Genomic DNA, 57,671 nt, shown 5'->3' on the forward strand with positions numbered 1-57,671 from the left:
ATGGTTTTAGCGATATTAAATTGCCCGCCGATGTGATCTCCTGCGTCAAACAAGGTCACTTGATGGCCCCGTTTCGCGGCCGTTAACGCTGCCGCCATTCCCGCAGGGCCTGCGCCAACGATGGCCACTCTTTTTGGGGCTTCTGCAGGCGTTATAATCAATTCAGTCTCATGGCAAGCTAAGGGGTTCACCAAACAACTGGCGACCTTACCTTCAAACACATGATCCAAGCAGGCTTGGTTACAGCCAATGCAGGTATTGATATGCTCACTCTTGCCTTGTCTGGCTTTATTGACAAATTCAGGATCGGCTAAAAATGGTCGCGCCATGGAAACCATATCAGCGCAGCCATCTGCCAATACTTGTTCTGCTACCTCTGGGGTATTGATACGGTTGGTGGCAATCACGGGGATGGAGAAGTGCTCTTTAAAGGCTTTTGTTACCCAGCTAAACCCTGCCCGTGGCACACAGGTCGCGATGGTTGGAATCCGTGCTTCATGCCAACCAATCCCAGTATTAATAATCGTCGCCCCTGCCTGTTCGATCGCTTTACCAAGCTCGACAATTTCATCGAAGCTAGAACCTTGTTCAACCAAGTCCAACATGGACAACCGAAAAATCAAGATAAAGTCTTCACCCACGGCTGCGCGAATTCGACGTACAATTTCAACCGGAAAACGCATCCGATTTTGATAATCTCCCCCCCACTCATCGTCGCGCTGATTGGTGCGAGTCACGACAAATTCGTTAAGCAAGTAGCCTTCTGAGCCCATAATTTCAACACCATCGTAGCCCGCGTTTCGGGCAAACAGTGCCGTATCCATGAAGTCTTGGATTTGCTTTTCAATGGTTTCTTCGGTCAGAACATTCGGCATAAACTGGTTAATCGGTGCGGTAATCGCCGATGGCGCCACGAGTTTGGGATGAAAGGCATAACGCCCTGTATGCAGGATTTGCAGGCAGATTTTACCGCCCTCGTCGTGAACCGCTTGAGTGATTTTTCGATGCACCACAGGGTTTAACGGCTGATATGGAAATGGATACGGTGAGCCTTCTGCATTGGGACTAAATCCACCGGTGACAATTAAACCAACACCGCCTTTTGCCCTTGAGCGATAAAACGCCGCTAGCCGCTCGCCAGTTTGATCTTTCTCTTCTAGCCCCGTATGCATAGAGCCCATTAGGACTCGGTTTTTGAGTGTCGTAAAGCCAAGGTCAAGTGGCTCAAAAAGATGTGAATAGACGCCATTATTATTCTTTTGTTGTGACATGGACAAAGCTCCGCACTGTTCCAATATCACTTAATAATGGCAAAGCTATCCCGTGCTTCCTATGACAAATCGATTCATAACCCCTTGCAAAAAAGCCTACTCGTTTTCGACGCCCGAATAGCGAAAGGCTTCTGCAGTGAGTTTATCAATTTGTTCGTTGGACATGCTTTTATCGACGACTTCAATACGGCCTAGATAGATTTGAGGAACTTGATCTGACTTGCCTAACAAGTCGAATTTTATCGCTTCGGCCGTGGCCACGCCTACGTCATCCCCCATTCTCATAGGTGTTGCGCTGAGGTCTCCGGATTTAATCAATTCAATTTCCGCCGCAGTCCCTCCCCAACCTGTTACAAACAATTGCTGTTGCAGCCCTTGCTCTTGCAAATACTCCAACGCCCCCAACGTCATAGCGGTATTAGCATTATGTAACATGGTGACTTCAGGAAAACTTTGAATAACCAGCTCTACGCCATCACGGCCGCCAGTTGCTTGGTATTGCCCAAAATGCTCATAGAGATTTAACCAATTACCTCGTTCAGTGACACAAGCTTTGAAGTCTCCTGATCGTTGATCGTCCGTTATCCCTGGAATCCCCCGATTCATAGCATAGAAAACATCGTTACCCAATTGCTTAATCACAAAATCACACAACGCAGCGGCCCCTTTCGCGCTTGAGAAATCAAACCAAGCATCAGGTTGATGTGTCCAATTTTTCATTGGCGTGTGAAATGCCCAAATATAGGTCTTAAAAGCCTCTGAACTGGCAAGACGTTGGATGTTATCTGCTTGAACAGACAATTCAGAAGGACCAAAAATAACATAGTCATAAGCCTCTTCTTTTGCCAGCACCTGATCGGTGTAATAAGTCTGTAGAGCATGATCAATCTGACGAGAGCTAAATTCGTCAATGGTGTAGGCGATTCTCAAATCATTTAATCGTGATGTTAGAGCGTGATAATTTCGTGACCAAAAATCAGATAAATCGGCGCTAGGATAAATCAGCGCAATCTTGATCGCATCATTCGTATTCTCTAAACCGTGCGCATTTGAGCTTACAACGGTCTGAAAGTGCTCCAGTGACTTCGGTTGATTAAGCTCTTCCGGTAACCAATATGTTAACGACGCTGCATTTGATTCAGTCTGTGATGACGACTCAATTGCAAAAGCCTCATAGGAAATAAGTAGCAAGCACATAAGACTTTTTACAAATTTAGACATTGTTGTACCTCATTGAAACAGCATTTTCCTCCATAAAAGAATACAATATAAGCTATTCCCAAAAAGACTTTCTTTCTTAATTAATTCAATTATTTGGTAATGGTTTGTAACTTTGAAAGTTCGTAGTGCCTTCACTGTTTTATTTATAAACAGCTTTATGTTCACTCTGTGCATTTTGATTTCGAGGGAGAGCTACGCGCTTGACCTCTCTTTAGAATCTTACAATGCCTCCATTAACTCAGCTATAGAAACGCGAAATCAATGGCAGGGGCCTCTTTCAGGTCCAACAATTGCAGATCAAAAGCGTATTGTGTTCGTTGCTTCTGACTTGCGAAATGACGGTGTAAACAGCGTTGCTAAAGGTATGACCGAAGCCTTAAAACCGTTAAATTGGAATATGCGATTATTAGATGGTCATGGCTCTACGCTACGACAATCTGCGGCTATTAACCAAGCAATTGCCCTAAGACCTGATGGCATTGTGTTAGGCGGTATCGATGCAAAATCTAACTTAGATTCTTTAAAAATCGCAAAAAGTCTTGGGATTACCGTGGTGGGATGGCACTCTGCTAACCGAGCAGGAGCCATTCCAGAATTAAATCTGTTTACCAATATTACGACGGATGCAGAGGAAGTCGGACGTAAAGCCGCGGAGTTAGCCATCGTTACTTCCTCAGCCAAAGCAAAGGTGGTTATCTTCACCGACTCGAACTACAGTATTGCTATGTTGAAGGCTCGTAGTATGGCAACCACCATCGAAGCTTGTGCCAACTGTAGTATTTTATCCCTTGAAGATATTCCTCTACACAATATCTCTAGCGAAATGCCAAAGGCGATTGCCCGTCTTTTAAAAGCATATCCTGACCAGATTACTCATTTTTTAGTCATCAATGATTTATACATCGATTTTGCTGTCCCCACACTGAACAGATATGGCATCAAAACACAGAATATTTCAGCAGGAGATGGCAGTCGTGAGGCATACCAACGCATTAAATCAGGCAATCATCAGCTGGCCACCGTTCCTGAGCCTTTGTTTATGCAGGGCTGGCAAATCGTCGACGAATTAAACCGCGCTTTTAATGGTTTAAAAGAAAGCGGTTTTTTAGCACCCGTTCATATTGTTGTGAAAGACAATATTCATGAGGTCGATATTGAGTCCGGCGTTTATGATCCCAAAAACCATTACCGCACTATCTACCAAGGCATTTGGCAATGATGTTGCGTAAGATCAACTTATCCGTCCGCTTTGCGTTAACCATCACACTTCTTTTAGGTGTGTTTGGTCTCGGTATTATCTTTTTGATTCGCTCTTTGAGTAGCATTGAGATCTTACTAGAAGAGTCTTCTGCACAACATGTACAAGAGTTAACCGTCAATTCCGTCATCAGCCGTGAAATATTTGAACTTTCTTCACGGGTTCGCTTGCTTGAGCAGAACTTTTTATATGATGAGGAAATTCTTTCCGAAGAAGGTTTCAATATCGATGAACAACTGCAAAAAATTCGCTCGTTGTCTCAGGACACAAGTTTTATTACTAAGATGGACGATTTCATCTTAGATTTTCACCGTTTCCTCGGTAACTCCGTTACTTTGAACCGTATACTTAAAGAACAATCCGATATTGATAAGCGACTTGAAAAGCAGATTAATGCATTAGATTTCGCTATTGCTAAAAGTACGGTTAACGAGCTGATAGAAAATGATCGAACTTTCTTAACTAATGATATCTATATCATGCATTTGATTAGAGAGTCGTTCTTGAGTGCCGGAAAAATAGCGGGCACCGTTCGCAGTAGCATCACACCTGACACTGAGCAGGTGGTGATCATCAAGGTAGGTAAAGAGCTCTCTATTTTGGAGATGCATTTAGCCAACATGCGCAACCTTTCTTCCGAGGTGACCACTGCGATTTCCTCTATTGAAGCGACTTTGCGTTATTACAAAGTCATTTTACGAAAGATGACGGCTAACTTGAAACAACGCTGGGTGGTCATGGATGCATTGCTAAAGTCACAAAGCAACCTCATTGACTATGTGGAAGAAACCGAAAGTAACGTGCAAAACAGTGCTGTACGAATTTCTTTAGACCTTCGTCAGGATCTGATGGATATGCGTGGTTGGATTTTCGCCATGGGCTTCATTTCACTTTTCGTCGGCGTCATCATGATTTCTCATATGGTGCGTCACCACATCACTTCGCCTTTGAAGAAGTTAAAACAAAGTTTCCGTGAGATTGAACTGAATAATTTTGATCGGCCTATCTCATTGAACCGCCATGATGAGTGGGATGTCATCGAAAATGCGTTTAACCGTATGGCAAGTCGTTTGAAAAAAACCTACAACGATCTTGAGGAGGAACGCTCTAAGCTGAATAAACAAGCTCATCAAGATCCACTTACGGGTTTAGCGAACCGTTTGCTGATTTATAAGCAACTCAACACTGCAATTAAAACCGCTCACTCTTCTCACCAAACCTTTGCTCTGCTGTTTTTGGACGTCGATAACTTTAAAACGGTTAACGACTCATTAGGGCATGACGTAGGTGATAGTTTGCTCGTTGAAGTTTCACAACGCTTACGTACCGTAGTCGACTCCCGTGATGTGGTGTCACGCTTAGGCGGCGATGAATTTATGATTTTGGCGCACTCCTGCGCCACTACACAACACGCCAGTGAACTTGCTGAAGCCATTAACAAAGCTCTGCGTCAGCCATATTATGTAGGTAACGAAACGGTATTTGTCAGCAGCAGTGTGGGCGTTTGCCTGTTCCCTGAGCACGGTCGCGGTGTAGATACAATCGTGCGAAACGCTGACACGGCTATGTATCATGCGAAACGAGGTGGGCGTGACGGCTTCCGTATTTATCTTGACAGTATGACAAACGAAGCCCATGAGTTGATGTCTAAAAGCTCAGGTCTGAAGCAAGCCTTGATTAACCAGGAGCTATTTGTCGACTACCAACCTCAATTTGATATCCAAACAGGCCTGATCGTTGGCGCTGAAGCCTTGGTTCGTTGGCAACACCCAACGAAAGGGCGTCTAATGCCGAGCGAGTTCTTAGAAATCGCTGAGCAAACGGGTATCATTGTCGATATCGATGATTACGTCTTTGATCTTGTGTTTCACGATTTAAAATTGCTCATGCAGCAGGACCTTGTTAGTCAAGACTTCAAATTATCGGTCAACCTTTCGGGTCGAAAGCTATTCTCTAAAGCGTTGCTTGAGAACTTGAAGACCTACCATGAGCGCGCACCAGAAGTAACAAATCGCATGATTTTGGAATTGACCGAGCGCGATATGATCACCAAACTCGATCGTTGTATTGAATCCATTGAAAATATAAAGCGCTTGGGCTTCAGAGTCGCTATCGATGACTTTGGCATCGGCTACTCGTCTTTGGGCGCGTTAAAACAGTTGCCTGTTGATATTCTGAAAATTGACCAAAGCTTTATTTCGGGCTTAGATGAAGGGTCTGTTGACAACGTGATAACAGACTCGATTTTAAACATTGCGCGCAGTTTAGACCTTTGCGCTGTGGCGGAAGGCGTGGAAACCGAAGCTCAATTACAAGCGTTAAGAAGTATCGGTTGCCATGTGGCGCAGGGATATTATTTATCCCACCCCATCACTAAAGACGCTTTTATCACGATGCTCTCTAACACAGCAGCAGGATCTATCTGGTTATGATGACGACTTAAGCTTTTACTAATTCGTATTCTTCACATTAAAAACATTGACCAAATGGTTTACACTGGGCGACCTTTGCCTAGTGTTGGCGCGTTTTAATTGAAGGACTATATATGGCAAGTGCCGTCACCGCTCAAAATCCCCCTCAAAAAACTGCATGGATGGAAGTGTTTGTACTTTGGTTCGCAGGCATCAGCGCCGCGATGCAGTTTGCCAAGTTTTCCGTCTCCTACAACGAATTGTTAGCCTACTACCAAGCAGGCCCTACTTGGACTGGCGCGTCTATCTCGGTCGTCGGTACTATTGGCCTTATTTTTGGTGTTACCGCTGGGCTTATGGCGGGCAAAATTGGCTATCGTAAAGTATTAATTGGCGCCCTGACTCTGGGAGCCTGCTTGTCGTTTATCCAAGCAACTTTGCCAAGTTTTGAAGTAGTGATGGCCACTCGTGTGCTCGAAGGCTTTTCGCAATTAGGCGTGGTGGTAGCTGCTCCAACTATGATTGCGAAACTCAGTGCACCACAACATCGCTCAATTACAATGGGACTCTGGGGCACATTCTTTGGGGTTGCGTTTGCGTTAACAGGGCTGTTTGGTAAACCTTTAATCACTCACTTTGAGTTAAGCGGTTTGTACTTGGCTCATGGTTTATTTATGACCAGTATGTTGATTGCCTTATTGCTGCTACTAGAAAAGGGCGAGGGACGCTACAGCGCGACACCGCTCCCGAACAACGATGGCTACTTTACAAAACTTGGTAAAATCTACCGCACACCACAAACCCTACTACCCGGTTTGGTGTTTGTGTTTTATACCTGTACCTTGGTTTCTTTGCTGACCTATATCCCGAACTTTATTGAGTCCAATTCACTGCGCACTACCATGCAAGTCGTATTACCCCTATTGAGTACTGCTGGGACTTTCATTGCTGGTACTCTGTCACAATATATAATGCGTCCACAACGCGTCGCTCAACTTGCTTATGCTGGCCTAGCCGTTGGTGCAATTTTACTGTCACAGCTCTATGATTCAGTCATCGTGTTTACACTTCTGATTAGCCAGATGGTGTTGTTTGCTGGTTTGATACCTGGCGCTGCACTGGCGATGATTCCGAGGCTTGCTCGTAACAGTGAAGAACAGGCCAATGGCTATGGATTGATTGCGCAGCTGGGTAATCTAGGGGCAACGGTTGGACCGCCAAGCTTCGCAACATTAATCACTGCTTTTGGCTTATATGGCATGGTGGGCTTAGTGCTATTCGTGTGTTTGATGGGTAGCCTGTTTGCATTCTTAGCGAGTCGCCTAGACAGCTAACTCGTCATTAAGTTGTCACGGACTGCAGTCTAGTATGGGGCATGAAATCTACTATCTTGCAGTTCTTCCAGTTCAGCGTGGTCGGTCAAATCAGTTTTGCGGTGGACATTGCCGTCCTTTGGCTGTTGGCAGATGAGCTTCCCTTAATGTGGGCCCGCATCTTGGCTTTTGCCTTGGCAGTCTTGACCAATTGGCTGTGCCATCGCCTATATACCTTTAAAGAACATGCCACGTTGGACGCCAAACTTAAAGAAGCCACGCAGTTTGCTGTGGCCTCTTTAGTCGGCTTATTACCGAATGTTGGCTTGTATTGGCTGACAATCTGCAGCGATGTTTATGCGCACTACTCAGACTGGAGTTTTGCCCCAGTCGCGGCGATGCTACCAGGCATATTCGTCGGCCATTGTTTAAACTTCGTTCTCTCCAAATATTGGGTGTTTAAACGCAAAACCGACGATGTTGTGGATTACCCATAACGGTTCGCGATCTAGTCTTGATGCATACCCTGATCGACAAAAATCAATTTATCTGTATCAAATCCGGCAGCTTCGGCTTTGGCAATCAACTCTGCTTGTTTGTCTTTCGAGATGGTTGGCGTTCTCGAAAGTAGCCAGAAATAGGAGTGGTCGGGGCCAGCGATTAAGGAGTATTCATAATCCTGATCTAGATTAAAGATGACATAAGCGCCATAGAAAGGACCAAAGAATGACACTTTTAAATGCCCAGTATTTGGGTCTTCCACAAAGTATGCTTTGCCTTCTGCTTCCTGCCAAGCTTGTTCCTCTTCGGAATAACCACGGTTGACTACTTTTACACCGCCGTCATCACGCATACTGTACTCAGCTGTGACATTGCTAAGACCCCTTTCAAAACTATGATCTAGCCGAGCAATTTCGTACCACTTGCCCAAGTAATCTTGCAATTCAAATTGGCTTACCGGCAGGATGCCTTTAGGGGCGGATACGGAACAACCCACCAGCATCAAGAGCGTTACAATACTGGTACTGATCCAACACATACGTTTCATAATAAAGCCTCCCTGTTTAATGAGATTATTATTACGTAGCAGGAACGCTATTGGCTTATTAAAACCTTAGGTTTCTACTAGTTTCTCAATCAATTGCGCAAGATTTACACATTCACTCTGACGCTGGCGAATTGCAGGCAACAAGTAAGCTTCTCGCGACACCGCAAACAAGGTAAAAAAATAAGACTCAGCAAGACCATGAAGCGCTAACCAGCGTTTCAAACAGCCCACCAATTCAGCTTCTAGGGAATCAAATAAATGCTGCTCATCCTGACTCAGCTTATGCTGCTCGCCCCAATGAATACGGTAAGCGGCCAACCGGTCATCCGCTGTGGACCATGTTTGCCAAATAGCAAGCCAGCCATCGCTAAAGCGACAAGAACTTTGTTTGAGCGAGGTCTCAAGTTGCGCTAATTGCAACGCGCTTCGTTCGATAATCTGACGTAATACTTCTTGCCATAACAGCAACTTCGATGGGTAATTACTGTACACCGTTGGCTTTGAGACGACGGCCTCTAACACCACTTGGTCAATGCTGGTGCCTTGGTATCCGGCCACTTTGAATAGGTTCAACGCGGCATCCGCGATCAAACCTTTTTTGGAGGGACGTCCTCTAGCCATTTGCTGTCTCTTAACTGATTAGAATGTATATGAAAATCCCAACCATTATGCCATTTTTGACATAAAAAAGGGGCGAATCATTTCGCCCCCTACTATTACGCCATGCTGCAGCGTTGGTTATAGCGCTTTTGTTAACTCTTTCGCTTGCAGTTGAACACTTTCCAAACCGTTTCCGGACAAATACCAAAGACCTGGGCTCAGGTACGCTACTTTAGTGTCTGCCCCCAAGCTCTCTAGTTTCATCTGGAGCGACTTTACATCCAGTGCTTGCTCATCTTGTCCGATCGCTTTACTGCGATCTACCACATACAGAACTTTCGGATGGGCCGCGGCGATGTCTTCAACCGTCACCGGCATAAAGGTACGAGCACCACGTTGAATCGGTTTTACTGTGTCCGGTAATGCCACTTGGGTCATGCCTAGCAACTCAGTGGCAATCGGGTCTTGACGCACACTGAAGCCCCCTGCATTGTGTGTCACCGTTAATACGGCTTGGCCTGCCACTTTTTGCTTCATCACAGCAAGATCACTCGCCAGAGCTTGCAAGGCTTCTTGGCCTTGCGCTTGCTTTTCAACGAGAGTCGCTAACGCCATTACATGCTTTTCAAAAGCAGGCCAGTAAGCACCTTCTGCTAAAGCGACTGTGTCGGTTTGTGCGATGCTCGATAAGGCAAGGCCAGCGTCTCCTTGACGGCCTGTAATCAAAATACGGCTAGGCTCTAATGCGGCAACCGCTTCCGCATTTGGTACTTTTAAGCTGCCCACATCTTTGTATTGAGCGTGAGTAAATTCAGATAAATAGGCGGGAAGTGATTGCTTTGGCAACCCCACAACTTGGCTTTCTGCCTGCAAAGCACGTAAAGTATCGACACTGCCTAAGTCATAGCTAACTAAACGTTCACTCGCTTGAGCCTGAGCCGCGATCAATACGCCAGCAATCAGTAACTGTTTGAATTTCATAACACTTCCTTTTTGATCAATATTTGATAATAATTCTTATTATTTATTAAATATCGATTGATTTGTCACAACATCCTGTTTCAAAACATGAAACTGAACATGCAATCAACTTAATAAAGCGTTACATTAATTTTCACACAGCACCCAATATTCGCTGTTACACTTAAAACCATTGTTATTGATTTCAGCTAGGGACGAAAAAATGAGCAGCGATAAATTTCGACTGGTAACTCGTAGTGATTTTGACGGTTTGGTTTGTGCCGTTCTTCTAAAAGATTTGGATTTAATTGACGATATTTTATTTGTGCACCCTAAAGATATGCAGGATGGCAAAATCGATATCACTGCTAAGGACATCACCACTAACCTGCCTTATGTTGCTGGCTGTCATCTAGCGTTTGACCATCACCTAAGTGAAACGGTTCGAAACGACAGCAACATCGAAAATCACATTATTGATCCTAATGCCCCGTCTGCCGCACGTGTCGTATACGACTACTATGGGGGCAAAGATCGCTTCCCGGCCATTTCAGAAGAAATGATGGATGCGGTAGACAAAGGAGACTCGGCTCAATTTAGTGAAGACGAAGTACTGAACCCGACAGGTTGGGTACTGCTGAACTTCATCATGGATGCACGTACAGGTCTTGGCCGTTTCCGTGAATTCCGCATTTCCAACTATCAGTTGATGATGCAGCTGATTGATTACTGCAAGAGCCATAGCATCGAAGAAATTTTGGCGCTGGAAGATGTTAAAGAACGTGTCGATCTTTACATGGAGCACGACGCCAAAGCCAAAGAGCAAATTCAGCGCTGCGCCTCGGTGCACGGTAATCTCGTGGTGCTTGACCTTTTAAACGAAGAGACCATCTACACCACTAATCGTTTTGTGATTTATGCGTTGTACCCTGACTGTAATATCTCCATCCATAGAATGTGGGGGTTGAAGCAACAGAACACAGTTTTTGCGATTGGTAAGTCCATCCTAAATCGCACTTCAAACACCAATATTGGCGAGCTATGCCTTCAATACGGTGGTGGCGGTCATATGAACGCGGGAACTTGTCAGATCGCCAATGATCAAGCAGAACAAGCATTAAAAAACATCATTGCCATCATCAATAAAGATGGCTGATCCACTCAATAATGCTAAGCAAAACCTAGCTGGCCAGCTTGCAGGCAGTGTCTTTCTGCAAACTGGCCAGAGTGCGTTTGCCTCACAGCAAATCGACTTGCTGCGCGCCGTAAAACACACGGGCTCTATTTCTAAAGCCGCAAAAGAGGTAGGCATCAGTTATAAAACTGCGTGGGATCGTATTGATGCTATGAATAACCTTTCCGCTGAGCCTTTGGTATTACGTGCTAGTGGCGGCGCTAAAGGGGGCGGCACTCAATTGACCGAGCTAGGTGAGCGCATCATCGATGGTTTTCAAGCTTTGATGGAAGAGCATGCTGCCTTTTTAGCTCGTTTAGGCAAACAACTTCACTCATTAGATGATATTGCTAACTTTGTCCGCTCGGAGCAGACCTTAACCAGCGCCCGAAATCAGTTTCGCGGACAAATTGTCGATATTCAACATGGTGCAGTGAATACCGAAGTCACCTTAGCGATTGGCGCTGAACAGCACATCGTAGCAATGATTAGCCGAGACAGCGCTCTGCAAATGGCCTTACAAATTGGCAAACAAACCATCGCGCTGGTCAGCGAAAGCGCGATTTTATTAAGCAAAGACATTCATATTGCCAGCAGCGCACGTAATCGCCTTATCGGTTCTGTCAGTCGTATCATGGAAGGGGCCGTTAACAGCGATATCACCATTGATTTGGGACACAGCAAGACCTTGAATGCAGTGATCACAAACAACAGCTTAGAGACCTTAGCAATACAGATTAATGATCCCATCGCGGCGATCTTTAAAGCCCCAAGTGTGATTTTGATGAAAGCTGACTGATGTCGGCTTTTTCATAAAGGAAACGCTGACTTGTCTAACGCACAATCGCCACTGACTTGATCTGTGCCCACAATGACTGACCGACTGCTAATTGCATAGTGTCTAATGAGCGCTTTGTTAAGCGCGCAATCAACACCTGCTCGGCACTTGCTAATCGGATCAGCACCATGGCGGCATCTTGATCTGGTGTGATATCTAAAATGGTGACAGGCAAACGGTTCACAATACTCGACTCATCCGCTTCAGAACGGGACAGACTCACATCACGCGCCAAAATACGCAGACGCATCTTAGTCCCCACTTCATCCCCTACATCTCGCACCCATAGGTTTGACGCACCACAAGCCACTTTCGCTAGATGCCACTGCGGCTCACGTTCGATCACTTGCCCTTGCCATACCGCCCCCGTATCAAAGCCTGATAAGGCTCTTAAGTCTGTACGCGAAAAGACCTCAGATAACGCACCTTGAGCCACTAATTTACCACTTTCCAAAACCATCACATGATCTGCAAGTTGAGCAATTTCATCCACAGCGTGACTAACATAGAGAATCGGAATATCTAAGCTTGTGCGAAGCTTAGCAAGATAAGGCAAAATCTCTTGCTTGCGCGCATTGTCTAAAGACGCCAGAGGCTCATCCATCAATAGAATGCGCGGTTGAATCAATAGCGCTCTGGCAATCGCAACCCGTTGGCGTTCGCCACCGGACAACTGCTTTGGATAACGAGACAAAATCGGTTCAATGCCCATTAAAGAGACAATCCGATCGAAGTCTTCCGAACTGGTGGGTTCTTCTGCTCGCTTGATGGCAAATTTTAGATTGCCAAAAGCGGTTAAGTGCTCAAACAAACTCGATTCTTGAAACACATAACCTAGGGGACGTTTATGTGTTGGCATAAACTGCTTAGCATCTTGCCAAACTTGACCTTCTATTTCGAGATAGCCGGACTGAGCGCGCTCTAGTCCAGCGACACATCGTAAAAAAGTGGTTTTACCTGAACCTGAGTGACCAAATATCGCCGTGACACCTTGAGCAGGCAACTCGGTCGCTACATCCAATTCAAACGGCGCAAGCCCCTTACTTTGACGCGTTAAGCGAAACTGCGCATGAATACTGGTGCCTGATAATATGCTCATGTCTTCACTCCCCAGACACTACCCGGTTGACGCTGAAAGCCATACACGCCAAGCAACACCACAAATGAAAATGCCACCATTAACCCGGCCAAAACATGAGCTTGTCCATATTCCATGGCCTCCACATAGTCATAAATCTGCACCGAGACCACGCGAGTTTCTTGGGGGATATTGCCACCGATCATCAGCACCACACCAAACTCCCCGACTGTATGAGCAAATCCCAAAATCGCAGCGCTAATAAAGCCCGGTTTGGATAACGGTAGGACGACGCAGAAAAAGCGCTCCCACGGTCCTGCGCGCAGTGTCGCTGCCACTTCTATTGGGCGCTCGCCTAAAGCCTGCATGGCATTTTGAATGGGTTGCACCACAAAAGGTAATGAATACACCACCGAAGCGATCACCAATCCCCAATAGCTAAACGGCAATAAGCCAATGCCCAGTTGCTGGGTTAGCTGACCAATCACCCCGTTTGGACCCATGGCAATCAGCATATAAAAGCCAAGCACCGTTGGTGGCAAAACTAAAGGCAGTGCCACAATCGCGCCAATAGGACCTTTAAACCATGACTGCGTACGCGCCAGCCACCAGGCAATGGGCGTACCAACTATCAGCAACAATATAGTGACCGTAGTGGCCAATCGAAGAGTGAGCCAAATAGCGTCCAGATCCGCTTCGGTGAACATATTAAATTACTCAGTTTTATAGCCATAAGAGTGGATGATTTCGTGTGCTTTAGTACTTTTTAAGTAAGCCATCAGATCACGCGCCGCAAGATTGTCTTGGCCTTTTTTAAGTAACACGGCATCTTGTCGAATCGGACTATACAGCTCACTTGGTACAATCCAGCTAGAACCCTGTGTCACATGACCTTCTGACATGATTTGCGACAGAGCCACAAAACCCAAATTGGCATTTCCGGTAGCAACGAATTGGTAGGTTTGCGCAATGTTCTCACCCTGAACCCATTTAGCCTGAGTCGCTTCCGTCAGACCTAGCGCTTCGAGTACTTCTGTCGCGGCCAGACCATAAGGAGCCAATTTAGGATTTGCTAATGACAACTTATTAAAATCACCTGAGGTTAATCGAGCGTCATCGTTTTCAATAAAGTCCGGTAATGATGACCACAGCGCCAGCGCCCCAATGGCGTAGGTAAAACGACTGCCATCCACCACAAAGCCATCTTGTTCTAGCTTTTCAGGCTTAGCTTGATCAGCTGAAAGAAACACTTCAAATGGTGCGCCATTTTGAATCTGCGCCAAAATTTTGCCTGATGATCCAAATGACAACACCACATCGTGGCCCGTGTCCGCTTCAAATTGCGCTACAACCGATTTCATCGCACCAGTAAAGTTCGCTGCAACCGCCGCATGAACTTGGTCAGCCGACGCATGAGTTGCTGCCACACAACCGAGCACTAACCAAGGCAACTGTTTCATTAAGTTCATCCGATTCTCCTTTGATTACGATCTAGGCCTACATGGCCATCCAAATTTCGCTATATAATCCATTACATAACGAAATTCATCAAGACTCCCTATTCATAAAAGAGCGCTTTACGCTGAAAAAATCACCGGAATGTCGTAGAAAGAAAACTTTATCGTCTATGACTGATGGGACATATGACTGGCTTGCAATTGAGGCAATAAAACTATTTTAAACCTAGCTATTCTGAGCGGCTGGTTGTTATGATTGGCGCCACATAGTCGGGGAGCATGATTGCTGAGATCGCTTAGGCGAGACCCGTTGAACCTGATTCAGTTAGCACTGACGTAGGGAACTATGGGAAAGCTTCCGCTCCAGCCAGCCGCCAATCTTAGCGAGTATGGTTGCTTGAGCCGCCTTCTCGTTCCTTTGCGTCGTAAAGGAACCTTTATGACCCAACCCACACCCATTACGTTAACCATCGCTGGCTCGGATAGCGGCGGCGGTGCCGGCATTCAAGCTGATATTAAAGCCATTTCCGCTACAGGTAGCTATGCTTGCAGTGTGATTACCGCCACGACCGCACAGAATACACTGGGGGTAATGGATGTCCACCCGATTCCAGTCGCGCACGTAGCAGCACAATTAGATGCAGTGTTCAGTGATTTAGAAGTCAGAGCGGTTAAGATTGGCATGCTAGCCGATGCCAACATCATCAAGGTCGTGGCAGATAAACTGCGCTATTACCGCCCCTCTTTTGTTGTATTAGATCCGGTCATGGTGGCCACCAGTGGAGATTTACTGCTACAGCAAGAAGCCATTCAAACCATGCGGTCTGAGCTGTTCCCATTAGTAGATTTAATCACTCCAAACTTACCGGAAGCAGCCACTTTACTTAATCGAGAAACACCTCTAACAGAAGCTGAAGCGTTAACCATGGTGGACGAGTTAAAACGCTTCCCTGCGGCTATCTTGTTGAAAGGTGGGCATTTAGTTACGGAGCAAGAAAGTAAGGATTGGCTAATCAGAGAAACGCAAGTTCAGGTTTTCTCTAGTCCAAGAATAGCGACCAAGAATACCCATGGTACAGGTTGTACCTTGTCTGCAGCCATTGCCTCGTTTTTGGCTCAGGGGCTCGCACTTGAAGATGCCATAGCCCGTGCAAAAGGCTACTTGAGCCAAGCCATTGCGTACGCTGATACTCTACAAATCGGCAAAGGTCACGGCCCCGTTCATCATTTCTACAAGCTCTTCTAATCAGAGATCTATATTGCCAATGGCTTCCCTTGTATACGAGACGGATTCTAGAACCGCAACTAGGTGACAATCTCATTGAGAACAGGTCCACCAGCCAAATAAAAGCCAGCCCTCTTCCTAGAGGGCTGGCTCTTCAAGACTGAAAAGTTGTTAGTCTATTGGCTGCTTATACAAAACCAAGCAAGCGAGGTATGAACAACGACAATTCAGGCACAAATGTTGTAATCAGCATCACTGGCATTGCCACGAAGCCCATCAAGGCCAACGCAGGCATTACAGTACGGTGGATCGACACCTGACCAATACGACACGCCATATATAAGATTGGCGCAACTGGAGGACTGTTAGCACCGATCACCACCGAACAAGCAACGATTGAAGCAAAGTGAACTGGATGCACACCACTTTCCACCATCAATGGCATAAACAATGGCGCAACCACAACCGTCACCGATACGTCATCCATGATCATACCCGCGATGATTAGAAATACGTTTACCGCAATCAAAATCAACAATGGGTTATCAATCAGAGCGCTAACCATCTGTGTTAGGTCTTGCGGGATACGTTCCATGGCCAAGATACGACCGATCATAAAGCTAAACAGCAAGATCAGAATCACTGTACCCGTGGTTTCAGCAGCAGAAATCACACTGCGTGAGAAACGCTTCACTGTTAAATCTTTATAGATAAAGAAACCGATGATCATTGCCGCGAAGGCCGCTACAGCTGCCGCCTCAGTTGGTGTAAAGATCCCCCCGTAGATACCACCCAAAATAATGATTGGCAAAGACAAAGCTGGGAACGCACGCAAGGTTGCACGAGCTTTACTTGGAGCCTTCTCCATCCCTTCAGTTGCCGCATTATTAATCTCATCAAAGAAACGCCCCACACTAAAGCGGTTAGCGATGATTAGTCCAATAATCAGCAAGATTGCTGGACCAATTGATGCCGCGAAACACGCCGCTACAGACTGGCGAGTCACAACAGCAAACAAGATCATGGTAATCGAAGGCGGAATTAAGATCCCCAACAAAGACGAGATACCGAGTAGCGCCGAAGAATAGCCTCGTGGGTAACCACGTTGCTCCAAAGGCCCAATCATGATGGTACCGATCGACGCTACTGCGGCTGTTGCGGTACCGGCAATCGCACCGAAGATACCCGATGCCACCACCATCGACGCGCCCATACCACCACGTCGCTTACCAATCATAACCTCGATAAAGTCCACCAGACGCTTGGCAATACCGCCGCTCTGCATCAAGTAGCCCGTCAATACAAACAACGGTAAAGCAATCAAAATCACCGAATCTAACGAACGATAACCTTGTAACATTAAGGTGTTTAAGTTCGCATCGTAAGCGTACACCAAATACGCTAATACCCCAGCAAACGACCACGCGACTGGCACGCCAATAATCATCAGCAGCATCAGCAGGCCAACTGCAATTAAACCATCCATACTACTGACCCTCTTTGCTTAAACGACGCGCACTGGCAACTGAACAAATAAAGTCGCGCAGTGAGTAACAAGTACAACCAATTGCTGCCAACATGATTGAAGCTTGTGGCAGCCAGATAGGAATCCCCATACCCGGAGAGGATTGCGGACGACGCATACCCCAAGCCAACATACGGTACGACAACACAACGAAGAATACGCAGATCGTAAAAGTGATGAGTGAAATAAAAGCCTTATGTATTAGCTTCATCCGCTCATCAGTGATTTGAAGTTCAACAAAGTCAACCACTAGGTGTTCATTGCGACGACTAGCAATTAAACCACCCAGCATATAAAGCCACATACCAAATAGCATAATCAGCTCAAGTAGGCCGACGATAGACCAACCGAACACATAACGAGCCAATACTAGAAACAGCATCAGGCCAACCACTAATAGGCTCGACACAAACGCCGCAGCCTCTAACAACCAGCCGACACGTTTATCTAAGTTAGAAAAAAACGTAAACATTATTGCTCCAGTTTAAGAAAAAACCAGCCCGAGATGGGCTGGTCTAAAAGGAGTTACTTCAGCAATGACAACTTATAAAGGTGAAGCATTTTTGCGGATCACATCCATGATCTCAGAACCGATCTCATCGTCCATTAGAGGCCATACTTTCTCACGCGCAGCCTTGGCAAATTCACGGATTTGCTCATCGCTTGGCTCAAAGTATTCCATGCCTGCTTTTTGTGCTTCCGCAATGTAGTGATCGTCTTGCTCTTTTGCCGCTTTAAACTGGTCATTCATGACTTCCGTTGCAGCTTCTTGAACAATTTTCTGCTCTTCTTCCGTCATGTTATCCCAAGCATCAAGGTTCATAGAAAGAACGCCTGTCATGAAGAAGTGCTTGGTTTGAACGAAGTAGTCAAGAGAGTCACGGAAGTACTCGTAATCCCAGTAAATAACGTTGCCCGCTTCACCGTCTACTACACCCGTTTGTAGAGCCGTGTATACTTCGCCCCAGTCGATCGCAGCCGTTTGGTAACCTAGCGCTTGCATCGTTTGCGGCGCTGGGAATACCGTCATCGTACGTACTTTCAGACCTTCAGCATCTTTGATAGTAAGCGCGTATTTACCACGTGAACCAACACCGTTAAAACCTTCTGGCCAAGGGCCAAAGAATTTCAAACCGATGTCTTGGTAAACACCACCCAACATATTGTTTACCCAACCACCTGGGCTGTAGGCTTTAAGCGCTTCATCCCAAGATAGCGTCATGTAAGGTGTGTAGATAACACCGATACGCTTGTCGTATGACGTCATTGGCCAGTTCAACATTACGTCAACGTCACCTGCAACGTGAAGGTCAAAAACTTCTTGCTGACCGCCTAACTCGTTTTGGTAGAAAACGCGCGTTTCGATTTCACCATTAGATTTTTGCTCAATGAGTTCACCCCATTTCTTAAGAGCGTCACCTGCTGGTGATCCCGCTGTTCCTGAGTCAGTTGCTAGACGTAATGTCAGTGCATCCGCACTGGCACTCATCAAACACGCTGTCGCCACAGCTGTTGAAAGCAATGTTCTGAACTTATTTTGGATGCCTTTCATGTAGTTCGTTCCTTTCTTTTTTGATACGAGCAACACGAGGTTGCCGCGAAAAGTGTCTTGAATAACATCTCGCTAGAGCAAGCGAGCGCGCCATTCAAAGCACCACCATTTATATCGGATCGGTCGCATACCCTGCTTACGACTTTTCTTACATAATGCTTACACAATTACACATTTCTAATATTAACATGTTCTAATAAGCGACAATTAGAGATAGTATTTATGTCGCAAATGATGCTTGACTTCCATTCAGGCCATTAGCGAGTGCATTTTCATTGGTAACATGAAAGTCATTGAAAAATATTAACATATATCATTTTTTCAAAGTAGACATAGATTTTTAGAGCTGCTAAACGGTAGGATTTTCAAAAAAATCTGAGTATACGTGTCGCTATTGATTTAACCAAAATAGCGCCATTTTGATGCTAATCAACTTATCCCTATAAAAAAGCAAGAACCAAGACAAAGCGTTCTATTTACGACATCAACCCTCGTCTGGCTTGCTGACTGTGACCTGATCGTTATTTTTCACCCCAACATCCGACGCCTTAGAAATAGCATCATTGATGCCGTGCTGGTCGAATTACTGGCCCAACTTGTAACCGCCTCCTGCATGCCGAATAATTAAAGTAATCACTTGTTACGAATTTTTATGGCACGCATTTAGCGACTTCATGGCAAGTTTGACTGAGCCAAAGGAATACGACACGAATCACACAACAATTGGTCGGTACGAGGCAACCCACGCACGCTATAGAACTCTACAATGCAGTATCACTAACTCAATAAATGGATCTGTCATGTCTGATTTCATTACTGTAATGCGCGAAACTTGCCCAACTCCTGTTGTTGATGCAACTAAATGGAAACGCATCGAGGGCGAACCACACACAGTTAACCTAAACGCTTACCTATCTGAAGATGGCAGCAAAATCATGGGTACGTGGATCTGTACTCCTGGTAAATTCGAAGTAGCGTACGACAAGTGGGAATTCTGTCACTTCCTAGAAGGTTACTGCATCATCACTCCTGAAGGCGAAGAGCCTAAACACCTTAAAGGCGGCGATGTGTTCGTAATCGAGCCAGGTATGAAAGGTACTTGGGAAGTTGTTGAAACAGTTCGTAAATACTTCGTATTCGCGTAAGAATCTGTTCGCGCCTGCCGCCTAGGCAGGCGCACCTTTACCGTCCGAACGCAATTTCCGCGCTTTAGTCACAGCCTTCCCAATCAGCAAGACGTATGGTTTTGCAAGACTTCTTAACATTTTGTTTACTTATTTAACTTAAATAAGTGTTTTTCTAGGATAAGCAAAATAAATCGGAACTTTTATTGCTTAGAGGCATATACTACCGACGTTCTCGTGTTTAAAACTAAACGTCGACTGTCTGCTTTCCCTACAAGCACCCAACCCTTCCCTTCATTTGTGGGCGTTTAGTTGTAAACATGCTTGCCAATTTATGGGAACTATATGAACGCTTGGTACTTCCTCTGTCTTTTATCCGTTGTCGCGATTTTAATCGCATTCAGTAATCAATATGTCTTAAAACTGCAAACCACCATTGCAATCACAACCGGCTCGGTTGTCATCTCATTATTATTAATGGGATTCACTCAGTTTTATGACAACAGTTTCACTGAAGCCATCAGCACCTCCGTCGCTAGCCTAAACTTTAATATGCTGTTGCTTAACGGCATGCTTGGTTTTTTGCTGTTCGCAGGGGCGCTTGAAATTGATTTAAAACTACTACGGCATCAGCGTTGGGAAATCGCCATCATGGCGTTTATCTCAACCATCATTTCCACTTTTATTGTAGGCGCCCTCTGCTACGGGACGCTGCATCTATTAGGCTGGAATCTGCCCTTTATTTACTGCCTACTGTTTGGCGCTTTGATCAGCCCAACTGACCCAATTGCGGTATTAGCTATCATTAAGAAAATGAACGCACCGGAGCGCATTTCAGTACAAGTGGAGGGAGAATCACTGTTTAACGATGGTATTGGCTTGGTGATCTTTACCACTATTTTCGCCCTTGCATTCTCTGGTGAAACACCCACTTTTTCAGGCGTGGCAGAGCTTTTCCTAGTAGACGCGGTCGGTGGTGTGGCATTTGGTCTTGTTATTGCTCTGATCGCTCACTGGCTTATCCGCACCAGTCACGATACCAGTATCGAGCTGCTCATTACCCTTTGCATTCCAACCGCAGGTTACGCGCTGGCCAATGTCATTGGCATTTCAGGCCCTTTGGCGATGGTAGTCAGCGGCATTTTTATTGGCAACGTAACGCACACGAAAGGTTTTTCAGAGGCCAGCCAGACTACTATGCATCACTTCTGGCACACGATTGATGCTTTCTTGAACTCATTACTGTTTATCTTGATTGGTCTATTAGTGGTGGTTCTACCAGTCACATGGGAGCAAGTCGGTTTAGGCATTTTAATGATCCCAATTGTATTGCTAGCACGCTTTATCAGTGTCGGCGCCATGTATAAGATCTTTCGCCGCTTCCGCAGCTACGATCCACACTCAGTGAAAATCTTAACTTGGGGAGGCTTGCGTGGAGGGTTGGCATTAGCAATGGCCGCATCGATTCCACAGGGAGAGATTATGATTAATAACTCGGACTATCACACCTTAATCGTGGTCGTGACCTACATTGTGGTCATTTTCTCAATCATTGTGCAGGGTTCAACCATTTCTCCGATCATCCAGCGCAGCATTGACGAAGGCAAAACCGTAGAGTCCTAGCCACTAGAAAATTGTTCACTCCACTGCCAAACAAGCGTTTGGCAGTGGTTATTCTATTCTGTCACATTATTCTTTGAGAAAACCTTGACGCGGTTTCGCCCTAATGATTTGGCTTGATATAGGGCTTCATCCGCACGACCAAACAATCGATCAATGCTGATAGCAGATTCAGAATGCTCATGGCATTGGGCAATGCCTGCGGAGATCGTCACCGACACAGCTTGCTCGTCGGTTATTGGTACTTTCTGAGCTTCTACCGCTATTCGAATCTGCTCCGCAATTTCGAATGCCTTTTGTTGATCCACATCTATCAGCATGATTGCAAATTCTTCTCCACCGATTCGCCCGACCAGATTTACGTCTTCAACAGTATCCAACATAATCCCAGCGACTTGGATAAGCACTTTATCTCCCGCCCTGTGACCAAAGCGATCATTAATTTGTTTGAAATGATCAATATCCAGCATTATCATGCAATACGGGGTCTTGTCTACTATCAAGGTTTCTAGTGTCTGCTCAGCGGACTCAAAAAAATGTCCTCGGTTTGAAAGCCCCGTCAAATGATCAAAGTTGGCGCGTTTTTCCAGCGCTTGCTGCCCTCGGCGATTTTCAATGGCCACACTGGCTAAGTTACTCGCAAAGTCTATTAGCTCAAGGTGCTGTTCGGTTGGGACTGATGGATAAGGGTAATAAATGGCAAACGTCCCCAATACCTCGCCTGAACTGGCGATAATTGGATCGGACCAGCAAGACTTTACGCCAGCCAAATCCGCCAAATGAGTAAAGTTCTGCCACAACTCACTATCATAAATATTCTCGACGACTACACGCTCTTTACGATAAACCGCAGTACCACATGAGCCAATGGACGGTCCTACAGCAACACCATCAATCGCTTTCAAATAGCTATTAGGCAAATTAGGGGCAACATAACTGCGCAACCGTTGACTTCCATCTACCATTAACACACTGCAAATTGAGCCCGGTAACTCAGATTGCACTTGCTCCACCAAAGCCAACATGATGTCTTTAAGCTTACTTCCTTTCGCCACCATTTCTAGCAAGCGAGCACTGACCTGCAACCGTTCTTGGATATTAAAGTAGTCAGTCACGTCAATATAACTCACTAAACGTCGACACCCCATGTAGGTGACTGTCAATTCTACATGTCGTAAGGAGCCATCTTTACAAGCCACCACCAATGAGGTTTTTTTTGTAAGATCGCCACGTTTCTGAGCTTCTAGGCTGTTTTCATAATAAGGCAGTAGAACCGTTTGACGATAAACCTCATCGGGGAAGGCCTTTTCAAACCATTGAACCAGTGTAGGAATGTCAGAGTGACAGTAGCCAAACATTTGTTCAAAAGAAGGGTTTATGTATTCAATTTCCCCCGTCTCTATATTTGACCAACCAACAGCCATAGAGGAAACCTGCAAAATTTGCTTCAGGGGTAATAGGTCCTGTTCAAACGAGAACTCTACACCTTTGCTCGGCAGTTTAGCTGCGACCTCAAATTGTAATCGACTGGTCAAGCTATCCAATAATGCTTGAATTTTCGGCGGGACTTGATTCTGATTAACCGCTGTCTTTTGGCTCACAACACACACGAAAAAAGGCTCGCATCCGGCAATATTTACCGAGCGTTGAAAACTCTGTTTCACATCCAAATGTTGTCCACTTAAACAGGGGCGAGCCACGACAAAGCCATCACCATCCATAAGATAAGCAATGCATGAACTTATCTGATAAAAATTATCCAATATCTCAGACAAGTCCTTTAAACCCATTATCTCTAATAGTGATAGCGCTTTATCGGACATATATTTTGACAACCTAAAAATACATCTTATTGATGTTAGTTTACTGCAGCATGTACTGCATGGCTATTGTATTCTAATTAGCTAATTAAGCTGCGAATGATCACTTTGCTTCCTAGGCACTGGTCCCGATAATCTTAACAACCTAACTTTACAACCACGATATTAAGAGCACATCAGGCAAAAATCTGACTAAGGCGAGTCCAAAATGGCAACAAGCACACCGAATCAATTCCTTGGCATTATCAAGCAGCTCAACGCTGGAGCCGTAAATTCAGAAGTCGTTTTGGATATTGGCGCAAACCAATCTGTCGTTGCGATCGTCACACAAGAAAGCGTCACCAATCTTAGCTTAGCGATTGGCCATGAATGCATAGCTCTGATTAAAGCTTCATCCGTTATTTTAAGCAGCGACACAAACGTCGTTACTAGCGCGCGCAACAAACTGGTAGGGGTCATTTCTCAAATCGAAATCGGTGCCGTTAACTCCAACATCACACTGGACATTGGTGGAGGTCAACAAGTGAGTGCGATGGTTACCAATACCAGCGCAAATGAATTGGGCCTTGCTGTGGGCAACCACGCCTGCGCGCTTTTTAAAGCGCCAAGCGTTATTTTAATGGTTACCTAATCAAACACTCTTATCATTAGGCTAGTGAGGCTTCTCGGACACCGCATTTACCCGCATGTTTAATGGTATACATGGCCCTGTCGGCTGCTTGAATAATTTCATCCAGAGTTTGGCCATGTAGCTGGTGAAAGGCCACGCCAATGCTGGCACTCACATTGATAGTACAACAGGGTGACACTTTTATCGGTATTTGGATTTGCGCCAGCAAGGCTTGGGCAACGTCAATGGCAATATCTTTATCAGCTATTTTATCCAACCAAATTAAGAACTCATCCCCACCTAAACGAACGGCTTTTCCTTTCCCTTCTACCGTATCACTTAATCGGCGCGCCACTTGTGTCAGAACTTTGTTCCCGGTTTCGTGACCACAGTTATCGTTCACCTCTTTAAAACCATCTAGGTCAATATATAAGACCGCTAGAGGGTGGCCGGATTGCTTTACAGACTGCATCAATGCGCGCTCTTGATCCATTAAGTAACGCAGCGATGGAATACCGGTCACGGCATCGTAGTGAGCCAATTGTCGCAGTTCTTCTTGAGCTATTTCCGCCACATCCAGAGCTTCATGTAGTGGCGTAACATCGTACTCAGACATCAACAACAGGAAATCTCCTGAGAGCGGGTGTCGCGTCATACGCACATCTAGAGTGTGAATACGCTCGCCTTTTGCGGTGTGAACATGATACGTCCACTGACCACCCTGACCAGCAACGGCTTGCGCCAACATGGCTTTGCCTTCCTCAGGATTAACAAAGCGCTCTAGGAAAAAGTTGTCTTGGCTTAATCGATTTCGATTGATGTGTTTGTAAGTTTCCGTGGCAGCAGGATTTTCCACCACTGGATCACCTGTAAGAGTAAAACTGGTCACAGCCACATTGGTGTAGCGCATGGCTTCCACCAGCAATAAATTTTCTGGCGTATCTCCAAGATTCACTTCTTCATTAATAAAAGCAATGATGCCACGATGCTTTTCTGACCCTAACAACACCGCCCGATGGCGCATGTATAGGGTTTTCGGTTTGCCGTTGGGATAGGTGGTCCAAGGGTCAATTGTAAGGCCATTTTGCACCGCTAGCTCAAAAGTTTGGGCAGTGCGATCTTTAGCGCCTTGGGTATCGCCAGATAAATCTTTGTTTATGAGCTCATCCACATGATTTAAGCCCCAGAATTTTACGGCAGCAGAATTTCCCCACCACCAGCCGTGCTTGTCTAAATCGAAAAACCACACCACATCAGGGATCAGCTCATACAAAGCAACGTCTGAATGATCTCGAATGTGAACAAGATGATCATATGAATGGGGTTCTAAGGGACTAGTTGGGACTGTCATGGGCCTCCCTAGGGACACGCGATTTACATAGAAACCTTGTTATAGCCCGATTAGCCCATGATTCCAACCCTTCAAAGTTTAGAAACTACGGTCTCGCTAAGACCTCAAGCTCTTTGGTGAAGCTATAAAAGTCGCCCCCCATCTTACCTACGCTGTCTAACTTGCGCTGATTAATGGCACCCTCTTGATATAAATCATCTGCCACATAGACAGACAGTACATCCAGCATAACCAGAGTTCCGTTGCCAGCATCTTTACCAATACGAACAATCTCACGCAGGCGGCATTCATAACGCACCGGCGCCGCACTCACTGAACGAGGCTCAACCATTTGACTGGCTTCTGAATCAATCCCTGCAAAATCAAACTCACTCTGATCTGGTGGCAAATCGGCGCATGTCAGATTCATTTTTTCCAACGCTGTAGAATCCACCACATGCACCACACATTCTTTGGTCGCGATTAAATTTTTCAGCGTGTCTTTGTCTTCCCCAGTGCGAGGATTTACTTGGGTGTAGCTGAGTACTGGCGGATTCACACTGACTACGCTGAAAAATGAGTATGGAGCAATATTATCGACACCCTCTTCAGATCGAGTGCTAATCCAAGCAATAGGACGCGGCGTCACTCCACCCACCAATAAACGATAAACATCCGACGTCGCTAAAGATTCGGTAGCAATGTGCATATCACCCTCCAATTAGGTAATCATTAAATTAGATTTAACTTATATATTTATCACGGACGATGCAAGACTTCATGCGACGATTATGTCAGGAGGCATAAAAACAAAAATCGGAGCCTAAGCTCCGATTTTTGAGTAGCACTATCATTTAAGCCGCTAGGCGTTTTTTCTGGCGGCGTATGATCCAAAACACTAGTAAGAAAGCCGGAATAAAGAACCACTCTTTTGCTGGTCGCTCATTCTCCACATCAAAACCAGTGATCTCCCAATCAAAATCCAATTGCATTTGCTCAGCAATACTGCCCCAAGCAATATTATCAATGTAGATTCGACCGTCTTCATCGCGAACCTCCAGACCCGAACCGTCTAGCAGGCGATCCGTTGCTGAACCGGATGCACTTAACGGCAAATCAACCGTCTTCTGAATCCAGCGACCGTCTAGGTTTTCACCTTCTACGGCCAAGCGAACACTAGCAAGATCAGGATGCTGATCAATGTATTGAGTTAACTCAGAACCTTGGTAATGTTCATGTGGCGCAATAATCTGATCCAGCCAAAAACCTGGGCGGAATAATGTAAACGCAACCAATAGCAATACTAAGCTTTCCCAACGTTTGCTGCGAGCAAAGAAGTAACCTTGCGTACCTGCTGCGAAGATCAACATTGCAGCCAAAGCAACAAAGAACACCACGATACCCTGATACCAAGTCACATCAATCAACAACAAGTCTGTGTTGAAGATAAATAGGAATGGTAACAAAGCCGTACGCATCGAGTAGAAGAATGCCGTGAAGCCGGTTTTAATCGGATCACCGCCAGAGACAGCCGCCGCAGCAAAAGAAGCCAAGCCCACCGGAGGTGTTACATCCGCCATGATACCGAAGTAAAACACGAACATGTGAATCGCAATCATCGGTACGATCAAGCCAGACTGAGCCCCTAATTCCACCACAACACTCGCCATCAGCGACGAAACTACGATGTAGTTAGCGGTGGTTGGCAATCCCATACCTAAGACAAGGGAGATCAAGGCCACCATTAGTAGCATAATGATCAGCACGCCACCGGATATCAGCTCTACGAATTCAGCCATCACCTGACCAACCCCCGTAAGCGTCACGGTACCTACGATGATACCTGCTGTGGCTGTCGCTACGCCGATACCAATCATATTACGCGCACCGGTGTTCAAGCCTTCAATTAGGTCCCAAGCACCTTCTTTAAATTGAGCGCCAATGCCGTTGTGCTGACGGAACCATGCTTTGAGCGGCTTCTGCGTAATCAGAATAAACGCCATCAGCATACTTGCCCAAAAAGCGGATAAGCCCGGCGACTTGCGCTCCACCATTAGGAACCAAACCAACACAATCAATGGCACCAGATAGTAAAGGCCTGAACGGTAAATATCGGCAAACACAGGTAGCTTGACGATTTCACCGTTGGTATCACCCATGTCTAGATCTTTAGATTGTGCCGAGATGTACAGCAAGGCAAAGTAGCCAAGTACGACTAACAGTAACAAACCAATATTTGACCAGTCACCTAATGCCCACTTAATACCTAATACTAAGTAATACAAAGCACCCGCCAGAATCATCATGCTCGACATAATGATGCCTGAACGCAGTAAGGCAATTTTCCATGGACGGACTGGCGTCGAGCGAGGTAAGCCACGCATATCCGCTTTCAGGGCTTCAAGATGAACAATGTATAGTAAAGCAATGTAGGAAATGGTGGCCGGTAAGAACGCGTGTTTTACGACTTCAATGTATGGAATACCTACGTACTCCACCATCAAGAAAGCCACAGCTCCCATCACCGGTGGCATGATCACGCCGTTTACCGATGAAGATACTTCTACCGCACCCGCTTTTTCAGGGCTAAAGCCGACTTTCTTCATCAACGGAATGGTAAATGTACCTGTGGTCACCACGTTGGCAATCGACGAGCCAGAAATCAAGCCAGTCATTGCCGAAGACAACACCGCAGCTTTAGCTGGACCGCCGCGCATATGGCCTAATAAAGCAAATGCGACCTGAATAAAGTAATTACCAGCCCCCGCTTGGTTGAGTAGAGCACCGAATAATACGAATAAGAATACAAAACCAGAAGAGACACCAAGGGCAATACCGAATACCCCCTCTGTTGTCAGCCACATATGCGTCATGGCTTTTTCAAACGATGCTCCTTTCCAACGAAGAATTTCAGGCAACCAAGATGAATCTCCGAAAAACACATACAGCAGGAACACAATCGCAACCATCATTAGCGGTGGCCCAAGCGAGCGACGTGCGGCCTCAAGCGTTAATAGCAACCCTGTCCCAGCCACCACCAAATCTAAGGTCGTCGGCAAGCCTGGACGCATGGCTAACTCATCGTTAAATAAAAACAAATAAGAAGCGCAAAAAGCACCGATAGCAGCCAGGGCATAGTCAATAATGGGAATGTGTTTAGTTGGGCTGCTGCGGAATGCAGGAAAAGCCATAAATGCCAAAGTCACCGCAAACGCTAAATGTAACGCACGGGACTGAGTATCGTTTAAAAAGCCAAAACCAAATTGCGATGGTAGAGGTGAGCCAATCCAAAGTTGAAACAAAGACCAGCAAAGCGGCACCAGAAACAGTAGCCCTAACGCGAAACGACCATGCGGCGCACGTTTGCCCGTGTCCGCTTCAGCAACCATTTCATTAAGCTTATCGGTATCCAACGCTGTGGAGTTTTCTGTCGACATAGTAGTTACCTAAGTGTTGACGAAAAGAAGAAAAAGCGCCCTCCTGCTCGGAAGGCGCTTTAAAGAGCAAGTAATCGAAGCAGCTAGGGATTACTTCAACAAACCTTGCTCGCGGTAGTATTTCTCAGCACCAGGGTGCAGAGGCGCTACCAAAGAAGAGTGCACCATTTCTACTGGTTGCAATGGCGCAAACGCTGGGTGAAGACGTTTGAAGGCATCAAAGTTTTCAAAAACAGCCTTAGCCATTTGATAAACCACTTCATCGGATACATTTGCAGACGTTACGATGGTCGCTTTAGGACCGAAGGTAACTACATCATTTGGGTTACCGTTGTACATGCCGCCAGGAATGATAGCTTGTGAGAATTCAGCATGTTTTTGCTGAATGCTTAGGGACGCATCATCCGTTAGAGGAATCATACGCACATCACACGTGGTCGTTGCTTCTTGCGCTGAACCGTTTGGTAGGCCGGCTACGAAAATGGTTACATCAAACTTGTCATCACACAATGCTTGCGACATTTCAGATGATTTCAACTCTGCGGCAAAGGCGAAGTCTTCTGTCGTCCAGCCTTTTTCTGCCATCAGAAGTTCCATCATAGAACGGTTACCTGAGCCCGGATTACCGATGTTGACACGTTTGCCTTTAAGATCATCAAATGACTTGATTCCTGAGTCAGCGCGAGCCATTAGGTGAATTGGCTCAGGATGAAGCGAGAAGACTGAGCGAAGTTCTGGGAATGGATTGCCTTCGAATTGGCCTTTACCTGCAATCGCCGCCGCTTGCACATCAGATTGCGCTACACCAAACTCAAGCTCGCCAGCACGGATACTGTTAACGTTGTAACCTGAGCCACCAGTTGACTCTACCGAACAACGGATACCGTGCTCTTTACGATCTTTATTAATCATTCGACAAATTGAACCACCCGCAGGGTAATAAACCCCCGTTACACCACCTGTACCAATGGAGACAAATTGTGTCTCTGCGGCAATCGATAAGGTTGCTGCTGCGGTGAATGCTGTCGCTAAAGCTGTTTTAAGCATGATGCTCTTCATAGAGAATTCCTCGTTGTGTTATTTTTTTGTTATGAAATAGTAAAAACGAGGTAACTTATGGCAAGGACAGTGCCAACTCTCAAAAACAACCATAAGTCATTGTTTTGTAATGATTTAAAAACATTTCAATAGAATTAAATCGAAACCAAGAACTATAACTTTGGTTATAGAACGCTATAAACGCAGGCTGAATAGTGAGCCAAAGGCTAGCGTTTTGGGTGCTTAGTGCATGCCCTATAACTTTTCTTATGGTTATAACTTTTGTTATAAGCACTATTAAAAGCAAGGAGTTAACACACTTCTCATTGCCCGTAAGACTGGTTAAGATGCCCCTTCCAATTCGATTTGTAGACTTTTTGTACAGATGAAAACCCTGCTGATGAGTTTATTGAGCCTGCTGTGTTTTGCTCAGTTGTCCTACGCCGAAACAAGACTTGGGCCCAGCATAGCGGCGCAGAAACGCACTGTGCATATCGCTGCAGACTATAACTACCCGCCTTATGAGTTTATTGATGAAGATGACAATCCCACCGGTTATACCGTCGAACTAAGCTATGCTATTGCTGAAGTGATGGGCTTTGAGATTAACCTGACCATGACCGATTGGCAAAGTGCTTACAATGGTTTACTGAATGGCACATTTGATGCCTTGCAGAACATCGCTTACTCCGACGAGCGAGCACAAAATATCATCTTTTCCCCCCCGCACTCGATTGTTAATCAATCCTTGTTTGCTCGTAAAAATGGCCCCCACGTAGATGACATTCAACAAGTATCCGGCTATGAAGTAATCGTGCAACAAGGCAGCATCATGCACGAATATTTGCAACGTAGTGTACCAAAAGCCATCATTATTCCAGCGCCAACCCACTCTGCGGCTTTACGCTTGCTTGCTTCGGGCAAACATGACTTTGCCCTGACCGCGAATTCACCGAGCCTATACTTAAGCAAAGAAATGGGCCTAAGTAATCTTGAGCCCATTGCTCGACCAGTAGCAGGTCAACGCCTGAGCTATGGCGCGTTACCAAAGAATGAAGAACTGATTGCTCTATTCAGTGAAGGCTTAGCTATTTTAAAAAATACGGGGCGTCAACAAGCCATCTACGATAAATGGTTTGGCACGCTTGAGCAGTCCAAGTGGCCTTGGAAGAAGATCGGACAGTACGCCTTTTATGCCATTCTTGCTCTGCTGTTTATTCTAGGTGGTATCATGATTTGGAATAACATGCTGCGCAAAGAAGTGGAGCGCCGTTCGAAGCAACTTAAAGCCCAGCAAGAGCAATTAATACAAGCGGATAAAATGGCCTCTCTTGGTGTATTGGTTTCCGGTGTTGCCCATGAAATTAATAACCCCACAGGTCTGTTGATGCTGAATTTACCGATCCTGCGTAGCGCTTGGGAAGATACACTTCCCTATTTAGATGAAATTGATCAAGCGCAGCAAGGAATTTCACTGGGTGGCTTATCTTATCAACGCCTCAAAGCAGAAATTCCTTATCTACTAGATGAAATGCAACACAGCACAGACCGTATTCGTAATATTGTGAATGACCTCAAAGACTTTGCTCGCGAGCAGCCTGATGAAATTTGGCAAGATGTAGATCTTAATCAGGTTACGCAGACCGCGGTGCGTTTGGTGGATAAGTCGATCCGCGCCGCAACGGATCATTTTACCTTACACCTTGATCAGCGTACTCCGCACATTACGGGCAACCCTCAACGTATTGAGCAAGTGATCATCAATCTGATTCTGAACGCCTGTGATGCGCTAGCGGACAAATCTGCGAGTCTAACGCTCACCACCACCCTAAACGCCGATCAAGAAGAAGCACTCATTGTGGTCGAAGACCAAGGCTGTGGTATCGAAAAAGAAGCACTACCACGTTTAACTGAGCCGTTCTTTACCACCAAACGCGAGACAGGTGGAACAGGCCTTGGATTGTCCGTGTCTGCAGGTATTATTAAAGCCCACAAAGGGCGTTTATCGTTTGAGTCCACGCCCGGTCAGGGCACGACGGCAATCGTTACCTTCCCAATTCTTTCATCAAGTATGCCGTAAGAAAGGAGCTTCATTTGAACCAGTTGGCCTATCCACAATTTAAAATCCTGCTAGTGGACGACGAGCCTTCGTTTTTACGCAGCATGTCATTGACCTTGGAGCGCCATGGTTTAAACAATTTACTCACCTGTCCAGAGCCCCATCAAGTCAAAAGCCTGATGGCCGAGCACAACATTGGCTTGGTTTTACTGGACCTAACCATGCCTGTGATCTCTGGACAGGAACTGCTGACTTGGTTAACCGAAGAATACCCTGATGTCAGCGTGATCATCTTTAGTGGTTTAAATCAAGTCGATGCGGCGGTCAATTGCGTCAAGCAAGGCGCCTTTGATTACATTGTCAAAACGGCTGACCCAGAACAGATTCTCGAAGCCATTAAGCGCGCCATTCACACGCAAGAATTAAGCCTTGAGAACCAAGCATTGCGAGCACAATTGCTCTCCAGCGAGCTGAAAAAAGCCGACCACTTTGCCAACTTCATCACTGCCGATCCGAATATGATGTCGACATTTCGCTACTTGGAATCTATCGCCTCAAGTAGCCAGCCAGTATTGATTACAGGAGAAAGCGGTGTCGGCAAGGAGCTGATTGCCGGAGCTATTCATGAACTCAGTGGCCGCCGTGGGCCTTTGGTGAGTGTCAACGTAGCCGGATTGGATGACAATATCTTTTCCGACACTTTATTTGGTCATGCCCGAGGTGCCTTTACAGGGGCAGATAAAGTCCGCCAAGGCTTGGTTGAAAGTGCTGCTGGCGGCACACTGTTTCTAGATGAGATAGGTGATTTAAGCCCTATGTCTCAGGTCAAATTACTGCGCCTCTTGCAAGAAGGCGAATACTATCCAATTGGTAGCGACCGACCAAAGCGCATTCAGGCACGCGTAGTGGTGGCTACCCATCAAAATTTAGTTGAGCAACAGCAACAAGGGAAATTCCGCAAGGACTTATACTTCCGGCTACGTACCCACATGGTGTCGATCCCACCGTTACGGGAGCGTCTTAATGATCTACCTCTCTTAATTGATCATTTTATGCGCCAAGCCTGCGATGAATTGCGTAAGCCACAGCTTAACATCCCTAATAACTTGGCAATACAATTGCAGCAGTACTCATTCCCGGGCAACGTGCGCGAGCTTCGTGCCCTCGTTTACGATGCCGTCAGCCAAAGTGATCAAAGCCAATTAAATATCTCTGTGTTTCAACAGCTTACGGGCAGTAGCCCTATCGATGTATTTGAGCGCAGTGTACGCTTTCCTGAAGACCAGCCTTTACCGACTTTGACACAGCTGAGCAAGTTATTGGTGGAAGAGGCTATGAATCGTGCCAATCATAATCAGTCGTTGGCGGCGCGTATGCTAGGCATTTCCCAGCCTGCTTTAAGTAAGCGCTTAAAGAATATGAAGGAAGGCGAAGAATAACCTAAACCAGAGCGACTGGATGTCACTCTGGTTGGTAGAAGGTGACGCGGAAAAACTTACACGTCTAGGGAAGTCATATCAATCACGATACGATGTGCCATGTCACCTTTAGCCATACGCTCGAATGCTTCGTTGATTTGATCCATCTTGATCATTTCACATTCTGGGTAAAGCTTATGCTTAGCACAGAAATCTAGCACTTCTTGAGTTTCTTTAATACCGCCGATCAAAGACCCAGCGATACGACGTCGACCGCCGATTAAAGGCCAAGTATTTGGCTCTTCAAGTGGTCCAACTTGCCCAACAATAACCAAGGTTCCATCCACATCCAACAATGGCGCATACACGTTGATATCATGCTTTGATGGGACCGTGTCGATGATTAAATCCAATGAGTTCGCAGCCGCTTGCATCGCCGACGCATCAGAAGACGCTAGAATACCTTTAGCACCTAAGGCTTTCGCGTCCGCTTCTTTCTTGTTTGAGCGGCTGATCACCGTTACTTCAGCGCCCATTGCAACGGCTAATTTCACAGCCATGTGTCCCAAGCCACCTAGACCAATCACCCCCACACGAGAGCCTTCCTTTACGCCCCAAGTACGTAGTGGCGAGTAGGTTGTAATGCCCGCACATAGAATAGGCGCGGTTTTAGAAAGCTCCATACCTTCTGGAACGCTTAGGACGAACTCTTCGCGTACAACAATGTGCTTGGAGTACCCTCCTTGCGTAATCTCACCCGTGATGCGATCTGGCGCGCCGTAAGTTGGGGTTGATTCATTGCGACAGAATTGCTCTTCGTGATTGTGGCATTGATCACACCCCTGACAGCTGTCTACCATACAGCCCACAGCGACTTGATCACCCACTTTGTATTTTGATACAGCAGAGCCTATCGACGTCACCACACCTACAATCTCATGACCAGGCACCAATGGATAAGTTTGCGCCCCCCAGTCACCGTTTACGGTGTGCAAATCCGAATGACAAACACCTGAGTATAAAATTTCGATTGCCACATCGTTGTCACGTAGATCACGGCGTTCAAAGTGGTAAGGAACCATATTGGCGCTGGAATCATGTGCGGCATAGCCTACGGTTTTCATAAATTTTTTACTCCCAGTTATCTTCTAGTCATCGTGCTTCACGCTAGCAGAAAGCCCAACAAGGCTCTCTCAACGATTCACTATGGTCGCATAAAAAAACGCCTCAATTGAGGCGTTTTCTGGGAAACATATTGACCAAATGTCTAAACAATAAATCGATCCAACAGCTGTTTTTGAGCATTCGTACTGGAACGTTGCTTCTCCATCGCGGCACTTGAGGACTCAGCCAAGCCAGAAACCTCTACCGATAGATCTTTGATCTTCACAGCGTTGCTACTAATATCTTCTGCCACATGGCTTTGCTCTTGCGCAGACGATGCAATTTGAATGTTCATATCGCTGATACGCTCAATGGCCACACTGATGTTGCGCAATGCCTCATCGGCAAATGATATCTAAAGGCAATAATATGTAAATTTTACCCTATAATAATGTCATTTTGTTCAACTGAGCGCGCAGCACTGGACTCTTACCAGCGCTTCCTTTATATATCCTTGATAACACACCACTTGACCGATGAAAATAATGATGAATTCACTCAAACGTACCCTATTGGCATTTTTGTATCAGCCCAATAGTCGGCCAATTCGAAAAGGTGCTTTGGTGCTTATCGCTACCCTATTGGTCTTGCTGGTTGCTGGCTTCCATGAGCATCTAACTAGCTTCCTTGTGATGTTTATTGATCGCTACTTTCAAGCTCAACAAGCATTGGTGGATGCACAATTTTTTGCTTGTTAAAAGTAAGATGAGACGGGAAGTGGGCGTTACAGACCTTTAACTTTGATCCAAGAGGTTTCTACGACCTCGGCCCACTCTTCTTTGATTGTTGGTCTAAAAATACTACTCTGATTACGACCATTTTTCTTCGATTCATACATGGCCTCATCTGCTCGAGAAATCAGACCAAGAGTATTACTGTCTTCCTGACAAACCTCTGTTATTCCTAAGCTTGCCGTCACAACAATTTCGTACAAATCGGTTTCGCAGGGAGTGTTACACAAGCTATTTCGTAGTGTTTCGGAAAGCTCGAATGCTTCCTTCTCGCCCCTATCAGGCACAAGGATGGCGAACTCTTCGCCTCCTATTCGGCCAATTGCCATGCCTTTATGGAGGCCTGCACGGAAGATATCGACCACATGACGAATGACCTCATCACCCACACTATGTCCCAAGGTATCATTAACACGCTTAAAGTAATCAATATCAAACATGATCAGAGCAAACATGGCGTGCTGCTCATGGTAAGTATCTATGGCCGCTTGCAGGAGTTTTGTAAAAGAACGGCGGTTGTAAACACCGGTTAACTCATCCACTTCGGATAAGTGTTTTAACTCCATTTCCAAATAGTGCTGCTTAGTGATGTTCTTTGCGTTCCACACGACAGTGCGCAGACCCTTTTCATATGTAGGCAGACTTTTAATCACACCTTCAAACCAGAGTTCTTTTGGCACAGTGAGACCATGAGGTAATTCAATCGTGCTGCCCTCATCGAACTTATACTTTACGTATTGCGTTTCCCCTGTATTGATCGCGTTGAGGATGTGCGTGAGAAATCCATCAGCCAGTTCCTCGGGCATAACATCATGTAACCGCTTACCAATAAACGGCTTACAATCAAACCCCGTGGCATTCTCTTCACCTCCGTATACATCTAGGTATTCACCGGTTTCAGAAAATACAAAAATATGATCTGGCAGGGTATCAAGTACTGCGTAATAGCGCGCTAGCACATTCTCATGTTTCACAAATCTCTACTCCATCAACACAATGGCCTCTCCATCTTGTCACAAGATAACTAAATGCCTGTTTGAATAAAAAGCATACGGTAAAGATAAAAGTTTGGATAATACAAAACGGTAATTTTCTGTTTTGAAATGTGGTTTGCCCGTTTCTAACTTTCAGCAAGAAGTAAAGCTATACAGGATGCGAAAACCGTTCCCGCATCCTATTTCCAAAGCACTAACGCCACTTACGATCAGGGGCTTTGTAATTACGCATATGCTCAAGCAACACATCCGCTTGATCGGTTTTAATCAGCATATCCACATACTGCGGACGAATAAAACCAGCATCACGCATCTGCTCAACCATGCTAAACAGTGGGTCGTAAAAGCCCATCACATTATAAAAAGCACAAGGCTTGTTGTGATGCCCCAGTTGCGCCCAGGTCCAGACTTCAAAGATCTCTTCAAGCGTACCAACGCCACCGGGCAATGCGACAAAAGCATCGGCTAATTCAGCCATTTTCGCTTTGCGTTCATGCATATCTTTGACGATATATAACTCAGTTAAGTTCGGATGAGCAATTTCTTTGTTTTTTAAGTATTCAGGAATGGCGCCATAGACCCTGCCACCATGAGCCAATACTGCATCAGCTATCGTCCCCATAAGACCGACATTACCGCCGCCGTAGACCACCTCAACACCTTGCTCAGCAAGGTACTTACCAAGCTCTTTGGTGGCCTCAACAAAGCGCGGATCATTCCCGTTACTAGAGCCGCAAAAAACTGCAATTCTCATTCTGACATCTTCCTTCATATTGCTTTAATTCGACTAAACCCCACTGTAAGCGTTTTAGATAACAGCTTCAAAACATTCTAATTGCGGGTGCCCCATGTAGATGTCACGACGACTGCCGGCGTTAGCATGCGCTTTACGGAAGGCTTCGGACTTAGTCCAAGCGTCAAAGGCTGCACGCGATTCCCACACGGCGTGAGATGAAAACAGGGTGTATTCTTCGTTAGTCGCCCCTTGTAGCAGGTTAAAGGATTGAAAACCCGGCACTTCATTGAGATAGGAGTCACGCCCCTTCCAGATTTCGATAAATTCTTGTTCGCAGCCCAATTTGATTTTGAAACGGTTCATGGCAATAAACATAATGACCTCTTAAACAACATGATTTTGTCAACTTTTATAGCTTTCCAAGGCATTCAAAGCTAGTATGGCGACCTTTTATTTTTGCAGAGCTGACATCATGTCCGAAACTGTTTTATACACTGACTTGTCAGCCTACTATGATCTCATGTGTGCTGATATCAATTATCAAGCACAAAGTGAATGCGTCATGCGCTTAGACCAGATCTTTGGTAACGCAGGACACCAGCATCTCGATATGGCGTGTGGTACAGGCCCACACATTCGCTATTTTCTAGACTCTGGATATCAAAGCCAAGGGTTGGATCTAAACCAGCCGATGCTCGACAAAGCACAAATTCGCTGTCCCGAGGCCACTTTTAGTTTACAGAACATGTGCTCCTTTAGCGTTGAGCAGCCAGTGGATTTGATCACCTGCTTCTTATATTCAATCCACTACAGCGGCGACATCGCCCCTCTAGAAGCCTGTTTTGAAGCGGTATCTGGCGCCCTTACTGAGGGCGGTGTTTTTTGCTTTAACTCTGTCGACAAGCGTTTTATTGATAATCAGTCATCTGTAGCACATTCCGCTGAACAAGATGGCAGCTTATTTGATTTTCGCTCCGGTTGGTTTTATGAAGGCCAAGGTTCAAAACAACTGTTACGTCTGGTCATCCAAAAAACCTCTGGCGATCAAGTGGAAGTCTGGCAAGACAGCCATCCGATGGTAGCGGTAGCGTTCCCAGAGCTGACCTTGCTATTAGAAAAACATTTTGACGTGTTTGTATTTGAACACGACTACGACAAGCTTTTGCCATGGGAAGGCCAAACTGGTAACGCCATTTTTGTCTGTGTGAAGCGCTAACGCACCAACGTTCACCTTACTTACAGGTTGTAAGCATTTAGTTCTTGTAAGTAAGGAGTGATGTCGCCAATCTCACGTGCGACCCAATCTGGATTATAGTAAGTGTCCTGATAACGGTCGCCACTGTCACACATCAAGGTCACAATCGAACCTGATTGATTACGTTGTTGCATGGTGTTCGCGACTTGTAACACCCCCCAAAAATTTGCCCCTGTTGACGGTCCGGCCCTACGCCCAACCAAAGCACTGATCCAATACATGGTAGCCACACTAGCCGCATCGGGTACTTTTAACATGGCATCAATCACATCAGGTTGAAACGAAGCTTCTACCTTGGGACGTCCAATACCTTCGATACGACTGCCTCGTGGCGAGGTAACCGTGGCGTCCCGTTTTTTGTACCCCTCATAAAATGCAGAGAACTCTGGGTCAACAACCACCAGTTGCGTATCTAGGCCTTTGTAACGGATAAATCGGCCAATGGTTGCAGAGGTGCCACCCGTTCCCGCACTCATTACCACCGTATGAGGGATGGGATGCGGTTCCAATGCCAGCTGTCCAAACATACTTTCTGCAATGTTATTGCTGCCACGCCAATCGGTGGCCCGTTCAGCGTAAAGAAATTGATCCATAAAATAGCCTTGTGTCTGCGCCGCCAAACGCAACGCTGCGTCATGCATTTGCGTAGCGCACGTAACAAAGTGGCACTGCCCACCGTATTGCTCAATTTGGCGGATTTTACTTTGTGCTGTGGTGCTTGGCATCACGGCGATGAACGTCAGACCGAGCATACGCGCAAAGTAGGCTTCAGACACCGCCGTACTGCCTGATGACGCTTCAATAATGGTGGTGTCCTGTTTGATTTTGCCATTGCACAACGCATACAGAAATAAAGAGCGAGCCAAACGGTGTTTTAAACTGCCTGTTGGGTGGGTGCTCTCATCTTTTAGGTAGATGTCAATGTTTGCAAAACAGTGCCCTTCAAGCTTTATCAAGTGTGTGTCTGCTGATCGCTGGTAATCCGCATTAATCTTGGCTATGGCCTCGCTCACCCAATTCATGGTTTTCCTCTTTGTCTTTCAAGCTGATGCTCTTACTGTAGGCGTTTGCAAAGGAAAAGCTTAGCTATTTCCTTTCTATCAGAGCTATGCTTTGGAAAAATTTTCTTTACTGAATATATATTTTGTAAATTTTTACCAATGGATAGTACTGATTTAAAAATTCTTGATATTTTACAACGCGACTGCCCCCTATTTATTCAAGAAATTAAGTACACAACACCTCTACCGATTCATGTTGGGACTTTATGATTACGGACGATGTGCGATAATGCCCACCATACATTCAGTTAGGACTCTTTTTTATGATCACATGTGGTATCGAAATCAAAGGCAGCGAAGTTATCTTATGCCTACTTTCCAAAGATGACGGTTTCTTCCAGTTACCAGATTGCCGCCAAGTTCGCCACGCTTTGATACACCCAAATGAAGCTGAAGCCATGCGTAAGTTTCAATTTACCATGAAGAAGCTGTTTGAAGACTACAAAGTCAAAAATGTTGTGATTCGTGAGCGCCCAACGAAAGGCAAATTTGCCGGTGGTGCGGTGGGTTTCAAAATGGAAGCGGCGATTCAGTTAATCGATGGCGTGAACGTAGAGCTGATCAACAATGCAACCATGAAAGAAATCATCAAAGAGAACCCTCTACCGATTGATTTCTCGGCAACAGGTCTTAAGGCCTTTCAAGAAGGCGCCTTTACGGTGGCCTATGCAGCACTAAGCCGATAACCCGATTCTATACAGAGTAAAAGCCCCGTTAAAGAAACACCTTAACGGGGCTTTTAATTGCGTTCTGTCTGGCTAAGAACGCTGACTTTCTGGCACATCACTGAGCATTAATGTGCTCCCACCAATGGCTCACCATTAGCCGGAGTTCTACCGCTCAAATAAATGTAACCAGCTAGCACCAATAGCACACCACTTACTGCTGTGATGAGCCAATAAACATTGCTCAAACTACCTGTCGCGTCATTGATAAAACCAGCCATTAGGTTACCCAACGCACCACCTAAGCCAAAGGTCACCATACCCAGACCATTAATCTGCATAGTGGCTTTTGAGCTGTACTGCTTGCTCACCCAGCCGGCAATGATCCCCCAAATTGGGAAATACATAAGACCGTAACCAATCCCTGCCAGTAGAACGAATTTTGCAGGATCGTAGGTAAATGCCGTCAGGCCCATTGCAAAGGCGGCAAAAATAGCGACTAGAGCCAAACCATGACCTTTTTGATCCGCTAATTTCCCTACCATAAAGCCTGCTACCATACCCGTTATACCAATCACACTCCAAGTGTAGCCGCCCAACGAAGCCGGCAGCTCAAGCTGCGCTAAGAAGACGTTTAACCAAGTTGAGAACGTCATGGTTGATAAACCGACGAGAAACAGAACCAAGCACGATAGAAATGCAGTACGCTCCGTGACTACGGTCTTAAATAATTGACCTGAGCTCATTGCTGAGCTTGGTATCAACAGCTCCACATTAATGTTTGCGTTGTTGTCTGAGCTTCGTTTCAAGCTTTTTAGCAAATGCAGCGTCGCCAATAAAACTACCAAGCCAAAAACCGCGGCAGCTATCCAACCGCTGCGCCAACCAAACACGGGCACAACCAGCAGAATAACAAGACCATTAAAGCTGTAACCCCATGCCGTACCGCTGGCGGCAATGGATAAATTCGTCGAAGTACGATCCGCACGACCATAGCAGGTCGTCATCTCCACAATACCGCCCCAGCAAAATGCCGCACTGAAAGCCATTACCGTTAATACCAATGTGATCATAAGCGGATCATTTAGCCACGCCATGGTGAACAGTAAAGTGCTCGTTAATAGGCCTGACCCCAATAACAACTTACCTGAATCCAACCGATGACCGATCACCCCCAGCAACATGGCACCCGCCAAATAAGCCAGCTGCGTCAAAGCACCAATAGTCGCCAAATGCCAGCTGGTGATATCAACCGACTGCTGCATTAGGGGCACTAATGCAGCAAACAAGAACAAGCCAAAGCCATGGCTTATGACTTGGTTAAAGCCAAAGGTGAATGCCATTCGCATGTAATGTACTCCTATTCGCAACACTTATTTTATTAGAGCTGGAGATGACTAACTATGTAGCCGATGGACGCATATTAATCCGCTTTCAGAGTTCCACAAATCGAAAAGAATTGATTTCTTCGTTCAGCTTTATTGAATTCTGATATTCAACCACCCGACCTTTTTAAAAAGCGCCCACGAACGGTTCATCTGGTGTCCGTTCCGTCATGTAAATATACGTTGCTAACGCTGCCAGCAAGACACTGATCACCGCAATCAAGCCGTACATGGTTGACAGACTTCCGGTAAACTCCAGAATCGCTCCTGCCAATAAATTCCCTAACGCTCCCCCCGTTCCAAACACCACCATGCCGATACCGTTGATTTGCATGGTCACTTTGGAGCTGTACTGCTTATTTAGCCAACCAGAGATCACTCCCCAAATAGCGAAATACATCAAGCCGTAGCCAAAGCCAGCGACCAAGACAAAGCGACTCGGATCGTAGGTAAACGCCGTAATGCACAAGGCAAAGCCTAGGAACATGACCAATAGTGCAATACCATGCCCCTTGTAATCCGACAGCTTGCCCGCCAGTAGACCCGACACCATGCCCGACAAGCCGATCATACTCCAAGTATAGCCACCCAATGCGCTTGGCAAAGAAAGCTCGGCTAAATACAAGTTTAGCCACGTCGAAAACGGAATGGTGGCAAAGCCCACAGCAAAGAAAATCAAACAAGACAAGAACGCTGGGCGCTCTTTAAAAACGGTTCGCATAAGCTGTTTCACCCCCATCGCCAAGACATCTCCAGGGATACGATCGGTTTTTTCCTCACTGGACTGCAATCGTTTCAGTAATACGATTATTGTCAGCAGTGCCAAGATGCCTAATACACCGCCCAACGCCCAAGCGCTGCGCCAGCCAAACAAGGGAATAAACATCAAGATAAGGGCGCCGTTAACGCCGTAGCCCCAAGCACTACCGCTAGCGATGAAAGATAAGTTCGTCGCTGTGCGACCAACCAATCCATAGCGGGTCACTAACTCCACAATGCAGCCCCAACAAATCGCGGCATTAACCGCCAGTACAACCAGGGCACCTAAAATCACCGCTTGATCATTCTGTGAGGCCATAATGAACAACATGGCACTGGTCACAACCATGGAAATCATCAACACCTTGCCCGAATCAAAACGCTGCCCATATGTCCCTACCAACATAGCGCCTGACAAATACGCCACTTGAGTACAGGCTCCAACAATGGCTAAAAACCAAGCACTGATATCAATGCTGCTTTGCATCAAAGGCACAAGGGCTGCGAATAGATAAAGGCCAAAACCATTACTAACAATTTGACTAAAACCAAAGGTGATTGGCATACGCATATTCAGCACTCCTTATCTTTCAGAGCGGTAGATGAAGATCCCTTGTGGGCGATTTCGCGTATATTAGGGGCTTGCCTTTATTCGGTAAATCGATAAATATTCAACTCTTCGTTCGACAATGTTGAAAACAGAGCCATGCGTGATTTACCGATAAATTTGCTACGTACTTTCATGGTGGTAGCGGACACCTTAAACCTCACCGAAGCCGCGAAACAACTGCATAAAGCCCCTTCTACAGTGAGCATGCAGCTGAACCGTTTGGAGGAGTTAGTTGCTAATCCGTTGATGGAGCGTGGTCAACATGGGGTACGCTTAACTGCGGTGGGGTTACTGTTAAAAAACCACGCTCAGCAGTTATTAAATCTGCACGATCAGATTGTGGGTTCATTCCAGAATATGGACATTGGTGGTGTCGTACGTTTAGGGACTCATGATCAATATGCCAGTCGAGCGCTAGCGCCGATTCTGCAAGAATTTATCTTGAGTTACCCTGAAGCGGAGCTAGAGGCTTTTTGCGATTATCGCCCTGATCACTTAATCGACATGTTAGAACGGGGACGCTTGGACATTGCTTTGGTGGAACGCAAAGCCGGAACTGAGGGTGGGTTGCGCCTACGCCGTGATCGTTTGGTATGGATTCGAGGAAAAAATCATTTCGTCCATACTCAAGCGGTGCTGCCATTGGTCGTATTCGAAGAAGGCTGTATACACCGCCGCTATGCCTGTGAAGCACTCGACGCTGCTGGCATACCTTATCGCGTAGCATTCACTAGCCAAAGCCGTATGGGCGTACTGGCCGCTGTTCGAGCGGGAATCGGAGTCGCTATCATTCCTCATCATACCGTTGAAGATGATTTAGCCATTATCACCCATGAGCTTCCAACATTACCGGAAACCGATATGACGTTAATGATCTCGCCCAAGGTAAACGAGGCAACTCGCCGTTTAGAAAACATCATTTTAGAAAGCCCAGTGTTTAACCCGATGGGTAATGGCGTAACAACCCCTGAAGACGCCGTGATTGAGTATTAAAAATTCACTCAAAAAAAAGCCCCAATAGTTAAATATTGGGGCCTCTGTTTATCCTGATGGGCTATTTTGGTCATATCAAAAATCGACTTATCTGACTCTTTCGCCAACCTTCAGTTAGTTTGCTGAGTGAAGATCATCAAACACACCTTGTAGCTCTTTGTTCTGTTCTTGAGCGGCTTGAAGTTTTTGTGAGGTTGTCATGGCTTTAATAATTTCGTTCATCACTCTCTTTTCCTTTCAAAATTTTTTGTACTTATTCATTATTCAGAGTTACAAAAGTTTCAAATCTATCTTTTACTTTCTTAAAACTCCCAAGGCTTCTGTCTCGCCCAGAGATTGGTAGACTGCGCTCTAATAATAATCACAAACCTAGAGAGTATTCTTCATGATCACTAACGAAGCTATCTCATCAAACGACCAACGCGAAGTAAAAATTGTTCTTCTCATTGCGGCGTTTGTAATCCTACTAGCAACCTTCTTTAACCAATTACCAGGCGGTATGATTGGCGCATTAGGCGCGATGGTCATCGTAGGTTTCATCCTTAACTACTTAGGCGACCGAACTCCGATTATCAATCAATTTTTCGGTGGTGGTGCCATTGTTGTTATCTTCGGCTCTTCCTACTTATTCCACAGTGGTTTCCTATCCGGCGACATTGAGAAGCAAATTACCACCTTTACCAAAAGCGGTGGCTTCCTTTCATTCTATGTAGCCAGCCTCGTAACGGGTTCTATTCTGGGCATGAGCACGGATACTCTCAAAAAAGCAGCCCTTAAATACATTCCCGTTATTTTAGGTGCAGTAGCTATCTCTTTCTTATTTGCTGGCGTAATCGGCTTGTTCTTCGGTAAGAACATGTTTGAATCCCTAATGCTGATTGCTCTACCGATTATGGGCGGTGGCATGGGTGCAGGCGCTGTACCATTGGTAGAGATCATGTCTGGTCGTACAGGTATGGATGCAGCATCATTAATGTCACAAATGGTACCAGCCCTAGCAATTGGTAATGCTATCGCTATTGTTATTGCTGGGCTTTTGAACAAAGTAGGTCAAATGAAACCTACTTGGACAGGTAATGGTGAGCTGATCCGAGGCAACGCTGAGGCCATTGAGGATAAGTCGACGTCAAATGATTCTCTAGATGTGAAAAAGCTCGGCATGGGAGCATTGATTGCCATCAGTATGTTTTTCCTAGGTACGCTTCTTTCAACCGTCATTAGCATGCACACCTACGCATTGATGATTTTATCTATTGCACTCATTAAGGTTTCAGGTCTAATGCCTGAACGTTTAGAAAAAGCCGCACATGCTTGGTACACCTTTGTAGTCAGTAACCTAACCCCAGCACTTCTAGTGGGTATCGGTGTCGCCTACACAGATCTTAACCAGATCATTGATGCACTGACACCAATGTACTTCATCATGGTTTTCGCAACGGTATTGGGTGCTGCTGTGGGTGCAGGTATCGTCGGGCGTTTGATGGGCTTTTACCCAATCGAATCAGCCATTACCGGCGGTCTATGTATGGCCAATATGGGCGGTACCGGTGACGTTGCCGTACTGGCCGCGAGCAAACGTATGCAGCTAATGCCCTTTGCACAAATTTCCTCACGGATTGGCGGTGCCTTTATGTTGATTCTAGCGACCTTCGCGATTCAACTGCTTGCCTAGTTACCTTGGATATTCAGAGCCCTCTATGAGGGCTCTCTTCCCTTCTCTATAATGCTAGGTATTCGCCCATGAACGCCAATACCATGACACTCAAATCCTATCTCACTGCGATCATTCTGTTTACCATCACCCTAATCATTGCTGTATCAGGCGGATTAATGGTATTTGTCACCAAGCAAACTTACCTAGATGGGGTGAGCCAACGTGGTATAGAGCTGGCAAAGGTGTTGGCCAACGACGGGCACGTCATTCAAGCGACCCAACGCTCAAATCAAGGCACATTTGAGAGCATCCGTGACTACATCGAAACCATTCGCTCTAAAACTGATGCCTCTTACATAGTGGTGACTAATAAAAACGGCATTCGCTTAAGCCATCCAGAACAGGAGCGCGTTGGCGAAACCTTTATCGGTGAAGATATTCAAGCAACCCTGAAACAAGGCCTTACCCGTACTACGGTAGCGACCGGCTCTTTGGGCTCTGCAATCCGTAACTTTGCCCCCATTCAAATGAATGATCAGGTCATTGGCGCTGTCAGCATCGGCTATTTGAATCAGTCAATTACGGATTTGCTGTTTAATTACTACCTTGAAGCCATTCTCTGGCTTGGTTTCATTTATATCAGCGCGATTGTTCTGACGTTATCGCTATTGAGTAAATTAAAACGAACTTTCTTAGAATACGAGCCAGAAGAAATCGTACAGCGTTTTAAAGAACACAGCTTACTACTTGGCAGTATCCGAGAAGGTATTATTGCCATCGATCGCCAACACAAGATCACGGCCATCAACGACGCTGCCAGCTATTGGCTGGCACCGGATCAAGATCATGAGAAGCTGATCGGATTACCACTAGAGGAACTCTCTCAGGGGCTCTCACTACTAATCGTCGACAGTTTAAGTAATCGCAACAAGCATTCGATCACCTTGGGACGACATGACTTCGCAGCCTCCCTATATCCTTTAAATGATCAGAGTACGGATTCTGGGTATCTAATAGTGTTGAATCATGAGCAAGACATGTCAGAACTTGAGCAAGAGTTAGCGCGTACCACTGCCTATGCCCATCAGCTACGCGCCAAAACGCACGAACACAATAACAAGTTGAACGTCATCTCAGGGCTATTACAGGCAGGTAAAACGCAGGCGGCAATTGATTATTTACAGCAAGAAAGTGACCTGCACCAAAATATGCTTGGCGCCTTGGTCAAAAGCATCGAGAACAGCCCCGTCGCAGGCATGTTGCTGTCAAAGTATAATTACGCAAGTGAGCATCAGATTGCCTTCACCTTAGACGAAGACAGTCAATTAAAGAATTACGACCAGTCCGTTAATGACGATTTAATAAGCTTGATCGGCAATTTACTTGAGAACGCATTTTACGCTGCGCAAAATAACCCCAATGCCCAAGCATCGACCGATGTGTTCATCAGCGATCGCACTAATTTCCTAATGATCACGGTAGAAGATAGCGGCCTTGGCGTCGACGAGAAAATTGCCCAACGTATTTTCGATTTGGGCATCAGTAGCAAACCGGACTCATCACAGCATGGCGTTGGTCTGTATTTGGTAAGCCGCATTGTAAAACGCTACAATGGCAGCCTTGACTGGGAACGTAGTGATGCAAACACTACAGTGTTCAGTGTGTACCTAGATAAACGAGAGTTAGAACCATGACACAATATTCTGTTTTGATCGTTGAAGACGATCAACAAGCTAGCTACACCCTTGAGCAAGCGGTCAACCAGCACCCTTTATTTAAAGTCATTGCCGCCGCTGAATCGGTTGCAGAGACGCATATTTATCTTAAACAACAACCCGACCTGATCTTGCTCGACATTAGCCTTCCAGATGGAAATGGTATGAGTTTGTTGCGCGAAATTCGTCAGCAGAATTTGAATGCTTCGGTCATTATGACCACGGCAGAACGTGAGTCGAGCATGGTGGCGCAAGCGATTCAATTCGGCGTCAACGATTACCTAGTGAAGCCCCTACGCTTGTCCCGCGTGCATCAAGCGCTGAATGACTTTGTCGCGTTTCAATCAAAGCTTGAAGAGTCTGATCACATTGACCAATTGCAGATTGACGACTTAATGCGTAAAAGCAAGACGCCAAGCAAAAACCGCAAAACACCAAAAGGGATCGATGCCACCACGCTTGCCACCATGGTGGAACACATCAAACAACGCCAAGAACCCTTCTCCGCTCAAGAAATCGGCGACGAGCTAGCATTAAGCCGTATCACCGCTCGCCGCTATCTTGAGTATTTAGAAGAACAAGGCATGGTCAACATGAGCCTAAACTACAATACTGGCGGTCGTCCTAAGCAACTGTATCATGTGGTTCGTTGAGGAGTTTGGCATTCGATAACGGGCTTTTAAAACGTATATTTGCAGCTAACAAAGAGCCTATCACTAAAGCTACTCCAAGCCACTGCAGAGAGCCAAGATTCTCTTGCATCATCCACATTCCTAAGCCCACCGCGACGATTGGGTTTAACAATGACAACATTCCAAAAGCATTAGGGCCTATCTGCTTGATAGCGTTCACTGCGATCAAGTAGCCCATTGCGGTGTTGAGTATTACCAGCCAAATGAGTCCAGGCACGTTATTCATCTGGATCATTACAGGGGCGCCCTCAAAAAACCAAGCAATTGGAACCAGAACAGCCCCCGACATCAATAACTGCCATGTCGCCACGCCAAGAATGTCATCCACTTGCCAGTGTTTGGTAAGTAAGGTTGCGATCGCCACGACCAACGTCGCGCCCAAAGCACAAGCCACTCCGATTGGGTCTAAGTTAGCAGACGGATTGAGCAGTAATAGTACGCCGGCTAAGCCCACCATCGAACTTAAAGTGGCTTTTAGTTGGGGAGTTTTGCTCTGAGCCAACCATTGAATAATGATCAATACAAGTGGCAATGTCGCCCCCAAAGTTCCCGCAACACTGCCGGGAAGTCGATAGGCTGCCATCATTAACAAAATGAAAAACAAACTAATATTAAAAAAGCCCAGCACAAAGACCTTTCCTAAGTGCATCCTCGGCATTCGGCGTACAAACAACCATAGAAATAGCCCTGCCCCCAGAGCACGCCATACCGCTACCCAAATAGGTGGTAAATCCGTTAAAAACAAACCCACGGCAGCATAAGTGCTGCCCCAAAGCATTGGGGCAAGCGCCGCCAGAAAAAATGGATGCATAGAGCCTCTCGTCAATTTATCTTTTTAAAAAGATACTTTTTTGAAAGGTATTGTTTTACTACTTTGAAATCAAGTATCTTTTCTAAAAGATATTTTTGACTCGCTATATAGCCCTAATGGAATCCATACTATGCCAGACCATGTCGCCAAACTTTTACAACAGTGGCAAACCGTTCGTCCTGAACTCGACACAAGCCCAATGGGCATTATTGGTCGCATTGGACGTATGGAAAAGTTTCTACTTCCCGAAATAGAAAGCATTATTCACCAGCATGGCATGACCCGTATCGAGTTTGACTTAATGGCCACCCTACGCCGCGCCAATGGCCCGCTCACACCAACAGACCTTTACAAAACTACTATGCTGTCTTCCGGTGCCGTGTCTAGCAAGCTAGATAAGCTGGTTGAAAAGCAATGGGTTAAACGTCTCGTGAACGAAGAAGATCGTCGCAGCTGCCGAGTCGTTTTGACGAAGGAAGGACTTAGGATTATCGACCCGGCTGTTGATGCGCACCTTGAAAACCAAAAAAAACTCCTCGAAAGCTTAACCTTCGAGGAGCAACAGACTTTGGGAAACCTACTGGCCAAATGGCTTGGCGAGTATGAAAATCAGCGTTGAATTAATTCAACGTACTTAGCGCAGCATAGCGTTCAGTGGCGGCCATATCGACTGCACGCTTCAATGCGTCTGGTGTTTGATACACTTGCGTGATGAATTTCTGGTCTTGTACTTGCTTTGCGTCCAAGTAATCATGCTCTACTAACCAGCCTTTTAAAGCGTCTTGATCCAGCTGACCATCAGGAAGCTTCATCTTATTCATATCCTCTTCGGATAACTGCGCTACCGCTCCACCAGGCAAATAAATTGCACCCGTAATAAAGTCGACACCAAATGCGACAACCCCAGGAACAAACCAGAACAATAATCCCAAGGCATCTAACGCCACCACTCCAAGATCCAGCTTACCGCCGTTCTGCCCCTGACGCTCTGGATAAATCAACGTACCACATGCAGCCAACTGTGAAGCAATTAGAGAACCAACAACGACCTTAGTCATCCCTTTCGATGTAATCTTCATGCGTCTCTCCTTTTGAAATTTGATGCTTTCAATGTGGCTTCATTCATAAAACTAATCAAGCAAGTCCTGTAACTTAGCTTTTATTTGCGTCTTTTAAGCACATTGCTTAGAGATCAAATCAATTTTCTGACAGTTGCTGTTCTAACTTATGGATTATGTATTTACCAATTGGAAAGGCGCTCGTCGCAGCTGGCGATGGCGCATTACAAACATGCAAAGTACGAGCACTGTGGGCAAAAAGAAAATCGTGTACCAGCTTGCCATCTTTCATCACTGCTTGTGCGCGAATGCCTGCAGGATAGGGCTCAAGATCTGACAACTGTACCGTTGGGCAGTACTTTTTGACTTCTTGTAAGTAGCCACGCTTATACCAAGAGTTATAGGTTTCTTTAAGACCGATTTTCCAGTAGTCCTTAATCAAGTGCCAATAGCCGGGGAAGCTCAACATGGCAGCCGTATCTTTTAGACTAACATTGATTTTTCCATAGCCTTCACGTTTCCATCCCTGAACAGCGTTGGGACCCACTGTGACGGTACCATCAATCATACGAGTCAGGTGCACACCAAGGAATGGTAGATCAGGATCTGGAATAGGATAGATAAGATGATTCACAATCTGATTATGATGCGGGCTTAGGTGGTAGTATTCACCTCGAAATGGCACAATCTGAAAATCGGTCTCGATACCCAACATTTTAGTCAGACGGTCGGCCATAAGACCGCCGCAAGAGATCAAATAGCTTGCTTGAAAGCCACCTCGATCGGTTTGAATGCTTACGCTGGCAGCGTCTTCACTTAAACCGGTAACCTTTGTCGCCAAGTGAACTTCACCACCAAGAGCCATCACTAATTCAGCTAATTTGTCACAAATTCGCTGATAGCTGACAATTCCAGTAGAGGGTACCCATAACGCCCCTTTACCGATCACGTTCGGTTCGCGTTGCTTAAGCTCCAACTGCGTTAAGCGATGTACTTCCAGATCATTGGTCTGACAGCGCTCATAAAGCGCATTCATCCGCTGTAGTTCAAGCTCATTTGTCGCTACTAGCAGTTTGCCGCATTCTTCAAACGGAATGCTATGAGCTTGGCAAAAAGCCTTCGTCGCCGCTGCGCCCTCTTTACAGAATTGCGCTTTTAAACTACCCGGTGCATAGTAAACGCCAGCATGGATCACACCAGAATTGTGGCTTGTTTGATGAGCCGCCACACGCTCCTCTTTCTCCAGTACGGCGACCTTCTTATGGGGATATTTCTGCAACAACTGCCACGCGGTGGACAGACCAACGATGCCAGCGCCAATGATCACAATATCATGCGTCATAGTCGATTTTTGGAGCATTACGTCCTCTCTTAATAAAATGAAAAAATTTTCTATTTTTCTAATAAAAACAATTAACTACAACGATAACTCTGCTTAAAGCGCTGTAATTGAAAGTTGCTCATTTACTCTCATCAGATTGTAATCATTCCGTACAAATACTTACAAAAAAGTGCACTTTTGCATCCTAATTCCTGTATTTATTTCCTGCCAGTCGGATTAAATTTAGAAAACTCTAATGCTATTTAGATGTGATCTAAAACGTCGCCTTGCTGCATGAACAATCTAACTCAAAGAAATAGTTGATCTCCGTAAGAGCTTCCAGAGCCCAACTTATCAGGAATGGAAATCATGGCTAAAAATCTTCCAACATACCCTAAACGCGCAGCCACTTTATCTCGACTTGAACCAAGGCTGATGTTTGATGGGGCGGCTCTGGTCGATGCCCAGCATGCAGTGGAACAAGACAACCATGATAGCATTCAGACATTGGAGAATAACTTCTACGCCCCCCCAGCAAAACTCTTTGCAACGGACCAACAGAACGACGCGCTTAATAGCGCGATAAACCTTGCTAGTACAACCATTCAAGATTACCTTGACCACGCGTCAGTACAAGAGCTGAGTCAATTTTTTGATTCGGGAAACCTTGCATCAGACAGCACCGATACGCTCGCAACACTCATAAAGCAATCCCTTTCTGATGGCTCATTGTCTACTTCTATTTCCTTAGTCAGCTATCAGACATTAGGATTAAATGTGGCCGCTTATGACGCTCAAAGTAACACCATTTACATGAATGAAGCTTGGTTAGGTGTACTGGATACAGACAGCGTTGCGGGTGTCTTGATAGAAGAGTTTGGTCATGCGATTGATCAACATTTATCAGACAATGATAGCTCTGGTGACGAGGGTTATTTGTTCGCTATTGCGGCTCAAAACCAAAACATCAGTGACGCCTTGCGCTCTCAAGCTAAGCTTGAAAATGACCATGGAACAATCATCATTGATGGCACCATTCGCCAAGTCGAATTCGCCAATTTTAACTTCGGCAACGCCTACGCCGTTGATACAACACAAGGCAACCTAGCGGAAAAAGAGCAGAATAGTATCGATTTCATCGGCACCTCTCTGAATATCGCAAACATTGACGACAAAACCGGCAACAATCAGTTTTCTGGGAACGATGTGGTGGTTGAGCTGACCATTGATGGCACCACTTACTATGGCTGGATCAGTCGACCTATTAAAACGCAAGGTATCGTACGAGGCTTCTATTTTTGGTACGACACAAACTTTTCTGATCTAAACAGTGCAACCGCCGACGGCAACACCGATGGCGACCGCAATGCCAACGACAACCAAGGTTTTGTACTAGTCGTTGATCAAGGTTACTTTGATGGCATTATCGGCAATGGTGCTACATCCGCCAGTTACAATGTGAGCAGCTCATCAGACCGTGTAGACAGTGCGGTTAACTCTCTCTTGGTTCCCAATAGCGGCCCTAATTTAACCCCCGATAGTTTGACGGTTAACGAAGATAGTAGTAACAATACTGGCAATGTGCTTGCCAATGATAGCGACCCTGATAACGATACCTTAACCGTGACTGGGTTTAGCATTACTGGACAAAATGGGCCTTTCACCCTAGGCGCTGCTTACAACATCAGTGGCGTCGGCAGTTTCACCTTAAATTCAGATGGTTCGTATAGTTTCACCCCCGATGCGGATTACAGCGGCAACGTACCGTTGATCACTTACACCGCTCAAGACCCAAGTGGCAACAGTGCCAGCAGTTCACTGTCTATTCGCGTAACAGAAGTGAATGACGCACCCAGTTCAAGCAACGATGCGGTAACTCTCTATCAGGACACTAGCGTGTTTTTGACCGTAGCGGATTTTGGCAGTTATTCTGATCCAGAGTCTGATCCGCTAGCCAGTGTAAAAATCACCTCTTTGCCGACACAAGGCACCTTGGAATATTTCAATGGTAGCGCTTGGCAAAGTGTATCGCTAAATCAGGAATTCACTGCTATTCAGTTGCAATCACGTTGGTTGCGCTTTACCCCAGACAGCAATGAATCAGGCAGTAACTACACGAGCTTAGGCTTTGCTGTATCGGATGGTCAGGACGAAAGTGCATCCAATTACACGCTAACCTTTAAGGTACTGGCTCAAGATGCCCCACCAAGCCTAACAAGCGATACCGGCACCACCGCCATCGAATCGGGCTATCAAGTCACGGGCACTAATATTTCGGGTAATGTGTTAAGTAACGATACAGGTCTTTCTTTAGCGATCAGCAGTATTGAAAGCCAAGACGCAGGCACTCAAAGTAACGTTTCGAATTCGGCCTCCATTGCCGGTTTGTATGGTTCATTAACGATCAATTCTGATGGCAGTTACAACTACACCGTTGATAACAGCCAAACCGATGTACAAGGTCTATTAACCTCTTCCAACACCCTGTCTGAGACTTTCTATTACCAAGTCACAGACAGCAACAATAAAACCGCAACCAGCACCTTAACGGTATCCATCAGCGGCACCAATGATGCGCCGACCGCTGTAAATGATTTCAATTTTATACAAGCGTCAAGCTCTGCGACAAACAATAGCTACGGCACAGCTACGGGAAATGTGTTAAGCAATGATATCGACGTGGACCAAGGCGATACATTAACAGTGCAGGGATTAGCGGGAGGCAGTGCAACAGGAACAACGGAGTCCAACACGGTACTGCAATTTACACAGCCCGGTAACAACGTTAAAGCCGACTATTATGTTTTTCTAGACAACAACGGATCAGCCGGTACGGCATTACTCGATAAAAATAACACTCAAATTCAAATTAGGAGTATTACTACCGTTAATGACATAACGAATATTGAGCTTTCAGGCCAAGTTAGCAACGCCGTTTTAGCCGATGGCACAACACTCTATTTTGCTAGCAAAGCAGATGGCTCTGCCTCTGGTGGGACTTCCACGATTACGACCAGCACCACTGTTGCAGCTACCACTATTACTGTTACCGGTCAGACTGGCTCTATCAGTGCAGGTATGACAGTTTCTGGAGATGGTATCCCCTCTGGTACAACAGTTGATAGTTACGACGCCAATACGGGGGCGATGACGCTTAATCAAGCCGTCTCATTATCCAATACAGCCTTAACTTTCTCCGCGCCAGCTAATACCGCGATCACAGGGCAATACGGTACGCTTACATTGCAAGCAAATGGCTCCTATACCTATGAGCTAACTAATGGCAGTCTCCCTGCCAATGCAGTCAGCAATGATATTTTTACCTATTCTATACAAGACGCTGCGGGGGTCTCTAGCAGCGCGACGTTAACTATTCAAATCGTGGGCTATAGTGGTTTTACGGCAACCAATGACAGTCTTACCGTTACTGAAGACACCACTTCCGATACCTTAAACGTCTTAGTCAATGACACCAATGACACATCGGTGTCTCAATTCACTTGGAATGGTGAAACCAAAAACGCTGGGGAAACCATTACGATGGCTGGTGTTGGCTCATTGTCCATTGCAAGTACTGGGGTGGTTAGCTTTACTCCTGCTAGCAATTACTCAGGTACAGTGCCATCAGCTACGTATGTCGCAAAAGATGGCAGCCTCAATTTAGCCAGCGCGACACTTGCGATCACTATTACAGCGGTGAATGATCTACCAACAGCCAGTGATGACAGTGTTACCACCACAAAAAATACCGCGATTCTGCTAGCCCAATCGGACTTTGGTCTTTATCAAGATGTGGAGTCGAACACCTTCGACCATATTCTGATAGAAACTGTGCCAACCAAGGGCACGTTGGAGTATCTCGATAACGACAATTGGACAACGGTGACAGCAGGGACAAGGCTGAGTTTAACCTTACTGCAAAACAGTGGCGTACGTTATACACCGCCAGCCAATGAATCTGGCAACGGATTGGCCACGTTGCAATTCAAAGTAAATGACGGCAGTGACTACTCGGCTAACAGTTATACCTTAACCTTCAACGTGACCGACGTGAATGTGCCGCCTGTGAACACGCTGGCCAGTTCATTCAGTTTAAATAGCTATGACACCTTGGAGCTTACATCTATTTCGGTCAACGATGCCGATGGCAACCTCTCATCAGTGGAACTGTCCGTTAGTTACGGTAGCCTTTCAGCTACCATTAGCGGTGCAGGCAGTATATCGAATAACGGTTCGCAAACGCTGACCCTGCAAGGCACGCAAGCTGAGATCAACAGCATGCTGGCATCGTTGATCTATACCCCAAGCTCTGACTATCGCGCTCAAGATGTACTGGTTATGACATCCACTGATAGCAGTGGTGCGCAGGATATTGATACCAGCACCCTCTCCATTAACGCGGACAATCGTGACTTAAGCGTGACGGGCTCTATCGTTAACGAGGCTTCACCTTATGTTTTATTTAAAGTCGATGGAGCGGCTGGTCAGTGGCTCACACTTTCGTTAAATGAAACCACCAATGCATCTGGTAATGCCACATTAGGGACGGATTTGTCCTTCGCTATGTCTTACTTCAATGGCACGTCTTGGCAGCAATATACCGGTCAAGCGGTGCAGATTCCAAATGGCAGCACGGAGCTACTGGTGCGCGCCAATGTATTTAACGACAGCGTATTTGAAAGCACAGAAGGCAGTTTTGAAACGGTGGCTCTTGTGGCAACCAATCAAGCAGGCACAGCGGCATCCGGCACCAGTCAAATTCTCGATAATGGTCAAGGCGATATATTCCTTGAAAGCAACCAAAGTTTTACTACGAATACCTCTGCTGATTCTGGCTATCCAAGTTATTTAGACGACGATCGAACTATTTCAATTAACTCAGTTTCCGTGAACGAAGCGTCACCTTACGCCGTTTTAACGGTGACTGGTGCAGCAGGGCAAGTGTTGGAACTGAGCTTGAATAATGGTACCGCGGCACAAGGTGACGACTTTGGAACGACACTGCAGTATTTTGATGGGGCCAATTGGCAGAATTATAACGGTACATCGGTCACCATGACGGACTCTACCCTTCTGCTAAGAACTGCAATTGTTAATGACTCGACATTTGAAGGCCAAGAAAGCTTTTCGGTTGGCGTACGTAAAATAGGTACGACAAGTTACCAATATGGCTTAGTCAATATTTATGACGATGGTACCGGTAGTCTATTTAATGAAAGCAACCAAAGTGGTACCGCGGATGGCAATGGTGCAGACGATGATCGCTCATTAAGCTTCAATGATATTAGTATCAATGAAGCATCCGACTTTGGTGTCTTTACGCTTTCCGGTGAGCGAGGTCAAACCGTCACTCTAGAACTGATTGAATCATCGGGCAATGGCTTTGCAAATATCGATGAAGCCCAAGTACTGAAAGTTTGGGATGGCCTAGATTGGGTTGATTACGACAATTCCGCGCTGCCAACATTTAATAATGATGGAAAAGTATTTGTTCGAGTAGATATTACGGCTGAACAAGATTCGGTCTTTGAAAAATCTGAAACCTTCCAGCTAAAAGCAACCCTTGCAGATAACGACCCATCAACATCCGAAACTCTAGCGAATAAAACCGGCACCGCGACTATCACGGATCAAGGTGATGGTGTGATTTTTCATGGCAGCTTTACAAATGGTGCGCCTAATACATCCAGCACCAATTTAGACGATGACCGCCCTACTTTCACTGTCGCTGATATCTCGGTGAACGAAAGTGCCGGTACCGCAGTATTTACTATTACCAAAACTGGCTCGACTGAATTTGCTTCTCAAGTGACGGTCAGCAGCCAAAACGACAGCGCTTTAAGCGGCAGTGACTACACGGCCCTGACAAACCAAGTCGTCAGTTTCACAAAAGACGAAACCAGTAAGCAAATCAGTATCACGATTAACGATGACAGCGATGTAGAAACTAGCGAAACCTTTAAGCTGATTCTGTCTAATGCGGTTGATGCGACGATTAGCGACGCAGAAGGTGTATCCACTATCGTGGACAATGATTCAGCGTCAAGCGACACAGATGCCCCTGCCATCACAGCAAATCAGAGCTTTAGTTACGCTGAGAATCAAAGTGTTGGCTATGTCATTGGTACCGTACTAGCTACCGATAATACGGCCGTCACAAGCTTTAGTATTACCTCAGGCAATACTGACGGTTACTTCGCCATCAACAACAGTGGCAACATTACCTTAACTACAGCAGGTGCCGCGGCGTTGGCGGCATCAAACGATTATGAAACCGGTGTCAACCAATTTACGCTGACCATCGAAGCACAAGATGCGGCAGGGAATAAAGCTTCTCAAACCGTGACTTTAAACGTTACCGATGTGGATGATGCGATCCCAGCGATTAATACCAATCAGAAGTTCAGTTACAGCGAGAACCAAACCAGCAATATCGTTATTGGTACCGTAACCACAGTTAACTCAAGCAAAGTCACTGGATTCAGTATTACCTCAGGCAATGACGCAGGCTATTTTGCTATTGATAGTGACGGCAAAATCACCTTGACCAATACAGGACTGGGAGCCGTTGCCGCCAATGACTTTGAGCTTACACCGAATAGCTTCGTATTGAATGTTCAAGCCAATTATGCCGGTGGTAGCACAACCGAAAGCATAACCATCGACGTTACTGATCTAG

The 57,671-nt window shown here is 45.9% G+C and carries 48 protein-coding genes and 1 riboswitch (2 of these 49 running past the window's edge); of the genes, 21 read left to right on the top strand and 27 right to left on the bottom strand.

Translation table 11 applies throughout. The features are described from left to right. Together ASC49_RS00530 and ASC49_RS00535 are read right to left on the bottom strand one after the other, a co-directional pair. Nucleotides 1–1,271 carry the 5' portion of an NADPH-dependent 2,4-dienoyl-CoA reductase gene (locus ASC49_RS00530; RefSeq protein WP_055461259.1) on the bottom strand. 751 nt of this gene lie to the left of the window's left edge, so only the first 1,271 of its 2,022 coding nucleotides appear in the window; its start codon is at nt 1,269–1,271; its stop codon lies beyond the left edge, outside the window. Between the two features lie 96 nt (nt 1,272–1,367). Beyond that, complete coding sequence (locus tag ASC49_RS00535; protein WP_055461260.1) at nt 1,368–2,492, bottom strand: substrate-binding domain-containing protein; 1,125 nt, start codon at nt 2,490–2,492, stop codon at nt 1,368–1,370. 310 nt (nt 2,493–2,802) lie between these two features. Here ASC49_RS00535 and ASC49_RS00540 point away from each other — a divergent pair, with 310 nt between their 5' ends. From ASC49_RS00540 to ASC49_RS00555, 4 genes are all read left to right on the top strand, one after another. Continuing rightward, a complete protein-coding gene (locus ASC49_RS00540; protein ID WP_245624595.1) occupies nt 2,803–3,711 on the top strand; it encodes a substrate-binding domain-containing protein in 909 nt (302 codons plus the stop codon). Beyond that, nucleotides 3,708–6,182, top strand: coding sequence for a putative bifunctional diguanylate cyclase/phosphodiesterase (locus ASC49_RS00545; RefSeq protein ID WP_055461261.1), 2,475 nt, complete (start codon nt 3,708–3,710; stop codon nt 6,180–6,182). The genes ASC49_RS00540 and ASC49_RS00545 overlap by 4 nt, the downstream gene beginning before the upstream one ends. A gap of 113 nt (nt 6,183–6,295) precedes the next feature. Continuing rightward, nucleotides 6,296–7,495 carry an MFS transporter gene (locus ASC49_RS00550; RefSeq protein WP_055461262.1) on the top strand — a complete coding sequence of 400 codons (1,200 nt, stop codon included), beginning with the start codon at nt 6,296–6,298 and terminating at the stop codon, nt 7,493–7,495. Between the two features lie 41 nt (nt 7,496–7,536). Continuing rightward, nucleotides 7,537–7,971, top strand: a complete 435-nt coding sequence (locus tag ASC49_RS00555; RefSeq protein ID WP_055461263.1) for a GtrA family protein — start codon at nt 7,537–7,539, stop codon at nt 7,969–7,971. Between the two features lie 11 nt (nt 7,972–7,982). Here the strand turns inward: ASC49_RS00555 and ASC49_RS00560 are convergent, their stop codons facing one another. From ASC49_RS00560 to ASC49_RS00570, 3 genes are all read right to left on the bottom strand, one after another. Further along, a complete protein-coding gene (locus tag ASC49_RS00560; protein ID WP_055461264.1) occupies nt 7,983–8,522 on the bottom strand; it encodes a lipocalin family protein in 540 nt (179 codons plus the stop codon). 66 nt (nt 8,523–8,588) lie between these two features. Further along, the gene (locus ASC49_RS00565; RefSeq protein ID WP_055461265.1) at nt 8,589–9,143 is read right to left on the bottom strand and encodes a TetR/AcrR family transcriptional regulator; all 555 of its coding nucleotides are present in this window, start codon (nt 9,141–9,143) and stop codon (nt 8,589–8,591) included. Between the two features lie 117 nt (nt 9,144–9,260). Further along, nucleotides 9,261–10,103, bottom strand: a complete 843-nt coding sequence (locus ASC49_RS00570; protein ID WP_055461266.1) for an ABC transporter substrate-binding protein — start codon at nt 10,101–10,103, stop codon at nt 9,261–9,263. A gap of 202 nt (nt 10,104–10,305) precedes the next feature. Here ASC49_RS00570 and ASC49_RS00575 point away from each other — a divergent pair, with 202 nt between their 5' ends. Continuing rightward, entirely contained in the window at nt 10,306–11,238 is a 933-nt protein-coding gene (locus tag ASC49_RS00575) for a DHH family phosphoesterase (RefSeq protein ID WP_055461267.1), read from the top strand. Continuing rightward, a complete protein-coding gene (locus ASC49_RS00580) occupies nt 11,231–12,055 on the top strand; it encodes a TOBE domain-containing protein (RefSeq protein WP_055461268.1) in 825 nt (274 codons plus the stop codon). Before ASC49_RS00575 ends, ASC49_RS00580 begins: the two co-directional genes overlap by 8 nt. A 34-nt stretch (nt 12,056–12,089) precedes the next feature. On the opposite strand, the gene modC is transcribed toward ASC49_RS00580, so the two are convergent. The 3 genes from modC to modA are packed head-to-tail and all read right to left on the bottom strand — an operon-like array spanning nt 12,090 to nt 14,641. Further along, nucleotides 12,090–13,193 carry a molybdenum ABC transporter ATP-binding protein gene (modC, locus tag ASC49_RS00585; protein ID WP_055461269.1) on the bottom strand — a complete coding sequence of 368 codons (1,104 nt, stop codon included), beginning with the start codon at nt 13,191–13,193 and terminating at the stop codon, nt 12,090–12,092. Then, nucleotides 13,190–13,879, bottom strand: coding sequence for a molybdate ABC transporter permease subunit (gene modB, locus ASC49_RS00590; RefSeq protein ID WP_055461270.1), 690 nt, complete (start codon nt 13,877–13,879; stop codon nt 13,190–13,192). The genes modC and modB overlap by 4 nt, the downstream gene beginning before the upstream one ends. Nucleotides 13,880–13,885: 6 nt before the next feature. Continuing rightward, entirely contained in the window at nt 13,886–14,641 is a 756-nt protein-coding gene (modA, locus tag ASC49_RS00595; RefSeq protein WP_055461271.1) for a molybdate ABC transporter substrate-binding protein, read from the bottom strand. A gap of 249 nt (nt 14,642–14,890) precedes the next feature. After that, nucleotides 14,891–14,989, top strand: a riboswitch (TPP riboswitch). A gap of 79 nt (nt 14,990–15,068) precedes the next feature. Between modA and thiD the strand changes: the two genes are divergently transcribed. Further along, entirely contained in the window at nt 15,069–15,875 is an 807-nt protein-coding gene (thiD, locus tag ASC49_RS00600; RefSeq protein WP_055461272.1) for a bifunctional hydroxymethylpyrimidine kinase/phosphomethylpyrimidine kinase, read from the top strand. Nucleotides 15,876–16,041: 166 nt separating this feature from the next. Here thiD and ASC49_RS00605 read toward each other — a convergent pair whose 3' ends face one another. From ASC49_RS00605 to dctP, 3 genes are all read right to left on the bottom strand, one after another. After that, complete coding sequence (locus tag ASC49_RS00605; protein WP_055461273.1) at nt 16,042–17,340, bottom strand: TRAP transporter large permease; 1,299 nt, start codon at nt 17,338–17,340, stop codon at nt 16,042–16,044. Nucleotide 17,341: 1 nt separating this feature from the next. Next, nucleotides 17,342–17,851, bottom strand: coding sequence for a TRAP transporter small permease (locus ASC49_RS00610; RefSeq protein ID WP_055461274.1), 510 nt, complete (start codon nt 17,849–17,851; stop codon nt 17,342–17,344). 72 nt (nt 17,852–17,923) lie between these two features. Continuing rightward, entirely contained in the window at nt 17,924–18,931 is a 1,008-nt protein-coding gene (gene dctP / locus ASC49_RS00615; RefSeq protein ID WP_055461275.1) for a TRAP transporter substrate-binding protein DctP, read from the bottom strand. An 800-nt stretch (nt 18,932–19,731) separates the two neighbouring features. Here dctP and ASC49_RS00620 point away from each other — a divergent pair. Next, the gene (locus ASC49_RS00620) at nt 19,732–20,076 is read left to right on the top strand and encodes a cupin domain-containing protein (protein WP_055461276.1); all 345 of its coding nucleotides are present in this window, start codon (nt 19,732–19,734) and stop codon (nt 20,074–20,076) included. Nucleotides 20,077–20,400: 324 nt separating this feature from the next. Continuing rightward, a complete protein-coding gene (locus ASC49_RS00625) occupies nt 20,401–21,678 on the top strand; it encodes a cation:proton antiporter (RefSeq protein ID WP_055461277.1) in 1,278 nt (425 codons plus the stop codon). 53 nt (nt 21,679–21,731) lie between these two features. Here the strand turns inward: ASC49_RS00625 and ASC49_RS00630 are convergent, their stop codons facing one another. Continuing rightward, on the bottom strand, nt 21,732–23,498 hold the full coding sequence (locus ASC49_RS00630) for a sensor domain-containing diguanylate cyclase (RefSeq protein WP_055461278.1): 1,767 nt from the start codon (nt 23,496–23,498) through the stop codon (nt 21,732–21,734). A gap of 205 nt (nt 23,499–23,703) precedes the next feature. On the opposite strand from ASC49_RS00630, the gene ASC49_RS00635 reads away from it, so the two are divergent. Continuing rightward, nucleotides 23,704–24,126, top strand: coding sequence for a TOBE domain-containing protein (locus ASC49_RS00635; RefSeq protein ID WP_055461279.1), 423 nt, complete (start codon nt 23,704–23,706; stop codon nt 24,124–24,126). Between the two features lie 16 nt (nt 24,127–24,142). Here the strand turns inward: ASC49_RS00635 and ASC49_RS00640 are convergent, their stop codons facing one another. From ASC49_RS00640 to ASC49_RS00655, 4 genes are all read right to left on the bottom strand, one after another. Next, nucleotides 24,143–25,456 (bottom strand): GGDEF domain-containing protein, encoded by a 1,314-nt coding sequence (locus tag ASC49_RS00640; RefSeq protein WP_055461280.1) that lies wholly within the window; start codon nt 25,454–25,456, stop codon nt 24,143–24,145. An 85-nt stretch (nt 25,457–25,541) separates the two neighbouring features. Then, nucleotides 25,542–26,144 carry a flavin reductase family protein gene (locus ASC49_RS00645; protein ID WP_055461281.1) on the bottom strand — a complete coding sequence of 201 codons (603 nt, stop codon included), beginning with the start codon at nt 26,142–26,144 and terminating at the stop codon, nt 25,542–25,544. Nucleotides 26,145–26,289: 145 nt separating this feature from the next. Then, entirely contained in the window at nt 26,290–28,872 is a 2,583-nt protein-coding gene (locus tag ASC49_RS00650; protein WP_055461282.1) for a TRAP transporter permease, read from the bottom strand. A 90-nt stretch (nt 28,873–28,962) separates the two neighbouring features. Next, nucleotides 28,963–29,931: a TAXI family TRAP transporter solute-binding subunit gene (locus ASC49_RS00655; protein WP_055461283.1), complete on the bottom strand. Its 969-nt coding sequence runs from the start codon at nt 29,929–29,931 to the stop codon at nt 28,963–28,965. A gap of 364 nt (nt 29,932–30,295) precedes the next feature. Here ASC49_RS00655 and ASC49_RS00660 point away from each other — a divergent pair, with 364 nt between their 5' ends. Both ASC49_RS00660 and ASC49_RS00665 read left to right on the top strand, forming a co-directional pair. Further along, nucleotides 30,296–31,990, top strand: coding sequence for a transporter substrate-binding domain-containing protein (locus tag ASC49_RS00660; protein WP_055461284.1), 1,695 nt, complete (start codon nt 30,296–30,298; stop codon nt 31,988–31,990). 14 nt (nt 31,991–32,004) lie between these two features. Further along, nucleotides 32,005–33,408, top strand: a complete 1,404-nt coding sequence (locus ASC49_RS00665) for a sigma-54-dependent transcriptional regulator (protein WP_055461285.1) — start codon at nt 32,005–32,007, stop codon at nt 33,406–33,408. A 56-nt stretch (nt 33,409–33,464) separates the two neighbouring features. Here the strand turns inward: ASC49_RS00665 and ASC49_RS00670 are convergent, their stop codons facing one another. After that, on the bottom strand, nt 33,465–34,511 hold the full coding sequence (locus ASC49_RS00670) for an NAD(P)-dependent alcohol dehydrogenase (RefSeq protein ID WP_055461286.1): 1,047 nt from the start codon (nt 34,509–34,511) through the stop codon (nt 33,465–33,467). 143 nt (nt 34,512–34,654) lie between these two features. Beyond that, on the bottom strand, nt 34,655–34,885 hold the full coding sequence (locus ASC49_RS00675; protein ID WP_055461287.1) for a hypothetical protein: 231 nt from the start codon (nt 34,883–34,885) through the stop codon (nt 34,655–34,657). Nucleotides 34,886–35,036: 151 nt separating this feature from the next. Between ASC49_RS00675 and ASC49_RS00680 the strand changes: the two genes are divergently transcribed. Next, nucleotides 35,037–35,249, top strand: coding sequence for a hypothetical protein (locus ASC49_RS00680; RefSeq protein WP_141656766.1), 213 nt, complete (start codon nt 35,037–35,039; stop codon nt 35,247–35,249). A gap of 26 nt (nt 35,250–35,275) precedes the next feature. Here the strand turns inward: ASC49_RS00680 and ASC49_RS00685 are convergent, their stop codons facing one another. The 3 genes from ASC49_RS00685 to ASC49_RS00695 all read right to left on the bottom strand — a co-directional run bounded on the left by ASC49_RS00685 (nt 35,276) and on the right by ASC49_RS00695 (nt 37,388). Further along, nucleotides 35,276–36,256, bottom strand: coding sequence for a sensor domain-containing diguanylate cyclase (locus ASC49_RS00685; RefSeq protein ID WP_211261997.1), 981 nt, complete (start codon nt 36,254–36,256; stop codon nt 35,276–35,278). A 214-nt stretch (nt 36,257–36,470) separates the two neighbouring features. Beyond that, nucleotides 36,471–37,031 carry an LOG family protein gene (locus ASC49_RS00690; RefSeq protein WP_055461289.1) on the bottom strand — a complete coding sequence of 187 codons (561 nt, stop codon included), beginning with the start codon at nt 37,029–37,031 and terminating at the stop codon, nt 36,471–36,473. A 54-nt stretch (nt 37,032–37,085) separates the two neighbouring features. Then, nucleotides 37,086–37,388 carry an antibiotic biosynthesis monooxygenase family protein gene (locus tag ASC49_RS00695; RefSeq protein WP_055461290.1) on the bottom strand — a complete coding sequence of 101 codons (303 nt, stop codon included), beginning with the start codon at nt 37,386–37,388 and terminating at the stop codon, nt 37,086–37,088. A gap of 97 nt (nt 37,389–37,485) precedes the next feature. Between ASC49_RS00695 and ASC49_RS00700 the strand changes: the two genes are divergently transcribed. Then, nucleotides 37,486–38,229 (top strand): class I SAM-dependent DNA methyltransferase, encoded by a 744-nt coding sequence (locus ASC49_RS00700; RefSeq protein WP_055461619.1) that lies wholly within the window; start codon nt 37,486–37,488, stop codon nt 38,227–38,229. 20 nt (nt 38,230–38,249) lie between these two features. On the opposite strand, the gene ASC49_RS00705 is transcribed toward ASC49_RS00700, so the two are convergent. Continuing rightward, nucleotides 38,250–39,290: a PLP-dependent cysteine synthase family protein gene (locus ASC49_RS00705; protein ID WP_055461291.1), complete on the bottom strand. Its 1,041-nt coding sequence runs from the start codon at nt 39,288–39,290 to the stop codon at nt 38,250–38,252. A 302-nt stretch (nt 39,291–39,592) separates the two neighbouring features. Here ASC49_RS00705 and ASC49_RS00710 point away from each other — a divergent pair, with 302 nt between their 5' ends. After that, nucleotides 39,593–40,015, top strand: coding sequence for a DUF3010 family protein (locus tag ASC49_RS00710; protein WP_055461292.1), 423 nt, complete (start codon nt 39,593–39,595; stop codon nt 40,013–40,015). Nucleotides 40,016–40,122: 107 nt separating this feature from the next. Here ASC49_RS00710 and ASC49_RS00715 read toward each other — a convergent pair whose 3' ends face one another. Both ASC49_RS00715 and ASC49_RS00720 read right to left on the bottom strand, forming a co-directional pair. Beyond that, a complete protein-coding gene (locus tag ASC49_RS00715; protein ID WP_055461293.1) occupies nt 40,123–41,343 on the bottom strand; it encodes an MFS transporter in 1,221 nt (406 codons plus the stop codon). A 163-nt stretch (nt 41,344–41,506) separates the two neighbouring features. Further along, entirely contained in the window at nt 41,507–42,709 is a 1,203-nt protein-coding gene (locus ASC49_RS00720; protein WP_055461294.1) for an MFS transporter, read from the bottom strand. Between the two features lie 135 nt (nt 42,710–42,844). Between ASC49_RS00720 and ASC49_RS00725 the strand changes: the two genes are divergently transcribed. The 4 genes from ASC49_RS00725 (at nt 42,845) to ASC49_RS00740 (ending at nt 47,763) form a co-directional block, all read left to right on the top strand. Further along, on the top strand, nt 42,845–43,741 hold the full coding sequence (locus ASC49_RS00725; RefSeq protein WP_055461295.1) for a LysR substrate-binding domain-containing protein: 897 nt from the start codon (nt 42,845–42,847) through the stop codon (nt 43,739–43,741). 385 nt (nt 43,742–44,126) lie between these two features. Continuing rightward, the gene (locus ASC49_RS00730; RefSeq protein ID WP_055461296.1) at nt 44,127–45,413 is read left to right on the top strand and encodes a 2-hydroxycarboxylate transporter family protein; all 1,287 of its coding nucleotides are present in this window, start codon (nt 44,127–44,129) and stop codon (nt 45,411–45,413) included. Between the two features lie 68 nt (nt 45,414–45,481). Next, nucleotides 45,482–47,089, top strand: a complete 1,608-nt coding sequence (locus tag ASC49_RS00735) for a sensor histidine kinase (RefSeq protein ID WP_082443646.1) — start codon at nt 45,482–45,484, stop codon at nt 47,087–47,089. After that, the gene (locus ASC49_RS00740) at nt 47,086–47,763 is read left to right on the top strand and encodes a response regulator (RefSeq protein WP_055461297.1); all 678 of its coding nucleotides are present in this window, start codon (nt 47,086–47,088) and stop codon (nt 47,761–47,763) included. Before ASC49_RS00735 ends, ASC49_RS00740 begins: the two co-directional genes overlap by 4 nt. Here the strand turns inward: ASC49_RS00740 and ASC49_RS00745 are convergent. Beyond that, nucleotides 47,735–48,613, bottom strand: coding sequence for a DMT family transporter (locus ASC49_RS00745; RefSeq protein WP_055461298.1), 879 nt, complete (start codon nt 48,611–48,613; stop codon nt 47,735–47,737). The genes ASC49_RS00740 and ASC49_RS00745 overlap by 29 nt on opposite strands. A gap of 130 nt (nt 48,614–48,743) precedes the next feature. On the opposite strand from ASC49_RS00745, the gene ASC49_RS00750 reads away from it, so the two are divergent. After that, nucleotides 48,744–49,232 carry a MarR family winged helix-turn-helix transcriptional regulator gene (locus tag ASC49_RS00750; RefSeq protein ID WP_055461299.1) on the top strand — a complete coding sequence of 163 codons (489 nt, stop codon included), beginning with the start codon at nt 48,744–48,746 and terminating at the stop codon, nt 49,230–49,232. 1 nt (nt 49,233) lies between these two features. Here ASC49_RS00750 and ASC49_RS00755 read toward each other — a convergent pair whose 3' ends face one another. After that, complete coding sequence (locus ASC49_RS00755; RefSeq protein WP_055461300.1) at nt 49,234–49,692, bottom strand: hypothetical protein; 459 nt, start codon at nt 49,690–49,692, stop codon at nt 49,234–49,236. Between the two features lie 118 nt (nt 49,693–49,810). Beyond that, on the bottom strand, nt 49,811–51,031 hold the full coding sequence (lhgO, locus tag ASC49_RS00760) for an L-2-hydroxyglutarate oxidase (protein ID WP_245624596.1): 1,221 nt from the start codon (nt 51,029–51,031) through the stop codon (nt 49,811–49,813). 330 nt (nt 51,032–51,361) lie between these two features. Here lhgO and ASC49_RS00765 point away from each other — a divergent pair, with 330 nt between their 5' ends. Then, a protein-coding gene (locus tag ASC49_RS00765; RefSeq protein ID WP_162265189.1) for an Ig-like domain-containing protein crosses the window boundary here: on the top strand, nt 51,362–57,671 show its 5' portion. It continues 2,003 nt past the right edge of the window; 6,310 of the gene's 8,313 nt are visible here — the first part of the coding sequence; it begins with the start codon at nt 51,362–51,364; its stop codon lies off the right edge, out of view.

It is taken from the genome of Marinomonas fungiae (genome assembly GCF_001418205.1).
In the GTDB taxonomy this organism is placed as follows: domain Bacteria; phylum Pseudomonadota; class Gammaproteobacteria; order Pseudomonadales; family Marinomonadaceae; genus Marinomonas; species Marinomonas fungiae.

Coding starts and splice junctions, on each gene's coding strand:
- ASC49_RS00545 (WP_055461261.1), top strand. CDS start 3,708: ATGATGTTGCGTAAGATCAACTTATCCGTCCGCTTTGCGTTAACCATC.
- modA (WP_055461271.1), bottom strand. CDS start 14,641: ATGAACTTAATGAAACAGTTGCCTTGGTTAGTGCTCGGTTGTGTGGCA.
- ASC49_RS00680 (WP_141656766.1), top strand. CDS start 35,037: ATGATGAATTCACTCAAACGTACCCTATTGGCATTTTTGTATCAGCCC.
- ASC49_RS00625 (WP_055461277.1), top strand. CDS start 20,401: ATGAACGCTTGGTACTTCCTCTGTCTTTTATCCGTTGTCGCGATTTTA.
- dctP (WP_055461275.1), bottom strand. CDS start 18,931: ATGAAAGGCATCCAAAATAAGTTCAGAACATTGCTTTCAACAGCTGTG.
- ASC49_RS00660 (WP_055461284.1), top strand. CDS start 30,296: ATGAAAACCCTGCTGATGAGTTTATTGAGCCTGCTGTGTTTTGCTCAG.
- ASC49_RS00710 (WP_055461292.1), top strand. CDS start 39,593: ATGATCACATGTGGTATCGAAATCAAAGGCAGCGAAGTTATCTTATGC.
- ASC49_RS00655 (WP_055461283.1), bottom strand. CDS start 29,931: ATGAAGAGCATCATGCTTAAAACAGCTTTAGCGACAGCATTCACCGCA.
- ASC49_RS00535 (WP_055461260.1), bottom strand. CDS start 2,492: ATGTCTAAATTTGTAAAAAGTCTTATGTGCTTGCTACTTATTTCCTAT.
- modC (WP_055461269.1), bottom strand. CDS start 13,193: ATGAGCATATTATCAGGCACCAGTATTCATGCGCAGTTTCGCTTAACG.
- ASC49_RS00730 (WP_055461296.1), top strand. CDS start 44,127: ATGATCACTAACGAAGCTATCTCATCAAACGACCAACGCGAAGTAAAA.
- ASC49_RS00745 (WP_055461298.1), bottom strand. CDS start 48,613: ATGCATCCATTTTTTCTGGCGGCGCTTGCCCCAATGCTTTGGGGCAGC.
- ASC49_RS00740 (WP_055461297.1), top strand. CDS start 47,086: ATGACACAATATTCTGTTTTGATCGTTGAAGACGATCAACAAGCTAGC.
- ASC49_RS00715 (WP_055461293.1), bottom strand. CDS start 41,343: ATGCGAATGGCATTCACCTTTGGCTTTAACCAAGTCATAAGCCATGGC.
- ASC49_RS00630 (WP_055461278.1), bottom strand. CDS start 23,498: ATGTCCGATAAAGCGCTATCACTATTAGAGATAATGGGTTTAAAGGAC.
- thiD (WP_055461272.1), top strand. CDS start 15,069: ATGACCCAACCCACACCCATTACGTTAACCATCGCTGGCTCGGATAGC.
- ASC49_RS00570 (WP_055461266.1), bottom strand. CDS start 10,103: ATGAAATTCAAACAGTTACTGATTGCTGGCGTATTGATCGCGGCTCAG.
- ASC49_RS00560 (WP_055461264.1), bottom strand. CDS start 8,522: ATGAAACGTATGTGTTGGATCAGTACCAGTATTGTAACGCTCTTGATG.
- ASC49_RS00695 (WP_055461290.1), bottom strand. CDS start 37,388: ATGTTTATTGCCATGAACCGTTTCAAAATCAAATTGGGCTGCGAACAA.
- ASC49_RS00565 (WP_055461265.1), bottom strand. CDS start 9,143: ATGGCTAGAGGACGTCCCTCCAAAAAAGGTTTGATCGCGGATGCCGCG.
- ASC49_RS00755 (WP_055461300.1), bottom strand. CDS start 49,692: ATGAAGATTACATCGAAAGGGATGACTAAGGTCGTTGTTGGTTCTCTA.
- ASC49_RS00705 (WP_055461291.1), bottom strand. CDS start 39,290: ATGAATTGGGTGAGCGAGGCCATAGCCAAGATTAATGCGGATTACCAG.
- ASC49_RS00605 (WP_055461273.1), bottom strand. CDS start 17,340: ATGGATGGTTTAATTGCAGTTGGCCTGCTGATGCTGCTGATGATTATT.
- ASC49_RS00720 (WP_055461294.1), bottom strand. CDS start 42,709: ATGCGTATGCCAATCACCTTTGGTTTTAGTCAAATTGTTAGTAATGGT.
- ASC49_RS00635 (WP_055461279.1), top strand. CDS start 23,704: ATGGCAACAAGCACACCGAATCAATTCCTTGGCATTATCAAGCAGCTC.
- modB (WP_055461270.1), bottom strand. CDS start 13,879: ATGTTCACCGAAGCGGATCTGGACGCTATTTGGCTCACTCTTCGATTG.
- ASC49_RS00690 (WP_055461289.1), bottom strand. CDS start 37,031: ATGAGAATTGCAGTTTTTTGCGGCTCTAGTAACGGGAATGATCCGCGC.
- ASC49_RS00640 (WP_055461280.1), bottom strand. CDS start 25,456: ATGACAGTCCCAACTAGTCCCTTAGAACCCCATTCATATGATCATCTT.
- lhgO (WP_245624596.1), bottom strand. CDS start 51,031: ATGCTCCAAAAATCGACTATGACGCATGATATTGTGATCATTGGCGCT.
- ASC49_RS00645 (WP_055461281.1), bottom strand. CDS start 26,144: ATGCACATTGCTACCGAATCTTTAGCGACGTCGGATGTTTATCGTTTA.
- ASC49_RS00610 (WP_055461274.1), bottom strand. CDS start 17,851: ATGTTTACGTTTTTTTCTAACTTAGATAAACGTGTCGGCTGGTTGTTA.
- ASC49_RS00650 (WP_055461282.1), bottom strand. CDS start 28,872: ATGTCGACAGAAAACTCCACAGCGTTGGATACCGATAAGCTTAATGAA.
- ASC49_RS00735 (WP_082443646.1), top strand. CDS start 45,482: ATGAACGCCAATACCATGACACTCAAATCCTATCTCACTGCGATCATT.
- ASC49_RS00575 (WP_055461267.1), top strand. CDS start 10,306: ATGAGCAGCGATAAATTTCGACTGGTAACTCGTAGTGATTTTGACGGT.
- ASC49_RS00700 (WP_055461619.1), top strand. CDS start 37,486: ATGTCCGAAACTGTTTTATACACTGACTTGTCAGCCTACTATGATCTC.
- ASC49_RS00555 (WP_055461263.1), top strand. CDS start 7,537: ATGAAATCTACTATCTTGCAGTTCTTCCAGTTCAGCGTGGTCGGTCAA.
- ASC49_RS00750 (WP_055461299.1), top strand. CDS start 48,744: ATGCCAGACCATGTCGCCAAACTTTTACAACAGTGGCAAACCGTTCGT.
- ASC49_RS00725 (WP_055461295.1), top strand. CDS start 42,845: ATGCGTGATTTACCGATAAATTTGCTACGTACTTTCATGGTGGTAGCG.
- ASC49_RS00620 (WP_055461276.1), top strand. CDS start 19,732: ATGTCTGATTTCATTACTGTAATGCGCGAAACTTGCCCAACTCCTGTT.
- ASC49_RS00550 (WP_055461262.1), top strand. CDS start 6,296: ATGGCAAGTGCCGTCACCGCTCAAAATCCCCCTCAAAAAACTGCATGG.
- ASC49_RS00670 (WP_055461286.1), bottom strand. CDS start 34,511: ATGAAAACCGTAGGCTATGCCGCACATGATTCCAGCGCCAATATGGTT.
- ASC49_RS00580 (WP_055461268.1), top strand. CDS start 11,231: ATGGCTGATCCACTCAATAATGCTAAGCAAAACCTAGCTGGCCAGCTT.